The organism is Priestia sp. ST2 (genome assembly GCF_055810735.1).
In genome coordinates, this window is record NZ_JBVVNT010000011.1 from 1 (window position 1) to 57,671 (window position 57,671).

Here is a 57,671-nt window from a genome sequence, read left to right on the forward strand (position 1 = left end):
CAGCGTTCATCCTGAGCCAGGATCAAACTCTCCGAAGAAATGTTTGACTTGCTCAATTAAAAAATAAAATTTAACGTTGACGTTTGTCGCTTTGTTCAGTTTTCAAAGTTCAACCGCCGCTCTTAGGCGACTTTATTATCTTATCAAGTTATCAACGTAATGTCAACAACTTTTTAAAATTCTTTTTTCAGCTTCGTTGTTACAAGTATGTCTCAACGACGCTTTATAATAATATAACGATTTTCATATAAAGTCAATATGTTTCAAGAAGAAAAATGATTTTTTTCTCTTGTTTAACTACTTCCCTTACTGAGAAGTAGTTAAACGTAAATAAACTAAATTTTCTAATTTTTATCTATACTCTATATTAAAAAAGAAGCCCTTCACAAAAAGAGCTTCTTTCTTATCTTACTGATTAAGGTAAATAACGACGTGCACCTGCATACTCTTCAATATATCCCTTCGTGTTTAAAGGAATAATCTCTACTGTCCGCTCGGAGTTCGGCGAATGAATCATCATGCCATCTCCCGCATACATTGCTACATGGTGGACGCTTCCTTTTCCTTGGTTATAGGCAAAAAACAATAAGTCTCCGGGTTGAAGGTTGTTCATATCTACTGGTTGCCCTGCTCTAGACTGTGGCCCTGAGTCACGTGGAATCGTAATACCATGGGATTGGTACATCGTAAACGTAAATCCAGAGCAGTCAAATCCAAAACCACTCATGCCAGCCCATAAATATGGAAGATTTAAGAATGCCTTTCCACTTTCAACAAGCTCCGTGCCAGTTGGTACAGGAATATCTTTTTGAGACGCGTAGATTTTTCCTGCTTTTGTAGAAATCCATGCTGTCTTTCCATTTGGTTTTAATACTTTATATGCACTCTTTGATTTTGCCAAAAGAGGTAAGCGCGTATTATAGCTAACTTCAATACCTTTCTTTTTCAAAGAAGGCGAATGATATAGATAAGTAGTCGGAGCCGTCACCATTACAAAAGGCTTCTTTGCATACTGTTCGTACCTTTTGCTATAGGTTAATTGTTTAGTAGGCATCCATCCGGGATACCCTAATTCATTTCGAGAAGTAGGCTGTCCGTCTACAGCTACTTTGACCCAGTCTCCTTGTTCGTCTAAAACCGTTACTTTGTTTCCATATAACGCTTGTGTCTCAAGCATCCCATCGCTAGATAACTGCTGCTTCTGTTTCAAATTCATCGATGTGGTCCACTTTCTCATATCTACAGGATTAGTAGCTGACGGAGCGTCCACTTCCCGCAAGATGTCTGGTGCTGTCCACAGAGTAGCTGCTGCGACATCTATATAAGCAGTTTCTTTTTCTTCAGAAGCATGAACAGAAGGAACTGCACTAACCCCAAATGTAGCTAAAATAACTGTTGTTGCCGTTAAAAGCCAACGTTTTATATTCATCGTCTCTCTCCTTCTACTATATTACTATCCTTTTATTTTGAGATAGGAACGGTGATTTCTCCTATTCCAGGAAGATCTGATAAGAAAACCTCTTGACCGCTGTACTTTAACACATCCAGTTCAGTTGAAAGCCAAAGAGGAGCATCTAGATCAAAATACGTGATATTCGGATGAGCGGCTGCCAGATGAGCAGCTGCTCCCACGGAAAGTGATGGTTCCATCATGCTTCCAATCATACATGCAACACCGTTCGCCTCAGCAATACTTGCGATTTTTCTTGCTTCATTAATTCCTCCGCACTTCATTAGCTTAATATTCAAAAGATCCACGTACCGCCCGCTTACAAGCCTTAATGCATCTTTGGCAGAAAATAGACTCTCATCTGCCATAATGGGTACGTTTACTCGTTCAGTCACAAACTTTAACCCTTCCCAATCATGAGCAGGGACAGGTTGTTCTACCAATTCAATACCAAAGTTGAGAGTTTCCATTTTATTAATTAATTGCACTGCTTGTTTTGGAGTCCATCCTTGATTTGCATCCAACCGAAGTTTTACATGATCCGGAATGACAGATCGAATATGTTTAATACGCTCAAGGTCTAGCTCAGGAATTGAACCTACCTTTACTTTTAAAATGTCAAATCCGTCCGCTGCACTTTTTTGTGCGTCTTCAGCCATTTTTTCAGGTGTATCAACACTTATCGTCATACATGTAGAGATAGGCTGCTTATCGCCCAAGAAAGCATATAAAGGAATGTTAAGAAACTTTGTATAAGCATCATGCAAAGCGATATCAGCAGCTGCTTTAGCACTTGAATTGTGAATACAGCAGCTTTGAATTTTTTTTAAGAGTTTTTGAAACTGACGTATATCCTCTCCTATTAGCGCTAGTTTAATAGGTCCTTGAAGTGCAGCTTGAATGCCTTCTAAAGAATCGCCTGTAATAACATATGTTGGCGAAGCCGCTCCTTTTCCTTTTATTCCGTTTTCTAATTGAATCTCTACACTTATGCTGTCTATCTCTGTTGCTGTTCGAAGCGCTGTTTTAAACGGAACGAGCAGTGGAATGGTTTGATGCTTTACAGTTATGTCTTTAATTATCATTTCAATCGCTTCCTTTCGATTCAGCACAAATATTCTTTCATACGTATTTTTGGTTTATTCTTAGATCGCTCCTAAAATTTTGGCGACCATCATACCAAAATAAGTACCTAAGAAGGAACCCATTAGAGCCATAATGACTCCTACCGGAATCAGTGCACGGTTATAGGCAGCCGCAAGCATTGGAGCAGACGCCATTCCACCAATATTAGCTAAACTTGCTACTCCGAGCGTAAATAAATCATATTTAAATAGTTTAGCTAGCAACAGCATGATCACTAAGTGCACGAACATAATAAGAAAACCAGATACTAAGTAAATAGGAGCCTGAGCTAAATTTGAAAAATCTGATTGAGAAGCAATTAACGCTATAACGATGTATAACATAACGTTTGATACATCGAGCGTACCTGGAATTTTTGCCGCTGGGGTTACAGCAAGCACTAGACCAACCACAGAAGCAATCATAATCGTCCAGCTCGTTGCATTAATAACCGCTCCCACTTCAGGCAAACGCCCTCCGATAAATGTAGAAAATGCCGAAACGAACAAACCTAGACCAAGTAAATAAAGAAGATGCTGAAACTGCGGGCCTTCTTTTTCGCTTTCAGAAGTTGCTGCGACTTCATCTATACTATTCTCAATAAAGCTGACGTCTGCTTTTGTCCATTTATTAAATTTAGATGCAAATGGTACAAGCCAAAACATAAACATAACCCATACAGCATAGTTAATCGTATCCATCATAAGAGCGTAGCCAAATATATTTTCTGGAACATCCAAAATCCCTTGGAGAGCAACCATGTTAGCTGATCCTCCGGTCCAACTTCCTGATAAAGCACCAAAAGCTTTCCACGTGTCCTCTACATAGAAATTCTTAAAGATGGCATAGACGAGGATAAAACCTACCATTATGCTAAAAACCGCAACGATGAATCCTCCCAGCATTCTTGGACCAAGTTTAATTACACTTCGAACATCACACTTTAACAGCATAAGCATCAGCATGGCCGGAAGCAGTGCATTTTTAACGCCCGTATACATGGCGACATTTGATTCGCTATCCCCAAATACCCCTGCCGTTTGCATAAGAGCAGCTCCTATATAAATAAGTACAATACCCGGAATAAATTTAAAAAATCGATTGGCTTTAAATCTTTTTTCAATCCCTACCATGAGCGCAGCAAAGGCAGTTAATACACTCACATACATAAATCCATCTTGAATCATTTATTCTTCCCCCTTCATCTCCCCGAAAATGTTTTTATACAAAACAAAATCCAGCCCAACGTTTGAAAACGTCAGGCTGGATTTCGTCTAGGTCTATGTAGACAAAGCAGCTGTTATTTGCTGATATTTTTTCTGTGCATCATGAAACGCTACCACCAGCGCTTTTTGGGAAGACCCGAAGTAGCGGCTGTTAATGTCGTCTATAAGGGTGGGATCACTTATGTGGCGTCCAATAAAAATTGATTGAACAAATCGAACGGTTAACTCAATCGTCGCTGAGCATTCCACATCAATAATTTTTCCATTTGTTTTATCAACTACCAATCCTAAAAAATACTGATTGAACTTTTTAGTAATCGGATTGCTTTGAGGAGCTTTGGCATCTCCAATAATATAGATAGTATCTTGATCATACATGATTTTTTATTCCTCCTAAAAGAGATAACAGACGATGCTAGGGACCGGCAAATGAACGTTTGCGGAGCTACGCAACATGTATTCGCTTTCATAAGGAACATTATAATCTATTCTCAATATATCATCTATAGAACAATTTCACAATATAACTTTTATACTATTCAGAATAGAAAAATATTTTTTTGTATAAAAAGAGAGTGCGACATAACGAACTTAAAACCTAAAGACGAACAAATGGGATACATGAGCTGAACCGCTTGTTACACCGCAGTTGATTTCCATGCAAGGCGAAGACTCCTGCGGGGTCTCACCTGTTCCGCTTTTCCCGCAGGAGTCTTCGCTTTGCCCTTTAATCAACTGCTAGAAAGACCTACACACATGAAACCTACGTTTACCATAACAAAAAAAACGAACCGCTAATCAAGCACTTTGATCAATGGTTCGTTTTTCATTTTGGTTCAAATATTTTTGTCTCGGCTTCTTTCTATGTTATCCTTTGAACACCTTAGAGGAAAAGCGATTAGGATAATCTGTCATCACGACTTCTACTGAAGCCTGCTGAAGCTTCAAGAAGTCATCCATTTCATTAATCGTATATACCCGCAAGTCTAATCCTTCTTGCTTTGCTTTTTTCTCGTACGAAGAAAGAGCAAAAGACATGTCACAGTGTAGGTGCGCTCCTATTGATTTTGCTTTTCCAATCGCATCTTCACTCACCCCTTCAAATAAAAAACCTGTTGATATATATGAATGGAGAGATCTCACTTTAGCCAAGCTATCATAGTTAAAAGATGACAAAATAACTTGATCTTCTAAATCAAACTCATCGATTAGACGAAGAACTTTTTCCTCAAGTTTTGGATAGTAAATTTGGTCATTTTTTAATTCAATGTTCACGGTCATTTCTGTCTTTTTGTCCATCATCCACTCAAACACTTCTATTAACGTGGGAATCGATTGTTTAGAAAAACGAGAATCATACCAGCTTCCAGCATCGAATAATCGCAGCTGTTTATACGAAAATTCTTGAACGTATCCCATTCCATTCGTCGTTCTGTCAATTCGTTCATCGTGAATCACCACTATTTCCCCGTCTTTGGTTAGTTGTACATCCAATTCAATACCTGAAACTCGCATTTTTCTAGCTTCTTCAAATGCAATCATTGTATTTTCAGGATATCGTCCGCTAAAGCCGCGATGCGCATAAAGATCAATTGAATTATTCATTGTCCTCTGTCTCTCCTAACTAGTCATTCACTAAATAAAAAGCTCGTCCTCAAAATAACTTGAAAGACGAGCTTCGTAATCATACGTTATTTTTGATTGGCTACTTCTAATGCTCTATTTGTTTCTTTTGCTGCTTGATCAAGTGCTTGTTTCGGCTTTACTCCCTGGTACAGGCTTTCCATTCCTGTTACTACCTTTTGGCGTGATTCCGGAAATACCGAAATTAAAGCGCCTTGTGTTGCCGGAGTTGATTTAGTTTTATGAAGCTGATCAACCGTCACTTTTAGTTGAGGATATTTTTCCCATTCTTTCTTTACAATTTCTTGATCATATGCTTTAGGATTAACCGCAAAATAGCCACTTTCCACGTGCCATTTTGCCTGAACTTCTGGTGTTGCTAAATATTTCATGAAGTCCCACGCCGCTTTAGATGTTTCATCACTAATTCCTTTAGACATCCATAAAGATGCTCCCCCGATAGCTACTCCTTGGCGATCCTCTTCCTTTGGCACAGGAAGATCTGATACGCCTACTTGAAATGGAGCATTATCTACTAATGTTTTAATACCTGCTGATGAATCTAAAAACATTGCAATTTTTTTAGATTGAAATGCTGCGCGCATATCGTCCCAGTTTTGCCCTACATTGTAGAAGGTACCTTCTTTGTACATGTCATTGATTAAATTAAATGCGTTTTGTCCTTCTTTTCCATTAAATACTGCCTTCTCGGCATCCCCTTTACGACCGTTTTCGTGATCTACATACAAACCGCCTTGAGAAGCAACTAGCTCTTCAAAGAACCATCCGTAATTTAGAATTGAAAAACCGTATTGTGATGTTTTATTTCCTTGTTTCTCTGTTAATTTCTTTGCAGCTGCCTTTAATTCATCATACGTTTTTGGTGGGTTTTCAGGATCTAACCCTGCTTTTTTAAAGGCATCTTTGTTGTAAACAAGAACCGGTGTTGAAGAGTTGAACGGCATTGAATATTGCTTTCCATCTACTTGGTAATAGCTTGAAATGTTTTTCTCCCACTGTGAAGTATCGTAGTGGTCTTCATCAATAAATTTTTGAACAGGCTGAACCTTACCACTGTCTATCATGAATTTCGTTCCTACTTCGAACGTTTGCATGATAGCAGGTGCATCTTTAGTTCCTGCTACCGTATTAAATTTTGTTTGTGCTTCCTCATACGTTCCTTGGAAAACGGGCTTTACTTCAACTTTATCCTGAGATTTATTGTACTCATCGACTATTTTATTGAGTGATTTTTCAAGGTCACCGCTCATGGCGTGCCAAAAAACGACTTCTGTTTTACCTGATGCTGTTTTTTTTGTTTCTTGCGCTTCCGAAGAACCAGTTGAGTTTGAGCAAGCGCCTAGAATAACTAGCAAGCATGCCGTTACGATAGCCAATATCTTTTTCATCACATTCACTCTCCTATTTAATTGCACCTTGGGTTAATCCTTTTTGAAGACGTTTTTGACCTAGGAATAATAGTAATAATGTCGGTATAATAACAACCACGACAGCGGCCATAACCACTCCCCAATCAGTTGAAATCTCCTGCGTTTGCATTTGTTTTAAACCAATCTGAACGGTACGAACATCCTCTGTATTTGTCACTAATAGTGGCCATAAATACATATTCCATGTTGTTAAAAAGCTATATACACCAAGCGTAACTAGACTTGTTTTAGACACAGGGAGCACGACGTTCCAAAAGAAACGAAAGCGGCTGATCCCTGCAACTTGAGAAGCTTCATATAACTCATTCGGAATGGTTTTAAACTGCTGACGCAACAAAAATGTCCCAAACGCTAAAGCAAAAAAAGGAATTGTTAATCCTAAATAATTATTAATCCACCCTAGCTTTTGCGCTGTTAAAAAGTTAGGAACCATCGTTGCTTCCCATGGAATCATCATCGTAGAAATAAAGAGAAAGAAGATAGTATCTCTTCCTTTAAATTTAATAAATACAAATGCAAAAGCTGCCAAACTTGAAACTAACAGCTGCCCGGCCATAACAAAAATAGATACAGCAAAACTGTTAATTAAATAATGAAGCAGCGGAACTTTTTCAAAAGCATCCCGATAGTTTTCAAATGAAAAAGATGACGGCCAAATCTTCCCTTCTAACACTTCCGCTCCACTCATAAAACTAATGGAAAAAGCGTATAGGATAGGAAACATCAATACTAAAGTAGCTGCAATGAGTAGCAAGTAAGTTGTCCATTTTCTCGTGATGCTCATTGATAATGTACCTTCCTTTCTCCAAGCTTAAATTGAAGAGCCGTAACCAGTAGAATACAGAAAAACAAAATTGTAGCTTGAGCACTTGCAGAGCCAACATTATAGTTTACAAATGCATCTTTGTAGATTGAATAAACAATGACATTTGTCGAATCTGTAGGTCCGCCTTTTGTTAAAATGTCAATTTGTCCAAACGTTTGAAACGCGTTAATAAACGAAACGGTAATGATAAAAAACAGCGTTGGCGAAAGCATCGGAAGCGTAATTTTACGTAGCTGATACCAATAGCTAACTCCAGCAATACGCGCATTTTCATACAGCTTTTCATCAATATTTTGTAACCCGCCAAGTAAGATTAAAAAGGTAAAACCAATGTTCATCCAAATCGTAGAGATAGACACAGCAATCAGCGCATACTTAGGGTCTAATAACCACTGCACATCATGAATTCCTACAAGATTTAATACTTTATTGATAACACCGATTGTCGGGTTATACATAAACATCCAAATTACAGAAGAAGCCGCTACGCTCATTCCCATCGTAGATGAAAACATCGTTCTGAAAAAACCAATTCCTTTGAGCTTTTCATTTGCGATTAGCGCTAGGAATAAGGCAATAATTAAACCTATAGGCACCGTGTAGAGTACAAATAAAAAAGTGGCTTTCATACTTTGTAAAAAGTTTGGATCTGTAAATAGATAAAAGAAATTTTGTAGCCCTACAAATTTCAAGGGATTTCCCTGTGTATCTGTAATAAAAAGACTTAAATATAACGTCTTAATCATTGGGTAGAAAAGAAATACACCAAATAATAATAATGATGGCAGCAAGTAAGATAATCCTACCAATAGGTTAGGCATTGACTTCTTTTCTTGTGGATTGGATGAAACAGAAACAGGCGAGTTTGCTGTTTTGGTAACAGCACTCATACAAATGCCCCCTTTACAGTTAAATCTTCCGTTGATGGTTCATAGTGCAAGCATGAACCTGTATCGTTATCAAATAAAAACAGATGTTTTGGATCGATAAAAATAGGGACGCGCTCTCCCACTTTTATATTCCATTGACCGTTCCACTTAGCCATCCACTGCTTGTCACCCATATGAAATGTAAGCAGTGTTTCTGTTCCTAGAATTTCGACATTATCTATCTCTACAATAAAGCTGGTGTTATCGTTTGTCGCAAGCTGAACATGCTCAGGTCTTACTCCAACCACAACTTCCTTTTTACCGCTAAAGTTACTGTGTGGTGTACTCATAGAAATAGCTCTTCTATCTTCAAAAACGAGTAAGTTATTTTCTATAGAAACGTTTGATAAGTTCATAGGAGGAGAACCTATAAACGACGCTACGAACGTGTTTGCCGGTGCATTGTAAATATCAAGGGGACGCCCAACCTGCTGAATATTACCTCCATTTAAAATCATCATTCGATCCGCCATCGTCATCGCTTCCGTTTGATCGTGCGTGACATAAATCATCGTAATACCTAACTTACGCTGAATCTGGCGAATTTCTGATCTCATTTTTGCTCGCAGCTTTGCATCCAAGTTGGATAACGGCTCATCCATCAGGCAAATAGGCGAATGAGTAACAATAGCACGTGCGAGTGCTACACGCTGGCGCTGTCCTCCCGAAAGCTGTCTAGGCTTTCGCTTTAAATATTCACTTAAACCAAGCATTTCTGCTGCTTCCCTGCAGCGCTTTTGCTGTTCTTGCTTTGAAATCTTCTTTGTATGCAGACCAAAAAGAATATTTTGTTCTACTGTCAAATGCGGATATAAAGCATAGTTTTGAAACACCATGGACAAATCGCGCTGACTTGGAAGCAGTTTATTTGCTTTTACATCTCCAATTAGCAACTCTCCCTGCGTGACTTCTTCTAATCCGGCAATCATTCGCAGCATTGTACTTTTCCCGCATCCTGAAGGACCTACTAATACGAAGAATTCTCCAGGTTCAATTGTGACGTTAATATCTTGAATGACATTTGTTTTTTGATCGTATGACTTTCCAACGTTAACTAACTCTACTTTTTTCATTAAAAACGCTCCTTTCTCGCTCATTCATATTTTTTCCATAGCCATGATTTCCCTGTAGAAACTGCCGTAGCCCCTGCTTTTAAAGCAGCTTGGATATGGCTTTCATTTTGAATGAGTCCACCTGTAATAATAGGGATACTTATTTTTTTAACGATTTTCTCTATCATCTCCGGAATCAATCCTGGCATTAGTTCTAATGCATCCGGTTTAATATTTTGAACGGTTTTTAACCCTTGTGCTACTGCGTCTGTATCCACTAAAAATAGTCGCTGAATAGCAACCAGCCCTTCCTGTTTTGCGTAATTAATGAGTGAACTTTTAGTGGTTACGATCCCTGTGGGTTTTACAAACTTAGCGAGAAATTTAAGCCCTTCCCGGTCATAGCTAATTCCCGGAATTTTTTCAATGTGTAAGAAAACCATTCGATTATGCTGTTTGAGTAAATCTACATAGCGTTTAATCACACTAATATTGCCCGTTAATAAAAAGGCGGCCTGGATCTCTGTTTCTAAAAATCGCTCTAAATTTTTCGGACTTTTAATGGATGCAATTAAACGATCTTGTCCAAGCTGTTGTAAGAAATCTGCTTCCTTATTCAAAACGATTCCTTCCTTTCATTTATAAAAAAACCACAAAAAACGCATAGGATGTTTATATAGACCTATTGTTTTTTGTGGTTTCTCAATTTCATAACCTTAGTAACTATTCACTTGTCGTTCACATGTTTTATAATAATGGTTATTTGTGAAGGCAATATAAAGAAGCTGTTGAGTTTTGTAAAGTAAACGTATAGTTCCTGTAAATCTGCTGAAGATAAAAAAAGCCGTTGATTTCTCAACGACTTCACAGTGCACATTCTTCGATTTCAAATCCTAAATCTTCAATTAATCCCCAGTCAGCTGTAGGTTCTTGACCTTGAGTCGTTAAATAATCGCCTACAAAAATTGAATTTGCAGCAAACAAACCAAGCGGCTGAAGCGATCTGAGATTGACTTCTCTGCCTCCTGAAATTCGAATTTCTTTCGTTGGATTTACAAAACGCATCATCGCTAACAGCTTTAAGCATTGCATTGGCTTTAACGCCTTTTTGTCTTCTAGAGGCGTTCCTGGAACGGCAACAAGAAAGTTGCATGGAATAGAATCTGCATCTAACTTTTTAATTTGAAAAGCTAATTCAACGGCTTGTTCATGTGTCTCGCCCATTCCAAAAATCGCACCGGAACAAGGTGACAAACCTGCTTTTTTAGATGTAGTAACCGTATCGACTCGATCTTCATAGCCATGCGTAGAACAAATACTGTCGTAGTTATCAGCGTGAGTATTTAAATTATGATTATAGCGATGAACACCCGCCTCGACTAGTTCGTGTGCTTGATCATCTGTTAAAAAGCCTAGACAGGCACAGATTTTCAAGTCTGTCTTTTGACGAATTTCTTTTACCGCTCCCACTACGTGCGCTACTTCTTTATCAGTAGGACGGCGGCCTGACGCCACGATACAATATGTACCTGCTTTTCTTTTTTGAGCTTCAAAAGCACCTTCTACAATTTTCTCCTTTGTTAACCACGCATACTTATCAATCGGTGCTTCTGATACAATCGACTGCGAACAATATCCACAGTCTTCTGGGCATAAACCCGATTTAGTATTAATAATCATATTGAGCTTTACTTTTTTTCCATAATGATGATGACGAATTAAGTACGCGGCATTCATGACCTCTAACACTTCTTCATCCGGTACATGAAGAAGTTGAAGCGCTTCATTATATGTAATTTCTTTCCCTTTAATAATAGACTGAGCAAGTGCTTTCCAATCTCTTAAACCTGTGGTTTCCATCGATTCCCCTCCACTTTAGTAAACTAAAAAAATATAAAGTTAACAATTATAACTAAAAGTTACCATTACTTCTCCTTTTATGTCAACAATATACGATTAATAGTTAACTCAAAAAAGCCACTTCTATGATATAGAAGTGGCTTTTTGCTTATTGCGCTTGCAGTGTGTAAATAACCGATACAAAGTCTCCAGATTTTTCATCGTATGCTTCAACACCCGGATACTCATGAGTTAGAGTAATTCCTGCGTACATGAGCTCATCTCCATAAGCTGTTTGATCTGTTTCCATCACTGTATATTCATAATCAGGATGAAGCCCTTTTAGCTCGATGCGTTCATAAGAAGGATTTGGTCTAGCTAATACTTGATAATAACCGATGATTGCCTGTTTTTGATTGGATGAAACAACCATCCAGCTCGTCACATTTCCATCTTGTTCAAACGGACTTTTTAATCGATAGAATGTGCCATTTTGAATAAGGGATCGGTGTTTTTTATAATACTGAATTTGGTTTTTTACCGTTTCTTTTTCGTCTTCTGTCATCAGCGTAACATCTAACTCATAACCAAATGCGCCAAAATACGCAACGTCTCCTCTTGTTTCTAGACTTGTTACTCTGCGTACTTGATGATTTGGTACGGCTGATACGTGTGCTCCCATTGAACTGATTGGATAGGCAAAAGACGTGCCGTACTGAATCTTTAGACGTTCAATCGCGTCCGTGTTATCGCTCGTCCAAGCTTGAGGAGCATAATAAAGCATTCCCGGATCAAATCTAGCTCCCCCGCTTGCACATGATTCAAATAAAATATCCGGGAACTTCTTTGTTAGTCGCTCATACAAATCATACACACCTAAAATATAGCGGTGTACTACTTCAAACTGACGGTTCGCGGGCAGCCCAACAGATCCAATCTCTGTTATATTTCGATTCATATCCCATTTTATATAAGAGATAGGTGCTTCACTTAAAATAGCTTCCATTCGTTCATAGATATAATTCACTACTTCTTCTCTTGAAAAATCAAGCACATATTGATTTCGTCCATGAGATTGATGACGATTTGGCACATGAATCAACCAATCTGGATGCTTTTCATACAAGTCGCTTTGCTTTGAAATCATTTCGGGTTCAAACCATAACCCAAAGTCCATACCTAAATCCGTTACTTTTTGAGCCAATGACTTCATACCGCCCGGAAGCTTATTTTTATCTACAAACCAGTCTCCAAGAGAAGTTGTATCATCGTTACGCTTGCCAAACCAGCCGTCATCTAATACGAAAAGTTCAACGCCCAGCTTTTGTGCTTCTTTGGCAATATGTACAATTTTCTCTTCGGTAAAATCAAAGTACGTCGCTTCCCAGTTATTAATTAAAACTGGCCGCTCCAAATCCCGCCATTTTCCTCTAGCTAGACGCTTGCGATAAAGCTCATGATACTCTTGGCTAAGTCCGTTTAGACCGCTATTTGAATAAGCCAGTACTAGTTCTGGTGATTGAAAAGTTTCTCCACTCTCTAGTCGCCACTGAAAATCAAAAGGATGAATTCCCATCGTTATTCTTGATACATTATAATGATCTACTTCCACTTGTCCAAGAAAGTTTCCGCTGTATACAAGACTAAAACCATACGCTTCTCCACTGTGTTCAGTTGCAGCTGGATTTTTTAAAATTAAAAATGGGTTTTGCTGACTGCTGCTTGTACCTCTCGCACTAGAAATACTTTGAATACCAGGCTGAAGCATTCGTGTTTTCACGTGTCTTTCTCGAATCCACGCACCGGAAAGCTGAACCATCTCATAATTTGATGTAGGCAAATCAATGCTGCCGCTCATGATACGCAAAATATCGACTGGTTCTTCTCCTCTATGCTCAAATCGTGAGTGACGCGTAATAATATTTCGGTCTTCGTAAACGGTATACGTTAAAATAAGTGATGCATTGAGCAATTTATCAATCAGTTCAACTTCTACACTTGTGGCTTCACTCTCTTCTTCTACATATGTAGCAGGTAAGCCTTTTAATGGCTTCTTGCCTTTGTAAATTTTATGGTTATCGTATTCAAAATTTGTGATTCGGCTTCCGTTTTGCTGAAGAAGTTGATAGGCTGGCTCTCTGAAGTCTGTTGTTCCATAAGAAGGATACTCTTGTTTGATTGTTTCAAGAGAAAATGCTAGTTCTCCTTCATATACCGAAGCGCTAGCTCCTCTTGTTTCTACACGTAAAAAATGCTGAAAAGATGAACGGTGCTTAAGCTTTTTTCCATAGTACAAGTGACCGAGCTGCCCGTTTCTCAACACTGAAAAGATATAACTTACATCGCGTCCCTGCAGGTGAAATTCCTTTGTACCTTCATTAAATAAGATCCCCATTTTATTCCTCTCCTTACCATCAAATATCTAACGAGACATTTCCTTTTTCATCTATTGCCGTTGCATGCTCAAAAGCAGATGCTAGATTAATCTCTTTTCTCTCATACCATTTCGCTAAACCTTTGAATAACTCTTCTGTTTCAACCATTCTTGTGTCTACTCGCAGTTCAGTTTCATAGCTATGAAGAGACCAAGTGCTTTCACTAAATAAGGTCATTTCTACATCTAAACACATGTCTTTCCAATTAGGAGCACACATAATAGGATAACGTATGTCTGAACATGCAATGGTGTAGCGGTTAGAACCATTCTTATTCATAAAACAATGAACAAAAGAGGCATTCACATCGCCCTTACTAGTTTGTAAAGATTTATACAGTTGGATATCTAACAATGGAACGCTCCATTTTAATTTCATTTTTGGAAGAATTCTTTTTTTAACCGACTTGACCGTTAATTTAATAAAGTAAACACCATCTTTTTTTGTTTCATCCAATACGACATGCACACCTGGTTCCTTGTTTATCTCCAAGTTTATATAGGGTGTAGCAATCACTTCCTTCATCTCCTTCACCATCATTCTTAATTTTGTACACCAACAAAAAATGTAACCGCATTCAAAAATTTATTTTCGTATTTATTACAAGTAGATCACCTAAACGAAGCTTTTTTACTTTCTTTCATTTTATGTAAAATACTTTCTAGACTCAATGGTAAAAATCAAAGTGAAAAAAAGCATTTTTTTGCTTTATCTAGTAATCAATTAAATGCTCTTTATCTCTTAGCCCGCAATTTTCTCTTCTTTTTCAAAAAAAGATGACAAATTTAATAATATAGTATAATAATAAATAATGCAGAATGATTATACACAGAAAGGATGACAAATATGAATCATGAACCTTCTCTTCTTAAACAACTAAAATTATGGCATATCGTTGTGATAGGGTTAGGCTACATGGCACCTATGGCCGTTTTTGATACATTTGGCATTGTAACTGAATCAACAGATGGACATGTTTCAGGCGCTTATGCATTCACGTTGATCGCTATTTTATTTACAGCCATTAGTTACGGAAGGATGGTAAAAGCTTTTCCCGGAGCTGGTTCCTCTTATACATACGCACAGCAAGTAATGAATCCAAGCATTGGTTTTTTGGTAGGATGGACGGCTCTTCTTGATTATCTATTTCTGCCAATGATTAATGCGCTTTTGACAAATATTTACCTAAGCTCTCTGTTTCCAGGTGTTCCAAAGGCCGTATGGATTATCAGCTTTGTTGTCATCATGACCATAATAAATATTTTCAGCGTTCATTTAACCGTTTCTTTTGGTACGCTATTAGTTGCTTTTCAAATTTTAGTCGCTATTATCTTTATTATTTTAAGTGCTACAACTCAAGGCCAAGAGCTATCATTTAAACCGTTTATAAGTGAATCGGCCTCTATATCTCTGTTATTAAACGGAGCAGCTATTTTATGCTTTTCTTTTTTAGGATTTGATGCTGTAACCACTATGGCCGAAGAAACACTTAAGCCTGAGAAAACCATTCCTAAAGGGATTCTTATTATTGCGTGTACGGGAGGCGCCTTATTTATCACGGTTTCTTACTCTGCGCAGCTTCTTTTCCCTTCAGCCTCTTTGTTTCATGATTTAGAAGGTGCATCAGCGGAGATCGCTTATAAAATTGGCGGCCAGCTTTTTCAATCTATTTTTGTAGCAGCGGCCTTGACTTCAACTATTGCTTCTGGACTTGTCTCACATATGAGTGCATCAAGACTTCTCTATGCAATTGGGAAAGATGGTTATCTGCCTCGGGGAATTTTTGGCTATATTCACCCTAAAACAAAGACGCCTGTTTGGAACGTAGTGATTATTGGTGGCCTCTCTTTAATTTCACTAGGTCTGTCTCTTGAAAAAGCTACCTCTTTAATTAATTTTGGTGCTTTAATTGCGTTCAGTTCAGTGAACATAGCGGTTTTTATCCATTATTTTATTCAACAAAACAAACGATCTCTCAGTGGATATATTTCATATGTACTTATGCCTTTACTCGGCAGCTTATTTTTATTTTTTATGTGGCTTAACTTAGAAAAAACATCCTTATTTATCGGTATTGTATGGAGTATAATCGGAATTATTTATTTACTGATTGCCAGACGAAAAAATACTATTACCATTCCTACTTTTCATTTTGATTAAGGAAATAGACTTAACACATGAAAGCTACATTTACTATACCAATGGAAAAATCCGAACGTATTTGATTCTCAACCAAGAATCAAACTCGTTCGGATTTTTCTTCAACTAAAATACTTTCGTACCAGTCTCTTTTTATTTTTGCGATTGTGAGACTTTTTCCAAAATACGTCTTTTACGATAAAGCATCATTCCAACTTCCCCTATATCGCTAATTGCTTGTTTGTTAATATACGCTCCAAATACCATTCCTGCTATAGGAATCATTTGGAACAGCTTTTTCCAGCCCAAGTTGTCCCTGTAGGTTAGAAACACTTCTCTCCACCCTTGCAGCTGCTGCAAGCTCTGCGTTCGATTTCCGCTTGCTAATTCTTCTAAAATCGCACGTTTCCCTACAATGTCAGAAGACGAAAACTGCATGCATTTGACCATGAAAATTCGTTCCTCTTGCTCAGTGGGGTCGTAACCATAAGAAACAGCCACTTCTTGCAGTGTCTTAAGTGTAAGCCCTAATACAAAAGGAACATCAATAGCTAGTGTAAAAATCCCGCCTATACCGGTTGTAGCTCCTTGAAGCTGTGCATTCTTTTTTCGGACTTCAATAAAATGCTCTGCCAATTCATCCATTTCTTGCAGAGATAAATGCTGAATATCCTCTATCGAAAGCTGTTTCTTTTCTTGTAATTGTGCTGATGCTTTTTCTAGCGTGGCAGACGTATTAGCTAAATACTGGCCTCCATTATCAACATACTTAGCAATTTCATCTAATAATTTTTCTATTTTTTGATGAATGAACTTTGGCGTTACTTTATCTAAAGCTGAAAAAGGCAAACGAGCCAGCCGCTCCCAGAAAAAAAGTCCTTTTTGGTCTTTCTCCCACTTTTCAATTTTTCGTAACTCTACTCTTAACTGCTCATACTCTGACATATCCTCACTCTTTTCCTCGATTTATCAGCTCTGCCCTACTTGTTTATTCCGCACATATTTAATGATAAAAAACAGTGCAATTAAAACAACAATTCCGATTCCAATAGGCTGCATATATTGAGACACAATCGGCCCCACCTCTTTCCACTTAGGTCCTAACTTATATCCTAAATATACGTAAATAGCCGTTACTGGAAGCATCGCCACAAATGTATAAATAGAAAACAGCCATACATTCATTTTTGCCATCCCGCACGGAAAAGAGATAGCCGTGCGCACTCCTGGAATAAAGCGTCCAAAAAAAGCAACCCCGCTGCCGTACTTATTAAAAAAGCGATCGGCGGCGTCAATTTCTTTTTCTTTCACCAAAAAATATTTTCCATATTTTAAAACCAGCGGTCGTCCACCGTAACGTCCCAGTGCATAAAGAGTCAACGGTCCACAAACACCGCCTACTGTACCTGCAAGGATAGCCAGATACAAGTTCATATCACCTTGGTACACCCAATACCCTACTAAAGGTAAAACAAGCTCTGCCGGGACAAACTCAAACGTTAATGCTAGAATTACGCCAAAATAAGAGAGCTGTTTTAGCGCTTCAATTAAAGAAAGTAAAACCGACTCTAACAAAAATTCTCCTCCTCATGTCATTAAATCTAAGACTGCAAAACTATAATTTAGCCGATTGATAGATAAAAACCAACGCGGCATAGTTTTTTCCTTTCCCTCTTTACGTATTACGTACTACAAAAGTTTCAATAAAAAAAAGCGCTAGTTTTATCCAGCGCTTTTATAGTTTAAAGTTAATTTGAATAATACCTACTTTACGAAGAGCATCGTATAAAATAACTAAAGCCGGTCCTAAAAATAATCCGACAAAGCCTAAAAGTTTAAATCCAATGTACAAACTAACTAATGCAGCCAAAGGTGAAATACCCATATTTGTAGAAAATACTTTTGGTTCTACTACACGTCTTACTACCGTAATGACTCCAAATAGAATAAATAAGCCGATTGCTAATGAGTCATGCCCTTGCGTAAGAGCAAAAATCCCCCATGGAACGAGCACCGAGCCCGTCCCAAGGATTGGTAAGATATCGACAATTACAATTAATAAACTAAGCAGCGCGGTATACGGAACATCTAATAGCCAAAGCCCTACATAAGCCATTACAAACGTCATGACACTTAAGATAATTTGTGCCTTAATAAAACCAACCCCCGCTTGGATAAGCTGAGTGATGACAACTTGTAGCTTATATTTCGTTTCTTCTGTTAAAAATGACTTAATTTTATTTTTAATAGCAGGCAGCTCAAGGCTGATAAATACAAGCGCTACTAAATAAATAAGAAACTCTAGTAGAAACCCAGGAACAGTAGCAGCAAAGCTAATGATGATTTCCACGGTACTTTTTAATAGAGAATCTAATGAATTTACGGTTTTTTCAAGCGTGCGCTCGATAGAAGAAATCACTTCTGTAGGAAGAGCGTTTGAATAGTATTTCCACTTAATAATAGTTGGATAAATCGCGGTTTCATAGATTTCTTTTACAAAGGAAGGCGCTATCTTTGAAAGAGCAACCACTTGCGTAACGATTGTCCGAACAATAAAAAATCCAATAAGTATGAGCGAAACAACATATAAAATGAAGGTCATAAGCACTGCGTAGACTCTCTTCATTTTAAAAGATTGATGCAATTTTTGAACAATACCCTCAAGCGCTAATGCTGTTAATAAAGCAAACACAATCGGTAAACTGTAAGGGATTAACAAACATACGATTACTATCGAGGCGATGACCCATATTCGCTTTTTCCACATACTCTACTATCCCCCAACTAGCTAAGCTATCTCTATATTTATTGATAAAGAAAGGAACCAGTGACTGCTTTTATGTAAGAATAAAATTTGAATATATTTATACCTGATGTTACATATTATAGGGTCAATTTCCATAATAATAAAGGAATTATTATTAAAAAAGCTACTTATTCTAATTTTTTGAATAGAATAAGTAGCTTTTTAATTTATAAATTAGCCGGCTCTCATGACCTCTGTACCTTTTTTAGGGTCAAATTTGCCTTCAGATTTAGACATCACAATTGCTGCTAGTGTGTTTCCTACTAAGTTAACAACCGTACGTGCCATATCCATGATTCTGTCTACTCCAGCAATGAAGGCTAATCCTTCTGCCGGAACCCCGATTGTTCCAAGAGTAGCCAGTAATACAACAAATGATGTTCCTGGCACGGCAGCCATTCCTTTAGATGTAACCATCAATACCAGAATGAGCGTCAGCTGTTGAACGATCGTTAAATCAATACCGTACACCTGCGCTAAGAATAACGCTGCAATCGCTTGATAAAGAACGGAACCATCTAGGTTAAATGTATAACCAATTGGTACAACGAACGATACGATAGCTTTTGGACAGCCCATCTTTTCAAGTTTTTCCATAATTCGCGGAAGAACTGTCTCAGAACTAGATGTACTGTATGCTAACAACAGTTCATCTTTCATATAGCGGAATAAGTGGAAAATGTTAATTCCTGCCCATTTCGCGATTCCTCCTAATACAACAAGTAGGAAGAAAATTAACGCTAAGTAAACTAAGATAACAAGCTTTCCTAATGAAAGGAGTGACTCTAAGCCGAATTTTGAAACTGTTACACCAATTAAAGCAAATACACCAATTGGCGCCACTTTCATTACAAGGTTTACCACGTGAAACATTGCGTGAGAAACGCCGTCGAAGAATTGTACAACTGGCTTTCCTCTTTCCCCAATTGCCGCTACTCCTAGTGCAAATAACACTGTAAAGAAGATAATTGCTAGCATATCTCCTTCAACAATTGACTGGAAAAAGTTTGTTGGAACAATGTGTAAGAAAGTTTCAGCCACTGACTTTCCTTCTTGCTGTTTGGATGTTTCAACATATTGTGAAATATCACTCTTCTGTGCTGAATGAATGTCTACACCTTGCCCTGGATGAAAAATATTAGCAACCAATACACCGATTATAATTGCAAAAGTCGTAATAATTTCAAAATAGAGAATGGTTTTAACGCCCAGCTTTCCGACCTGTTTGCCGCTCCCTGCTCCTGCAACTCCAACGACTAAGCTTGAGATAACAATTGGAATAACAATCATCTTAATTAATCTTAAAAATAGGTCTCCTAGCGGCTGTAGGTATGTTACTACACGCGGATCGTTAAACCAAATTACCCCTACAAGAACACCGAGGATTAATCCGGTAAAAATCTGCGTAGCCAAACCAAAACGAATTTTTTTCATAGATGTACCTCCCCAAAGATGTATGACATTTGTATATACTTTTCTGAAAAAACAAAAAAAGACTATTCTTAAGAAAGAACAGCCTTTTACTTACGCTATTTTGGGCTCTTTCTCTCAATAAAGCAAACGGGGTTAACTGTCGGATTCGGAATTGAGAGTTTCCTACCTTTTGTAAGGATTCACCCCAAGGCAGCTTTACTGCCGATAATGATTCCCCCGCTCTATACGATTAAGCTTATTATTCAGTTTTTATAAAATTAAAACGATCTATACGTTGTCATACGTTTTTTACAGTCAATAAAACTAAACAGAAGTCTTACTTTTACTTAACTTTATACTGCACAAATATTAATTTACTATTTTTCGACACGTTTTGTCAATACCCATGTTTATAAAACGCTTTCAAAAGGCGATAATATATATTTATACAAAAAAGCTATTGCAATGTTGCAATAGCTTTTTCTTGCTCTTTGAGTCTCTATTAGAAGTTTAAGGGACTAAAGAACACGCATGTTTATTTTATAAAAATACAAAATATAGAATAGCTGCTAACACAATTCGATATAGTGCAAATGGTACTAATTTGATACGATTAATTAATTTCAGGAAAAAGCGAATAGACACCAGCGCAAAAATAAAGGCGCTGATAAAACCAGCAATAAAAAACGGTAGTGCATCTGATGTGAAATACTGCCAGTTTTTAACCAATGAAAGTCCACTTGCTCCTGCCATGATTGGCACTGCCATAATAAATGTAAAATCTGCCGCTGCCTTATGGCTCATTCCAAGAAGAACCCCTCCTGAAATCGTTGAGCCTGAACGAGAAAAACCTGGCCAAAGAGCAATACATTGAAACAGTCCTATACCCAGTGCTTGTCCATAAGACATTTGGTCCACCGTCTCTACACGCGGACGTTTAGGTCCAAACAAATCTGCTAGAATCATTAATACAGCTCCGACTACTAAGCCAATTAGCACCGTATTTAAAGAAAACAAATGTTCATCAATGTAATCATCAAACAAAAGTCCTAACACTCCTGCGGGTAACAGACCAACAATTACTTGCATTAAATTCAAGCGATTTGTCGGTCCAATTGGAGCGGCTGGCTTTTTTCCCAATCCTAATAAATTAATGAAACGATCTTTAAAAATAACTACTACTGCTAAGATCGACCCTAGCTGAATAACAATTTTAAATGTATTAGCTACGGGAGATGAAAATAATTCTTTTGAATTTAACCACAGGTCATCCACAATAATCATATGCCCAGTTGACGAAACAGGAGCAAACTCTGTTAAACCTTCTACAATCCCTAAAATGATTGCTACAATAATTTCCCACATAAAGCTATATACCTTGCCTTTCTTTCAAATTAATAAGCTTATCGCTTCGTTTTCCATGCTCAACTATTTTCCTATTTTGACACTTGCTTTTTTATCATAATTGTTAAAACTATGAAATACAATGTGTATTTGCAAAAAGATAAGAATCTTTAATAATTTGTAATAAAAACCTTACATGCTATAACCAAAAAACAAGATACCAGCTTTTATTTGTTTTAAAAAGCAGTCGCTATGTTCGGTATAAATTCCGGGTCCTTAGCTAAAAATGAATCATCTAGACTATTTTTCTTTAGTGTGAAAAAATGACTAAATCATTATGTTTTTTCCATCCCCTTTACTGTCATCTATCATTTTAATCAACTAGTGCTTGCTTATACGACATATCCCCTAAGTAATTTGAAACTTTTTTCTCTCTTTTCTCGTATATAGTAGTATCTTTTTTAGGAGGCTTTTTACTATGAATGGAAATGTACGTACAATGAAATGGGTCACTGCTGGGTATGAAGCCTTGCTGGGAATTCCTTTAATTGGCGCGGGGATTGTTATGGGCTTTAGTTATACTCCTCTTTTTATTGGATTTATTCTTCATGCTATCACACTCATTTTAGCTAATAGACGAGGGTTATCTGCGTATGGAAACATACTAGGGATTGTTACTTCACTGGTTGCTTGGATTCCATTTTTAGGGTTTGTTATGCACATTATTACAGCTATTGTGATTGCAATCGATGCTGCTAGACAACGTTGATTGTCTAGCTTTTTTTATTTAAGGGTTGATTTTTTACCGAATGATGGTAAACTTAAGCCGTAAATTGAATAATTTAAATGTTATTTCTACTAGGGGTGTCTGATAGCTCAGACTGAGAGAAGAGTGCTATAAAACTCTTTAACCCTTTGAACCTGATTTGGGTTATACCAGCGGAGGGAAGTAGTCTTGAAAAGAATAGTATATGTTTATTCTTTTTTCGCCTATTCCATCGGGTTCTGTCTATCACAGAACCCGATTTTTTTATGGTTCGGTATAGCTACACTTTATGCGAAACCGGAGGAATATGTAATGTCAAAACAAAATGTATCAGTTTCTATGAAAAAGCCTTTTCCAAACAGTCACAAAGTATATGTCCAAGGATCCAGAGAAGATCTTAAAGTGCCTATGCGTGAAATCCATCAGTCTCCTACTACAGGATCTTTTGGGGAAGAAGAAAATAATCCCGTACGTGTATACGACACGAGTGGTGTTTATACAGATCCCTGTTATGAAATTAATTTACAAAAAGGATTACCGGCTCTGCGCGAAAAGTGGATTGCAGAACGAAACGATGTAGAAACATATCAAGGCCGTACGGTTCAGCCACAGGATAACGGTTATTATGATGGTGATCCAAGAGATCAGTACGAGCGCTTTATCACTAATCGTTTACCTTTGCGCGCGAAAAAAAATCAAAATGTAACGCAAATGCACTATGCGAAAAAAGGAATCATCACGCCCGAAATGGAATTTATCGCTATTCGTGAACAGATGGATCCTGAAGTCGTGCGTGAAGAAGTAGCAAGAGGACGTGCCATTATCCCTAATAATATCAATCACCCTGAGAGCGAACCGATGATTATCGGCCGCAAATTCCACGTGAAAATCAATGCTAATATCGGAAATTCAGCTATTCGTTCAGCTATTGAAGATGAAGTAGAAAAAATGACATGGGCAACGCGTTGGGGAGCCGATACAATTATGGATTTATCAACAGGAAAGGATATCCACACAACGCGCGAATGGATTATCCGCAACTCGCCTGTTCCTGTAGGGACTGTTCCTATTTACCAAGCGCTTGAAAAAGTAAAAGGTGTTGCAGAAGATCTAACGTGGGAAGCATATCGCGATACATTAATTGAACAAGCGGAGCAAGGTGTTGATTACTTTACTATTCACGCAGGTGTTCTTTTACGCTATATTCCTCTAACAGCGAAACGTACGACAGGTATTGTTTCACGCGGAGGATCCATCTTGGCGCAGTGGTGTTTAGCTCATCATGAAGAGAACTTTTTATATACTCGCTTTGAAGAAATCTGTGAAATCTGTAAAGCATACGATATTTCTATTTCGCTTGGCGATGGGCTGCGTCCTGGTTCCATTGCAGATGCTAATGATGAGGCACAGTTCGGTGAATTAGAAACGCTTGGTGAACTAACTAAAATTGCTTGGAAACACGATGTTCAAGTTATGATTGAAGGCCCTGGACATGTCCCTATGCACCTCATCAAAGAAAACGTAGATAAACAAATGGAAATATGCCAAGAAGCTCCCTTCTATACTCTTGGACCGCTTACAACCGACATCGCTCCAGGCTATGACCATATTACATCAGGTATCGGGGCTGCAATGATTGGCTGGTTTGGGACAGCTATGCTTTGCTACGTAACGCCAAAAGAACATTTAGGTCTGCCAAATAAAGAAGACGTTCGAGAAGGCGTTATCACCTATAAAATTGCTGCGCATGCCGCTGACCTAGCAAAAGGCCATCCAGGAGCACAAAAACGCGATAACGCGCTGTCTAAAGCAAGATTTGAATTTAGATGGAATGATCAATTTAACCTGTCACTAGATCCAGAGCGCGCAAAAGAATATCACGATGAAACACTTCCCGCTGAAGGTGCTAAAACAGCCCATTTCTGTTCAATGTGTGGACCTAAATTCTGTTCGATGCGTATTTCTCAAGATATTCGTAACATGGCTCAAGAAAATGAAAAAGATGTAAACGAAGTAAGAAAAGAAGGAATGAAAGAAAAAGCTAAAGAGTTTGTTAACAGTGGTTCAAATATCTATCAATAATGAAGTAGAACAGCTTAAAGAACAAATTAAGCAGCTTGAAAGAAAGTTATTATTTGTTCAGCAAAATTGTCAGCACATTATCGTTGAATCCTCACATTCTTCCGTAAGACGCTGCATTAAGTGTTTCTATCAACAAGAGGCAGTGGCTAGGACAAAAGTATTTTAGTTGAAGAAAGATCCGAACGATTCATCGTTCGGATCTTTTCATTGTGATGGTAAACGTAGACTTCATATCTGTAGCTGCTTTCTAGCTATTGATTCAGTTATGTCTCCATCTCTTTATCTTTTTTTGAAACGTGCTTTCAGCACGTTCTTGGCCCAATATAGTATTTTAATAATAACCCAGCCTATAAATGTACCTAGCGTATTCAAAAAGATATCATCAATATCAAATACTCGTTCCGTTAGCTTGTACTGTAAAATTTCAATTAGAAAACTGATTAAGAAACCCGTCGTAAACACTTGAATAAAACCGTCAAACCACTTCATAAACAAAGGAATAAACATTCCAAGCGGCGCAAACATCACGATATTCCCCAGTATATTTGTCAGAGTGAGCATTATATTCCCGCTGTCCCACATCAGACGGATCGTGCTAAATAAATCCAAGTTCATTGCTTTTCCGTAAACATGTTCGTTTTCCCGTATGAGAGTAGCATAAATGACCACTGCTGTATATGCAATAAATAGAATGAACATGACTTTTTTAACGATTGACCTGATGCTTACATTCACTTCAACATCACCTTCTTTGACTCCCAAAACCGTTTATTATTATCTATATGTACCCGTCCACTGCTTTCATTCGTAGTGAATGCATTTACATGCTTTTTTATCCTATCACATCAATAAATAAATACAATTCCCTTTTTATTATTTTGTAAACTAAAATTTTTTCACTTAAAAAAGCCATGCTTTTCGCATGACTTTTGTTAATTAATAATTCCACGATGGATAATTTCCACTTGTACTTTCGGATTAATCGAGATGTTTTTATAATCCTGTCTCCATTTAAGCCTTTCCCATATACTCGGATGATAAGCGGCTACTTCTCTTCCTATTTCAAGAAAATCGCAGTTAGCTTTTTGCAACTTTACAACTACTTTTTCTGCTTTCTTTTGTAGAACTTTTTCAATTTCTTCCTGTACATTTTTTATTAATGCAGGGGATGACATTTCGTTTTTAGTGAATTCATTAATGCTTACTTTTACATGTAGTGGTATGGTCACTTTTACCCCGTGAATCGCATCCGGCTTAACGTTCATCTTTGCTTTAGCGTCTGACACATCATACGATACTACATACTTTTGGTCATGTATGGTAATTTTGTCACTCATAATCATATATTTATCTTTTTGATTTCCTAATAAAAGAAGCACCTTGGATTCCTCAGGATTTAATGTAATGCCTGAAAATTTATCTTTATTAAACAAAGCTGTACCGATTACATCAACGGTCTTATTTTCAGTATTTAATTTCATATAAGGAAGAGCTAGCCCTTTTCCTTCATCAAACAACACGGTACAAAGTGACTGAAGAGTTTCAATTGGTACTAAAGAATTCGCTTCAGCCGTATGAACAACTCCGTCTAAATATTCTCCAATTAGCTCTTCTCCTACTTGCTGTAATTCAACGATAGTACTCGGCTTTCCTTCGACAATGACATACTTAGCCGTCAAAGGACTTTCTGGTGTACGATATAAAACGTCTGATAATTCTAGTATACCTTCTTTAGCTAATCGATCTTCAAATAAAATTATTCTCTTTTTAGCAGACATTACAATTCCAGAAACCTGCTGGTTAATTTTTGTTCGATCATCCCGAGGTGATTCTCCTGCCACATGGTAGGTTTTATTCACTAAAATCCCTTCTTTAGAAGTGTACGAGCGGATCGCAATAGTAGAAATCACCTTATTTCCTTTCTTTTTTTCATAAGCCACTGTAGACAAAAACATCGTATCTTTTAGCATTTTTTGATCCCAGCATCCTGTTAAAAAACTTAGAACTAAACATACATTGAAGATCTTGATAAGTTTATGCTTCATTTTTTACTGTTCCTTTTCTTATCCATGATAGAATTAACAAACAAATAGGAATACAGAAAATGAATACGTAAATTAAATAGTTAGTTGCCTGTGATAAAGCTGTCACAAGATTATCCGTTTTTGAAAAATAAATGGAAAGACCTGTTACGAATATCAATACAATTGGAACAAACGGACGGTGAGTTTTCTTTTTGAATATTTCCTGCATGCCTACACTTGAAATATACACGTACATAATAAGGGACGTAATAACAGAAATAATCCAAAAGGTAATAAAAACCAAGTCTATTCGTTCAATAACGGAGTTTTGCGTCGCCTTCAAAATGTACAAAACCGGTTCTGGTACGATTAAGATTTCATCCGGACTAAAAAACAAATAACAAGCAATGATGATATATACATATAAAACGGTAACGATACAATTACTAAGCATGACCATCTTTAATGTCATAGTAGATTTTGCCTTTACAAATGGAGCTAAAATCAAAATCGCTTCAAAACCTAGCATTGAAATACTTCCCTCTTTTGACGCCAGCAAGATATTTTGAATACCGCTGTGCCCAATCGGAAACAGGTACCGGACATCAGCCTCTTTATAAGCATTCGATATCAACAGCACTAAAATAATTAAAAATACGGATACAATTGTAAAGAAACGCCCTATATTGCGGACATTCTCTTTTGCAAAATACAGCGCAATCACAACTAATAAAAGGACCAAAACATACGCTGGCGTTAAGTGGTACAGCCAGCGCTTTAACACGTTTACATACAAAACAGTAATAACACTTGAAACAATGATGTAATAAAATACATATCCTATATTTAAAAAATTACCTACCCACTTGCCAAGCAGCTTGCTAGTCATCTGATATAAAGTTAGACCTGGCAAACGATGCGTTAATCCCCAGTGGAATAATGTAATTACTTGAATAATACACCCGCTAATTAACATTGAAATCCAGCCGTCCGTATGCGCCGTCTTAAATAAGTTATAAGGTAACCCTAAAACACCAATACCAATTTGCGTTTGTAAAATGATAAAGAACAGCTGACTGACTGAAATACTATTTTTATTCATTTGAATCCCAATTCCTTATCGCTTTTTGACGTTGGCGTTTTTGAGGCTTAGCGTTAGCAGGTCTTTCATTCAAATAGAGCTGATGCATCCTCATAAAAACATCCTTTAAACCAGAAATTTTAAAGGGCGCAAAAGGGATTAAGTAAGGTATCGTAATAGACTCTAAAATAACTAAATGCATAACAATAAGAACTAATACAAAGACAATACCCAAGTAGCCAAAGACTGCTGCTCCAATCATCATCGGAAAACTTAAAATTCGCAGCGTGGTGCTCATTTCGTTTGATGGCACAACAAAGGAAGAAACGGCTGTTAGAGCAATAACAATAATCATCATATTTGAAACTAAACTCGCCTCAACAATTGCTGTACCGATAACTAACCCTCCAACCACCCCAATCGTTTGAGCAATTGAAGAAGGCAGCCGAAGAGAAGCCTCTTTTAGTAACTCTAATATTAAAACCATAATAAACGCTTCTACTATCGGAGGAAATGGAACGTTCTCAAGAGAACCTTTTACTGTAAAAACTAAGTCCAAAGGAATCAATTCATAATGAAAAGAAATCGTTGCAATATAAATTGCAGGTAAGCTCATAGCTACAAAAAAGCTGAATATACGTAAAAGGCGGAAAAATGAGCCATAAAGTGCACGCGTATTATAATCTTCAGGCGATTGATAAAAAGAGAAAAAATTAACGGGAGCAATCAACGCAGAGCTATTTCCATTTGTTAGCACTGCCATTCTTCCTTCTAACAGATTGCCCATTACCCGATCCGGCCTTTCTGTGTTCAACAGCTGAGGAAATGGTGAAAGAGGCGAATCTTCTAGAGCCTCTTCAATGATACTCCCACTATCCACTCCATCCACTTCAATTTGTTGTATACGATTAATGATCGTATTACAAATCTCTACGTTAGCTATATTTTTCAAATATAAAACCGCTACTCGCGTGCGTGAAATACTTCCTACTTCGATATAACGTACAATAAGGCTTCCATCTAAAAACCTTTGTCTCATCAAGTTCAAATTTTTATCTAAGCTCTCCACAAAGCTTTCTTGAGACCCCCTGATTATTTTCTCATTCAGCGCTTGGTTCACTTCTCTTGTAGCTGTTTTTGTGGAATCAATTGCATAAACCAACGGATCATTCTCGATTAATAGAAGAGAAGCACCTCGACTCATTAAACTAATCATTTCATCCAAATCTTTTGTAGGAGTAATGGAAGCAGCCTGAATGACTTCTTTTATCTCCCCTTCTTTTTCTATTAATAACGGTTTGATAACATGATCATTTAACTTGATTGAATCCATAAGGGGCACAAAATAGACTAAAAGCGCACGCTCATGATTAAATTTCAGCCACCTTTGCCCTATATCACTCGTATAGTCTAACCTTTCTTCCAGCATTTTTAGAATTTCTTCTACATTTGTGCCAAGTTCAATTTCTGTTTTTGGCTCTTTTTCTTCAAGGGAGATAGGACTTTTTGTTCGCTTAGGCCTTCGTTTAATTAACAGTGCCACTCACCTGCCTCGATGTCTCTTGTTATTATTCATTGTTTCTAAAAAAATGAATAGTATGTAAAAAAATGCAAAAATACGCAGCGGAAAATTTTCGCTGCGTCTTTTTAATCTGGATAATAAGGATTCAAATGGATTAATACTTCCTGAATATTATCATGCTTTTTCATAAGTGTTGCTTTGATTTCTCGTCCTAAATCATGACCTTCCTTAATTGTTTTAAAGTGGTCAATTGAAATACGTACATCCACTAATATGTAATGGCCATGTTCTCTTGCTCGAACGCGATCAATCCGCTTCACATCTTCAAATTCATAAATGCTTTCTTCAAGTTCTTTTAGTAGCTCTTCATCAATATTGCCTTCCATTAAGATTTGAAAAGACTCTCCCATCATTTGTCTGGCAATGTTAAAAATTAAATAAGCAACAAAGATGCTTGCTATTTTATCTCCGTATAACAGCAGTTGAACATCCATTTTATCACCAATAATCGATAATAAAACACCAATTGCCGCTGCAATAGAAGCAACAATATCTGCTTTATGATCAAAGGCAATTGCCTCAATTGCCTTACTGTGGTGCTGCTTCGCTACGTTTAAAGAATAACGGTACAACAATACCTTTGCTATGTATGAAATAACAGCAATCCACATGGCTAAAATATTTGGAGATTCAACCGGATGGAATAAACCAACGACTCCTTCAAATACCACATAAAATGATACAAGCAATAAAATAATTCCTACGATTCCTGAGACAATCACTTCTGCTTTTCCATGTCCATATGGATGGTCATCATCTGCTGGTTTATTTGCTACTCGTATAACCAACAAGACAATAATAGAGGCAAATACGTCCGCTGCAGAGTGAATACCATCAGCAAATACAGCATCACTATTTCCAATCCATCCTACTATTACTTTTCCTAGCGTAAGGGCAATATTGCTCCATACGCTAATCCATGCTACTTTTTTCGCAATGGACTCCCTTATATTGTTGTTCATTTGCACACCTCGACTTACTTCTTGAAAAATCAGTTTTTTTATCTTATCACTGCTCATTCAAGTGGGTCTAGAGCAATCTATTTTCGCTTAGCTATATATGTTTCAGTACCGCAAAATTACTGATAACCGACAACATACTCCTTATTATTTCTCCGCCAACTTCTTACGGTCTGTTGACATTGGAGGTTCTTCCATCCAACCTTGCTCAATCATAATCCGAATTCCATCTTTTCCATACTTCCCTATACGCCCGATTAGCTGAGAAAATTCTAATGCGACATCCGAACGGAACGACATAGACAAGCCAGCACCACAGTTATCAATAGCGATCGTCACCGCTGTGGAAGTATGATACATCATCAGTTTATCTGAAAACGGTGAAATCGTTGAGTTGGTTACATACGCATCAAGCAGACGCGGACTTGGTAGGTCAGCTTCAGACAATAACTCAGTGAATTGCTTGATTTGCTTACTCGCAAGCTTGACTCCATCAAAAAAATAAGAGCGTAATTTTTGTGTGGTAGCTACTTGACTAAATGCCAGCATCAGCGTTTTACCTAATACATTTGTATTAACAATTTCTTGAATAGCCGTAACCTCCAAAGAAGTTAGAGGATGCATTTGAGAGAAAAATGGTGATATAAACGTTTTATGATCCACAAAATTTACTTTTACAGGATAAGGAATAACTGGAGGTCTCATTAGCATGCTTTTTCTTAAAATAACGTGGTTAGAATCATCTAAAAGACTGTCGCTTTCTTTTACACACCGAGACAGGTGATCATAAATATCTTGCCTTCTCACTGCGCTTAGGGCTCTGGCATATTTTTTCATACCTCCAATTGCCATTTCATTTACATAAATAGCCATAAAAATATCATCAAATAAAGCAGGAACTCCTTTGTTCACATCTTGTTCCCCAAAACCTACTGGTATTGGAATTTTTTCCGAACTGAATAATTCCGTCAATTCGTCTACATGAGTTTGTGAAATCTGATGGGCTTTTTTTAAGAGCTCCTTAATCTCGGCATCTTTTACAACAGATAGAAAATACCCAAGAACACATACATACAGCGTATCGCCTAAATATTGCGCCCATAAGTAACCTAACTCAGCTGCGTTCAACCGCTGATTTTGTTGATGTTTTTGCATTTCGCTCTTTATATTTTCGTTCATTCACTTATTCTCCTTTTGGATAAAGTCGTACTTTTACTATCTCCAAAGAAGCGCTGAATAAACCGCATAAAAAAGACCTAGATAACAAGTCTAGGCCTTTTAGGTTAAGCATATTTCTGGTCTTCTGTTTCTTTTCTAAAAAAGCTTTTCATCGCGTGAAAAACGTCTGATTTTTGTTTTAAAATAAAGTGTCTAAAACTTTCGTCTTGAATATTTTTGTACGCAGACATTAAAGTGGAATGTCGATTGTACTGATTCACTTCCCCATATCCAAACATATTTGACACTTTCATTAATTCATTTACTAACTTTACACACCTTGCGTTATCTGAAGTTAAGTTATCGCCATCTGAAAAATGAAACGGGTAAATATTATAGCGGCTCGGATCATACTTTTGGTTAATTAATTCAAGCGCTTTTCGGTAAGCAGATGAACAGATAGTTCCTCCGCTTTCTCCTTTAGAGAAAAAGTCTTCTTCTGATACTACTTTTGCCTCTGTATGATGCGCAATAAATTCAATTTCCACTGTTTCATATTTCGTACGTAAAAAGCGTGTCATCCAAAAGAAAAAGCTTCTTGCCATATACTTTTCCCATATGCCCATCGAACCGCTCGTATCCATCATAGCTAAGACGACTGCTTTCGATTCTGGCTTTATAACTTCATTCCACGTTTTGAATTTTAAATCCTCCGGATAAATAGGATGAAAAGCAGCCTTTCCTGTCATTGCGTTTCGCTTGTAAGCGCTCATCATCGTTCGTTTTTTATCGATATTCCCCATCAAACCTGTACGTCGTATATCATTAAACTCAATGTGCTCCACAACAATTTGATCAGATTCTTTTCGCTGAAGATTAGGCAGTTCTAATTGAGCAAATAAAGCCTCTTGAAGCTCCATAAGAGACACTTCTGCTTCAAAGTAGTCTTCTCCAGCCTGGTCCCCTGCTCCTTGACCTTTTCCTGCTCCTTTTTGACCATCTCCAGCAGATCCATCACGTGCTACTACATCCCCAACTTTACTGTCTCCATCACCTTGACCCACATGTTTGTTTTTATCATAATTGTACCGAATTCGATATTCATCCAATGATTTGATCGGAATTTTAACAACTTCTCTTCCATTGGACATCACGATATTTTCTTCTGTAATTAAATCCGGTAAATTATTTTTAATTGCTTCTTTAATTTTTTCTTGATGTCTTTTTTGATCATCGTGGCCTTTACGATGGAGGGACCAGTCTTCTTTTGAGACAGCAAAACTTTTATCTACTTCTTTTCCCACGCTATTCCCCTCCTTATTTAAAAAACACCTGCACATTTTTACTCGGCATGCATAAGCTATACCGAAAGTTTCTGACAAATACCTTTAGTTCAAAGGTTGGTTACTCTTATCCTATGCGCAAGAATGGTATACTTGCTAACTAATTCTTTCACTATTAACTATTCATTTTATAGTGTCTAGTGTCATGTATATGTTTATGACTTATCATATGATGGTTAAGTGCAATGCGTACTACACATTAGCCTAATTATGCAGAGTTTATTTTAAGAGATAAGAAAAACATGGCACAGATCGGAAGTGCCATGTTTTCTTGTTAGTACTGAGTTATCGATTTAACAAACTTCCTACATAGCGCAGCAGTTCATTAGCAGATACTGAATTGTATCCATGCTCATCAATCAATCGAGCCACTACTTCATTTACTTTCTTCAGCTGCTGCTCATCTGGTGTTTTAGTGGACGTTGTAATTTTCACTACGTCTTTTAAATCCGCAAACAATTTTTTCTGAATCGCTTCGCGTAAGCGCTCATGGGAATTATAATCAAATCGTTTTCCTTTACGTGCATAAGCCGAAATACGAATTAAGATTTCTTCGCGGAATGCTTTTTTTGCATTTTCTGAAATACCAATTTGTTCTTCAATTGAACGCATTAATTTATCATCTGGATTTAACTCTTCTCCTGTTAGCGGATCACGAAGCTTATTTTTGTTGCAGTATGCTTCGACATTATCTAAATAATTATCCATTAATGTTTTAGCGGACTCTTCATACGAATAAACGAAGGCTTTTTGCACTTCTTTTTTAGCAATTTCATCATATTCTTTACGCGCCAGAGAAATATAATTCAGGTAACGCTCTCGATCCTCAGCAGAAATAGATGCATGCTGTGCTAGCCCTTCTTTCAATGAACGCAGTACATCTAATGCATTGATTGATTTAATATCTTTTCGAATGATGGTAGATGAAATGCGATTAATGACATAACGAGGATCAATACCGCTCATTCCTTCATCCGTATACTCTTTTTGTAACTCTTCTACGTCTGCATCGTTATAGCCTTCTACAGATTGACCGTCGTATAGGCGCATTTTCTTTAATAAATCGATATCGCCTTTTTTAGGCTCTTTTAATCTCGTTAATGTAGTAAAGATAGACGCAATACGTAACGTATGAGGGGCAATATGAACATCTGATACGTCACTTTCACGAATCATTTTGTCATAAATTTTTTCCTCATCACTCACTTTTAAGTTATATGGAACAGGCATTACAATAATTCGTGAATGCAAAGCTTCATTTTTCTTATTGGAAATAAACGAGCGATACTCTGTTTCATTTGTATGCGCTACGATTAATTCATCTGCACTAATTAAAGCAAATCTTCCTGCTTTAAAGTTTCCTTCTTGGGTTAAAGAGAGTAAATGCCATAAAAATTTCTCATCACATTTTAACATCTCCTGGAACTCCATCATTCCCCGGTTTGCTTTATTAAGCTCTCCGTCAAAGCGGTAAGCACGCGGATCTGACTCAGATCCATACTCTGCAATTGTTGAAAAGTCAATGCTTCCTGTTAGGTCGGCAATGTCTTGAGATTTCGGATCAGAAGGACTGAACGTTCCAATTCCAGTTCGTTTGTCCTCTGAGAAGAAAATGCGTTCGATAATGACGTCTTCAATTCTCCCGCCATACTCTTCCTCTAATCGCATTGTATTTAAAGGAGATAAGTTTCCTTCGATTCGGATACCATACTCTTCAAAGAAGTCTTTACGTAAATGATGTGGAATTAAATGCAGCGGATCTTCATGCATTGGGCATCCTTTAATAGCGTAAACAGCTCCTCGATCAGTAAGCGAATAAGCTTCAAGCCCTCTTTTTAACATGGTCACTAGCGTCGATTTACCACCACTTACTGGACCCATTAAAAGTAAAATACGTTTACGAACATCTAAACGCTTTGCAGCTGGATGAAAATATTCTTCCACCAAGCGTTCTAGCGAATCTTCAAGTCCAAACATTTGTCCACTGAAAAATTTATAATGTCTTTTACCATTTACCTCTTCAATTCCTGCATCCTTTATCATGTTGTATACTCTAGAGTGTGCAGGCTGAGCAATTAAAGGCTCATCTTTAATCAGCTTTAGGTACTCTTCAAATGTCCCTTCCCACTTAAGACGATTCTCTTCTTCGCGGTATCTTTCAACTTTCTTTAATATATCCATTAAAGGACCTCCCCTACTAGTTATGGTGCTAGTGAACAAGATTAATACAATCTATGCAGCAAAATGTTTGAACATGCTTTTTAAATTGTAAAATTCAGAAATTTGTCCTTGCTAGGCATTCACAGTAAAGTATTTATTAGCTATAATAAAAGAGTAAGAAGGAACGGCTAAACTTTGTTAGAGAACTTATGTCTCTAGAAGAGTTATTTTGTCATTATTATCATCATGAGATATGGGAAGTCGGTTTTAACTGCAGTAGCTATATAATCCTTTTAATTAGATTGAGGAGGAAAATCAATGCGCTTACTTTTAGTATTAGGAGTAACAATTGCTTTTTTAGCATCCATCTTCAGAGCGGGATACAATGATAAACCGGGCGTTAAAAAATAACCACTACATATCATCGTCGACATAAATAAAAAAGCGAGGTTCAATAAAATTTGAACCTCGCTTTTTACTTAAGATAAACCAGCATAATTTTGTTGACGCAGCGCTTCATAGATTAAAATAGCTGCTGTATTAGATAAATTTAAAGAACGAACATTTTCTGTCATCGGTAAACGAAGACATCTTTCCATGTTCTCTTCAATAATGTGCTTTGGCAGACCCTTTGTTTCTCTTCCAAATACGAAGAAATGATCCTGCTCTAAGTCACTATAATCAAATGTTGTGTGTGGCTGCTGACCAAATTTTGTGATGAAGTAGAAACCTGCTTCAGGATACTTTTCGAATACTTCCTCTAATGAATCATGATACACCACATTTACAAATTCCCAATAATCCAATCCAGCTCGCTTTAACATTTTATCATCTGTTGAAAAGCCTAACGGACGAACTAAATGCAGCGTCGTATTTGTTGCTGCACATGTTCGCGCAATATTACCTGTATTTGCTGGAATCTCTGGTTGAAATAACACTACGTGTACTCCCACAAATTTTCACCTCTGCTAACAAATCTATTCATCATTATACCACTAACTTGCTAAAACGAAAGACTTACCGATCAACGATATGGAAAAAATCATACTTAATCTTTGGCGTGTAAGCCGTTGAATCTTCATAAGCCCAATATCTCATTCGACTATTATACGTGTTCGCATTCACAAGAGGCATACCGTGACCGTCTTTTGCTACAACAATCGTCGTATGATTCCATCTTCCATCTCCTTCAAAATCGTAGCAGATAACGTCTCCCGGGACAAGTTCGCTTGCTGAAGATTTCCTCACAGCCCGAAGTCCTGATTTGGAGTTACTTAAATAGCTGTGCATGGAATGAGCAACTGCCCAGCTATAGCTCCAGGCGTTCCCTCTCATCCACCATCCGTTTGCTTTTTTAGGATATCCCCGCATCGGCGCCTTTCCTGCATGCAAACACTGTGAAATATAGTTGGTGCAGTTTACCTCAAACTGCTTATAACTTTCATTAGGTTTATCCCAATGTTTTTCTGCATACTGAACAGCCGCAAGACGATCATAATAAGAGGCTCTTTCTTCGTCTTCCTCTACTTCTTCTACATCCATTTCAACCTTATCTTCAGAAAAACCCTTTACCAGCAGCTCATCTTGAATAAGCGTATCTTTATAAAAAAGAGCTAAACGATCTTCAATTTCTTCTTCTATATAGAAAAAATCGTTTTGTTTTAAAAATGCCTGAATGTGCACCTTATATAATACTCTTGTTTCTTCCTGATCCGTATGAGCAGATTGAATAGAACCTTTCATATTACATTTTAAAACATCAACTTCTCTTTTTTTTATAAGAGACCGCTTTAGCTCACACTGATGTTCAATGAAAGGCTTAAAGTCTTCATGAAGCTCACCTTTTACATAGCTGTCCGCACGCGCTTTAATTAAAGTATATAATACATTCCTTTTTGTTAGCATAATGTCACCACTTTTCTAAGCGTTTATTATACGCTATGACTCATTAGCTAACTTTATCAATAAAAATACGGTTTAGATCTCTTGAAGCATCTCTATACCTTTTGACATTTCTTTAATTACTTCTTGGTCCTTTTCTTTTTCTCTTAAGTTCATAAGTATATCTAACGCTTCTTTATCGCCAATTTTGCCTAACGCCCATGCCGCTGTTCCTCGAATGACAGGGCGAACGTCATTTTTAATTAATTCAATTAAATCTGGAACGGCGGTTTGATCTTTAAAATGGGCCAGTGCAATAATGGCATTACGCTGAATTGGCTTTTTCCCTCTCCAAGAACCTGAAACATGTCCAAATTTCTCTTTGAATTCACGATTACTCATCGTTAAGAGCGGTTTTAATTTAGGCTTCGCAAGTTCTGGGTCAGGCTCCATCTCAGGGTGAAAATGAAAGTCTTTTCCTTTATTTTCAGGACACACAGTTTGACATGTATCACAGCCATATAAACGATTGCCTAATTTACTTCGAAATTCTTCAGCTAAAAATCCTTTTGTTTGGGTTAAAAAGGCAATGCATCGCTGCGAATTCAGCTGACCACCTGTTACAAGCGCACCCGTAGGGCACGCATCAACACACTTATTACAAGTACCACAACCGTCCTCTATCGGTTTATCAGGAGGAAACGGGATATCTGTAATCATTTCTCCTAAATACACGTAGGAACCAAATTCAGGTGTAATAATGGCACAGTTCTTACCGCTCCAGCCAATACCAGCTCTTTCTGCTACAGCTCGGTCCGACAGCTCACCTGTGTCTACCATCGATTGAAGGATAGCTGCAGGTACTTTTTCTTTTATGAAGGTTTCAAGCTTTTGAAGCCTATCACGTAGAACCGTATGATAATCTTGCCCCCAAGAAGCACGGCAAAAGATTCCACGGCGATCTTCCTTTGTGCTCTTTGGTGCATCCTTTAATTTAGAAGGATACGCAAGTGCAATTGAAATAATCGATCTAGCTTTTGGAACAACTAATGTGGGATCTACTCTCTTTTCAATATCAGGTTCTTCAAAGCCTGAAGCATAACCTAACTCTTGCTGTGCTAACAATCGATTCTTTAACTCATCAAACATGGAAGCACTCGCAAATCCAATCTTATCGATTCCAATCTCTTTGCTATATGAAATAATTTCTTCCTTCAACTGATACGCATTCATAGTGAATAATGGCCTCCTTTCTAAGAAATTCTATATATTCATGCATTGAACTGTTTTCTCACTCAATGAAATGATAGGATGGTATCTATAAACGAACAAATACTAATTATAATAGAAAGGATCAAAAAAATGAACTTTACATTATCGCCCGCTATTAAACAGCTTTGCCCTTCTTTTAAAATGGGAATCATTCAGTATAAAAATATTGAAGTTGGTGATTCTCCTCAAATGCTAAAAGGACGTCTGCGCCTCTTTCAAGAATCCATTTATTTTGACCTTGAGTCAAAAAAAGTAACAGAATTCGAAGGTGTTAGCGAGTGGAGAAAGCTTTTCAAAACATTTGGAACTGATCCAAGTAAATACCGTCCTTCTATAGAAGCTTTAATTAGAAGAATAGGAAAACAAACGTATTTGCCTTCTATCAATTCTGCTGTGGACATTAACAACTTTTTTTCATTGCAATATGAAGTCCCAATTGGAATTTATGATTCCTCTAATTTAGAAGGCCCCATCGAATTTACTATCGGTAAAAAAGAAGAGTCTTATGAAGCTCTAAATGAACGTAACATTTCTTTAGAAAATAAAATCATTTCTAAAGATGCCCTAGGAGCTTTCGGAAGCCCTTATGTCGATTCTAACCGAGCGTACGTAACTGAAAAGACAACACAAGCTGTACAGTTCATTTATTTAAAGCCTTCACTTTCAGAAGAACGGGCTTATAAACTAACTAAATCCCTAAGTGACATGTTCATTCAAATTCACGGCGGCGCAGCAACCTATCAAGTCATTAACTGATGTACGTAAATATAGCGTCTATCTTGAAAAGATAGACGCTATATTTACGCTAAAAATAAAAAACGCAACATCTCAGCTTTGAAAGCGAGACACTGCGTTGTGATAACAATATGTATGGAGCGGGTGATGAGAATCGAACTCACGACATCAGCTTGGAAGGCTGAGGTTTTACCACTAAACTACACCCGCAAATATTATCAAAATTTGTCGACCGATAAGTAAAAATAAAAACAGGAATCATCCTGTCAAGTAAAGCTAAAGTACCGATGGTCGGGGTCGAACCGACACTCCCGAAGGAACACGATTTTGAGTAAGTTACTAAACCGTCATAATAGTAGACAACTTGTGAACCACCGTGATATTAACTGATATTCAACAGTAAGTAGTTATTTATCAATGAATCACTTCATACGACCTTCGAACAATATTTATTATATTACCATTCGACATAGATTGCAACCCTTTTTTAAAATTAATGTTACATTGTTAATTTTCTCTTAATATAACGCTGCTTCTATGGAGGTCTACAAGCGAGTTATCTTTTTACTGATGGATAGTTGTTAATCTAATTTCGTTACAGAACGATATAGAAAAGCAATGAGGTGCTAGAAATTGTTCTAACACCTTTAAATAAACCTTATCTTGTTTGATTATCCAATAGGTTGTACCACTGTCGCTTTGACCTTAACTTCACTTCCGTTTATAAACTCTTCTAGCTGATCTTTGAAAAAAGTCAGTTTTTCAGGGTGTTTCTGTAAGACCAATGCTGTTATCTCTAGCCCATGTTGAACTTTATTAAAACGGACACCATATTCATCAAAAAGTTGTTCTAAGACTTCACTACCAACAACGTTTTTCAATGGATTATCTTTTGCTTTTGGGAAAAGTCTTGTGCTTTCAGTTTGTGCTAAGAGTTCTCCTATTAACTTTTCTACGTCAGCATGAGAAGTAACTTCTGAACCTACATTATTATTTATCACTTCAGCTAACTCTTCATAAGATTCAATAAGGTAATTTTCAAATTCTCTTCTCTCTAGAATAATTATACTCTCTCCATACTTTTCTTTTATCTCTACAATCTTTTCCTCAGTTTTTTCGTCCATATCTATTATAATCTTGTAGGGGATAGGGCTATCTGATACTCCACCTAGAATCAACTGTAACTTTTCATGGTTCCTTGTCATTACAGATTTCTTTGTAAATTCATTTCCTGTACCGCCCATCTTCAAAACTCTATAGTTATAACCTATTTGTTTCATTCCAAAATGACTTAAAATTTGTGGAATAACTGCTTCTTCTGTTTCTCCTTCTACAAATAGAACTTTATCTGATAAAGCAAAGTCACTATTGCTTACTCCTATATTGTTAAGTACTTCTTGTATATTCTCTAATTCCGTAAATCTACTAATCCCATCCTCCTTATCAACAAGGAAAATATTTTTCTCAAATGAATAATTTATAAGAATTGGTGAATGAGTCGTTAACAAATATTGATGGTGATTATTTTCACCTATAATATCGTAAATCGCTTTTTCTGCTGAAGGGTGCAAAAAGACATGTGGTTCATCAAATAACACTATACTGTTTCTTTGAGTAAAAAGTACGCATAAGAGTAAAAGTACATGCGTAAAACCACTTCCACAATTGTATAAAGGTATCGATTCTTCATTACCTTCAAATTTCAAACTAATATATGTTGAACCATGCCCATCTATTGGAGTTCCTATAGAAGTTACATCATCGAAAATCAATTTAAAAACACTCGTAATTTGATCAAACATTGTTTCATCGTTGAGATGTAACGTGTATAAGAATTTATTCAAATTATTTCCATCGACAGTTAATTTATCACTTAGTTGTGCTTGTTGTTCATTAGGAACATGTCTATTCCCACTAATAAATACTACAGATCGATTTAACAATGAAAAAATAGTTTTTACTGCCTGAGGTACGTGACCAAAATTAACAGTGTTTCCATTCAAATTATTATAGTAGTATGCGGTATTAGGATTCATATCGTTTTCGTAAATTACTTCGTAATGGTCATCAATGAACCCTGATACTTTATCTATACATGAAACGTTGCTTGAACTGTTATAGGAAATAGTTACCTTCAACCTATTTACTTCAAACAGCCAATACCTTGAGTCCATTACGCTATTGATAAATCTCAGTTCCTCTTCATTCACAAGTACTTCTAGTTCTAATATTATCTTAGCGTCTTCTCTGTTACTAAAGTTCTCAATCAATTGGCTATTAGCAATCTTGTATAACCCTTCAATTAAAGCTGTTTTTCCTGTATTATTTTTACCAGCAAAAACATTAACTTTATTATGTAAGTTAAGATTACCGGATTCGTTAATACTTTTGTAGCCTTTTAAATTTATACTTAAGATTTTCATTTATACACATTCTTTCTAAATATTAGTAACTATATTATACATAGTTTTTAGAATATTTCTCCACAAAAAAAGCCCCCAAACAGAAGGAATTAACCAACTGTTCAGGGTATCAGTTTACATATGGAATTTTACCAATCAATGCTTCATTCACTGTATCTTCCGCAATAGATAACTTATCAATACTTATTGGTACATCTTTAGTTAATATTGCAAGAGAATCAACCAGGGTTCCTTTATAAACAAAATTATGCTTTTCAAATGTTTCTTTTAATAAACGTTCTGTATCTATAGCTTTTTTGTAGTCATATCCTAGAGACTGTACTTCTTTTAAATATCCTTGTCGCTGCTTTGTCATTTCAAGAGATTTAGTTTTAATTTCTTCAGCTAATGCTTTAGTATAGTTTTCTTGTAATTGATCTATTTCTGAAATGATATTCATTACACTGTCTTTCTTATGTTCTTTGATACCAATAAGCTGTTCATTAACTTTATTAAAGGCTTTTTCAAATGGTTTAACTTCCTCACGTTGTTTATTAACTTTTTCTTCTTCAATCAACCCTTGTTGCTGCTTTTCAACAAGTCTTCGTAATTTTTGATAAGACTGTTCATACTTCCATAGTGCTGAAGTGTGTGTTGCTTTCAATTCTTCTATTTTCTTATCATAAGCATTTGTAACCTGGTTTAATTCCAGCTTTAGCAGTTCAACTCTTTTAATATTTTTATTTATCTTTTTAATTTTACACTTTCCAGTATTCCTTTCTTTCTTGAATAACGAACAGACTGTATTTTTTAGCTTCTTTAATATCTCCATTAACATAACCTCCTATAGTAAAATAAAAACGCTGATACCAATGAAGATACCAGCGAATGAAATTTTGTTATTTGTTTATTTGATTGCTTCTAATACGCTAGAACTAACCAATCCTCTGTTAAATGCTGAAGTAACTTCTTCTCGAGTCACCTCGATTCCAGGAGTTCTATCATAAGCATTTTCAAAGAATCCTTGTGCTGTCTTTATCCCATCAATGTTGTTATAATCCAATAAACCTAAATCAACCTTTAAATCACCTATTTTACGATTAAACTTGTAAGTAGTAGCCATTTCTTTTTGTGCTTCGTGCATGAACTTTAGATAATCAACTTTTGCTTGAAGAATACGTTTGCGATTAACTGCAATATTACGTTTATCTTCTTTGTAATATTCCTCTTTAATTTCTTGTATTTGATGATATAACTTATACAACTCTTCTTTCTCTAAATCTTTCATATCATTAATTTTACCTTCAGCCACTACAAGGAGTCTCTTTTTATTATCTAGTTTATCCTTTGCGTCCTGATAGGTTTCAAGAACAATTTCATCAAGGACATACATGGTATAAATCTCACGTGTTTTTTTCTCTTCTTCCTGAATTTCTTCCTTTAATACTTCAGCTTCTTCTAGTGCTTTTTGTGAAGCAACTTCAAACTTTTCTTTTAATTTTTCTACTTTCTTAAATAATTCTTCCATTTGCTTTACTGCCGATTTTTTTGCCATTATTCAGCACCTCCATTTACTTTAATAAACAAATCTGCAACAACTTTTGATAACAGTTCTACTTTCTGATCGGTGTTCATATCTTCAACATTTATTGATTCGTTACCACTGGTTAAATCAATTTTTGTAACATTCTCTTCCTTCCTTTTAGAAGTCGCTGCTTCTCTGATTTGTTGATATCCTTCTGAAATATTCATATATGCATTCATTTCATTCAACTCCTTAATTCTTTAAGTAATCTAGCACGCATCTCTTCACGTGATTCCTGTGAATCTTGAGGTTTAATTTCTTTGTTCAATCCTAACTTTTCAATCTGCAAGCGTGCTTCAGCTTCAAAGACATAACTAAACGTATCTGAAAAAATCTTTAGTTCGCTTACTGACACATTGGGCTTATCTGCAAATCCCATAATTTTTTTCTTCATTTTCCGAACGGCTTCAAGTTCATCTGCTGGAAGAATTACATCTGACATTTCATTTATATATTTGTTGTAATTATCATTATTAAGCCACTGATACCAACTTTTTGTTGAAAGATTATGTTTTGTGCAAAAGCCGGAAACTGTAAAACCTTCTTGTAGCCTACTCGTAACATAATCTTGTGCAATAGTTACCTGTCTTGGGTTAATACCCACAGGAACTTCAATATCATGAATTGTTTTTTCTTCACCCATCTTCTTCACCTTTCCTTTATTAAATTGAAATAGCTTCCGTTTTATAATGTTTAGTTTTTGGTTGCCATTGGTTAATGACTGCCTGTGTGTAAGAGGTATATAAATCTGTATCTAACATTTTTTGAATGAGTTTCTTACACGCCTTTTCGTTAACTGGTTTCTTATTTAATTTCCTTTCCAGTTCTTCCATATCGACAAGTAATCTTGATTTATATTTCTTTGCACGTTTTTCGTAAGATGAATAATGCATTTTGTAGCCTTCGCTTGTATATTTCACTTTAAACAAAAATGCTGTATTTTTAAGACCGTGAATGGTTTCTGCAATCATCACATTGATAATCACTCTATTTTCTTTTAGACTTCCATTTTCAATCACTGTTTTGATGTAATTTAAATTTTGTTTTATATTATTTACATTCATTAAAGACCATCCTTTCTAGTTACATGTTTTAATTTCCGGATTTTAATCACTTCATAAATTAGAAATAAATCTGATTCACTCCATCCTTTCAAATAAAGAATCTCTTTTAATCGCCTAACTAAGGCAGGTGTAATAGTTCGTTCACCGGCTTCAATTCTTGAAATTAAACTTCTATCTACCCTTAACTTCTTAGCTAATTCGTTTTGTGTTAAATCTGTTAGCAATCGAATAAATTTAACTGACTCACTGGTTAACACTTCGCCTCTTCACCTCTTTTACTGCCCATTAATAAATTGCTGTCACACAATGTGACTTTTACTCAAAATAAAAATTACTCCCTCTCTGTATCAACAGTTGAGATTTCTACTCCTTTCTACATATATGGACTTAATAAATAGCAAAAGTAAGACAAATGGTAAGAATTTAAGCTAGATTAGTATTGAGAGATTTTTTATTTACAACCTCCATTCTGAGAAACTCAAACTATTACTCCTTACACCCCCTAAACAACGTATAGTGAAAAAACAGACGAAAAAAGCATAAAAAAAAGAACACGGTTTTCCGTGTCCTCTCCCATTAATATTAGCGTACTGTTTTATATTGTGTTCCTAACTCTTTTGTACGTTTGCTATCGCTATAATATGTAGTAATTAATTGACGATAAACCCCTGTACTATCTTTACATTCACGACTTTGTACTTTTGTATAAACAGCTTTTTGTTTAGGTACTTTTGGAATCGACTCTCTTAATCCACCCATAACAAACGCAGTTAAAGCACTTTTCGTAATTGCGTAACCAATTCCGCCCACTGCACCAGTAGCAATTGCATTAACAACTTTTACTTCATAGTTGCTATATGTAACGTTGTCATAATACTTTGTTGCGACAACCTTACAACTATTGTTATAGTCGCCCGGCAATTGCTGGGTTGTCATAGTTGATGCATTAGCACTAAATGGTGATGCGAATACTGCACATGCTGTAAGACAAATGGCAGATTTCAGGATAAATTTCTTCATTTTGCTTCAACCTTCTTTCATTTATTCTAAATTTTCTATATAATTACAATACAGCATTAATTGTAAGAAATCTAGTACTTTTTGGAATTATTCCCAATATTATGAGGTGATTGGAAATGAACAAAGGATTAAAGTTTTTATTAGTTGTAATAGGTTGTATTATATTCGGTGCATTAATTGGATATATAAGAGATTCCTATTCTGTATCTACAGCTTTATTTGCAATCGTTATTTTTGCAGTCATTTACAAGATTGTAGAAGTGCTTATTAAAAGAAAGAATAATAGTTCAAGTGTTTAAAGCATGAAGGATAAAGCCTTTGTGCTTTTTCTTTTCAATAAAAAAGAAGCTAGTTAAATCCTAACTTCTAATAAAACCTGTATGTTTAATCGAATACTGCTTCTAAAATTACAATCATTAAAAATTGTTATGTGTATTATAGAAGTACTTAGTTCGTGGCATACTGCCCCCTGCCACCCCTTTACCCCCTTTAGTCAATTTCTTCTTAATAAAAGATGAATATTAATACTCAAAAAGATTTGTGTTAATTTCATTAATAACACAACTTCAGAAACACGAAACTTTTTTAGCTTTACTTGTGAATAATTGAACAAAATCACGTGTTGTTAGATCAACATCCTTCTTATCTTAAAGATATGATAATCATCGAATAACTTCGTGTTCCGTAATGGAATAAGAAATACTGTAATGAACAAAATAAAAAAACAACTGTGTTAAACAGTCGTCTTACTCTTACTCTTCATCTTTACTTCTACTCTCTATTTTCTCTAAGAACTTAGCTATAAGTAACAATATCCCAACGAATAATAGTCCTGCGATGATAAGCATAATAGCCCCATTACCTTCATCGAATATCGCCTCACCTATTTCACCTAAAAAAACTAAGAATCTAAGAGGGATGGTCAATAAGTAAATCCAGATCGGTGCAGTAATGAAAAGTAAAAATAATACAAACCATACCCCACAGCCCCAACCGTCACCTTTTAAATAATAGTATCTCCCCATTCATTTACCACCTTTTTACTAATATCCAAATTATACTACTAACTCATTAGAAATAGTCGAAGGTTTTAATATTTATGACCAATGCTTGTATTTCATTTTGTGTATATGAGTGATAACTGTATACACGTATTGCTTCCGATAAGATAGATTATGTAAACTAACAATCAAGATAAAGTACTGATATATCAACGTTTATAGTCTTTCAGCGTAAGAAATGTTTCTTGCATTTATACGTTATTTCATTCACACCAAGAATATGTAGATATATCAAGCATTCCAGCCGTTCTCTTCTCTTAGCAAATTATCTCGAAACAAAGTTGCACTAACGCAAAATGTATAAAATGAGAACTTCAAAAACACTGATCTCCCGCTTATTAAAGCATGAAAATAACTGGCTTTTCATTTTCTTTTCCACCCATCAGGTTCAATTCATGGAATTTTTAGCCTAAGTGACTACTTAAAACTAACTCTATTTGTTCACATTTTCGTCACATTTATCAACATAATGAATACAGTTATCCACAATACTGAGTTCCTTTATATAATTCCTGTAACAGATAACCCGTATAAAGTTCAAAACCGCCTTGTCGGGTAAACCACCCTCCAAGCATTTATTAAATAGAATAGTTATTTGCTTTAACTCTGACATATTAGCCTTTGTCAGCATTCCTATCGAATCAATGTTCTTGTATAGGCTGGTGTGGTTTTCACCAGCTACGTTAGTAAAGCCTTACGATTAATTAACATATCTCCAAACATCTCCTTTTTATATATTCTCTTTTAAGGGCACCCTCTCTCAGCCCTTGATACAACAGGGTTCTTGAATAGTTTCTGCACTTTTGCTGTGCAAACCTTTTAGCTAGGTGTATGTGTAGTAGGTTATTAAAATGTATTTAAATAAGTTTGTAAAAAAGATGTCTGCTTTTACCTTATTTATTGTTGATGGGTTGTAAGAATAAAAAACAATCCTGAATAAAAAAGAAAGGTGAAAGTAATGGCAGAAATAAAAAATACAGATATAACTATAGTTGATAGCATAATGGGATCGGGAAAGACTAGCTGGGCAATTCAACATATGGAAGAGGTTGATAAGGAAGACCACTTTATTTATATCACACCGTTTCTATCAGAGGTAGAACGTGTAAAAACTTCAGTAAGTAGTAGAAACTTTAAAGAACCCTTGAATAGAGGCAAAGGAAAGCTGGACAGCTTGAAAAAATTGATATTGGACGAACATGATATAGTAAGCACGCATGCTTTGTTTCAGAATGCTGATGAAGAAGTAATTGAACTCTTAAAGGTTAGCAACTACAAATTGATTCTTGACGAAGTAATGAATGTTGTAGAAGAATTTCCATTAAATAAAGATGATTTTAAACTGCTGTTGGATAGTAATATGGTTTTTATTGATGAAACTACTGGTATTATACATTGGAATGAATCAAGCAGCTATCAAAATACCAAATACAATGAGATAAAAGTTCTTTCGAAAAGTGAGAATCTAATCTATTTTGAAAATACTGTTCTTTTTTGGTCATTCCCTGTTGCTGTATTTCAAGCTTTTAAAGAAATTTATATCTTAACGTACCTTTTTCAGGCACAAGAACAGAAATACTACTATGATATGCATGACCTAAATTATTCATATAAAGCTGTTCAGAAAATAGATGATAAGTATATACTAGTAGATCATGCAGACAAAGAACCTTACAACAAAGAACTAATTAAATCCTTGATCACTATCTATGAAGGAAAATTAAATGATATAGGTGCAGAATCATTTGCATTGTCTGTTTCATGGTACGAGAAGGAAAAGAACAAAAAGCTGGTAGAGAAAATGAAAAAGAACCTGTATTCATTCTTTAGAACACATGCAAGTACACCGGCAAAAGATAATATGTGGACAAGCTTCAAAGCACACAAAACTAAATTGAAGGGAAAAGGTTATACAAAAGGTTTCGTTTCACACAATTCACGTGCTACTAATGAATTTAAGGATAAAATTTCTCTAGCCTACGTAATAAATCGCTTCATGCATCCTTACAAATATAAATTTTTCAAATCACATGGCATTAAGGTTGATCAGGACTTATTTGCATTATCTGAACTAATTCAATGGATTTGGAGAAGCAGAATACGTGAAGAGAAAGGTATTAATCTTTACCTCCCTTCCAACCGTATGAGGACCATCTTAAAAAATTATCTGGAAAGCGAACTATAAAAACCATAAATAAAAATATTTACCTTAAGGAAAGTTTACTAAAGATTATTCTATTTTAAAGAATACCCTGCTTCTCATTCATTAAGTTTACTACTCTTGATAATTGAGTCGCAGGGAATTTTAATTATTAGCTTTCTAAGTTTCGAAGAATTCGCATTGCTAATTCTTTAATTTCTTCTTTCTCATTTCTTTTCTTTTCATAAGCTTCATCTAGCTTGCAATTGAACTCATCAAATTTTTCCTTTACCTTAAGTTCAATTTCACTAATCTTAGCTTTTGGTTCTTCGAACTTACCTAATTTTAAATACATTTTAGAATGGCTTTCATTGATTTCTTTAATTTCTTTTGTTATTTCATCAATTAACTCCATCATAGAGGTCTGATTTTTTTCAGATAAATTATCCACGTAGTTTCCTCTTCCTTTCCTGTAAATAACAAGGTTAAACTACTATTTAAAATATCGCCAAATATATACTAGGGTCTTTTTTATACTCAATCTTGTAACACCTATGAGGGAACTTTTCGTACAGCCTTCCAAAATAGTAGAAGTGATCGTCATCAATTGAAAATTTATCTACCCCATTTCCATCACTAATTGTCACAGAAACTCTGAATCCTGTTTTAACAGGGACTATTAATTTGTAATCATGAAGTGTCTTAATACCAGAAAAATTGCTGGATTCGTACGCTATTTGTATAGTATTTCCTTCATACTTTTTCAACATAATTAACGCCTCTAGGAAATAATCATTATTTTTAGGGATTTTTCTCTCCTCAAACAGTTCTTCGAGATAAAGTTCCTCTTGAAATCCTTCTATAATACTGATAGCCATAACATCACCTTCAAATAAGATTTAATAATAAAATTATAACCGATTAACCTCATTAAGCAGAAATGTTTAATTTGAATTCCTAAGCTATACTTAAAAATCCCTTTGTATTATCTTCTTATTAGAGAAATGACATAGGGATCAATTATTAATAGCTATTTAATTCTTAAACTAAAATTTGGGTATGATTTATTTATTATATCTAAAACATTATTGCATAACCTTTTCGCATCTTCAGTAACATCATTAAAATTTTGTTTCTTTTCCTTAGGAATTCGATGAAGACGATGCATAGGATTACCACATGTATCAAACACTGTATTTCGTACAGCTGCCCACTGCCCATGTGCAAAACCAGATGTCCAGTCATAGTACGCATTATATTCCTCTTTAACTTTTGCGGTCTCACTCATTTTTCTTAAATTAGTACTTTCCCAATGCCCTAAATTTATTTCTACAAACTCCTCCCATTGATCCTCACCAGCTAAAGCTTTTAATGTCTCCGTATCGATATAATTAGGCTTAATTTCCAGTTCATCAAGTTTCAAAAAAGCTAATTTTGCTTGACCTGAACCATAGGATCTATACATTTGCCACAATTCTTCATCATCCTTAATGCATAAGTAAGATAATGTAATATAACATTCTGTAATAGTTCTCAATCCTAATCTACTAAGAATGGAGGTATTGTTCCCATTCTGTAATAATTCTCCTAACACTTCGAGACAGTACATTGACAATCCGAATATAGCATCAAGTTTAGAATCAATTCCTGAAGTCCGTTTACTTAAATGAAAATGTTCTTTGAGTTTATACATTACTTCTTCATAGCTAGAAACATCCAATTTAACTTGGTTATCATTTTTTATGTCTATGTCTAAACTCCAACATGAAGTATCTTTGATTCCCTGTTCCCAAAAATCGTTAGACCAGTTTGACCCAACAATTTGACCGTCAGGCATTACATTTAACATCATCTCAATAGTTCGTATAGTAGGCCTAACGCTTCTCATATCCCCTTCATTGGGATAATAAATAATTTCTCCTACCATATTTTCAGGCATTCCTATTTTAGCATTAACTGTTAAACTATAATAAACTCTAGCCCATCGACAATCTGTTGTTTCCTGTGATTGATGATCCAAACATTTTGCAACAGCTATATAAAGTTTCTCCCACTCTTTTTCTTTGTCCTCGATTTTCAAAAACTTATGCCATACTTCCTTACCCGGTATGTTGTCAAATAAACTTAAAGGTAAAAGAAACTCTATAGCATACAACTCATTGCAAAGAAAACCTACAAATCTCTCCAATATTCCCTCTTCAAGGTTTCCAAGACTAGTCAGTGATAAATCCATTGGTCTATGTTCTTCTCTAAGATCACGAAAGAATTTAGATACTCTTCGTATCTTTTCTAAAGACTCATCTCTGTTATCTAGTGAGACGATTAAAGCAAGCCAAACATATTCAGGTAGCCTATCATTAGACCATGATACCTTATTTAAGCCTTCTATTTGCTGAAAAGGTGGAATAAGAGTTTTTCCCATTCTCTTATGACTTGCTATACTTGAGTGATCAGCTTCTTTCCTTCTCTTTTTTTCATTACTTTTTCTCCCCATATTAATCCCCCCTTACACCTTAGAACCCTATTTTATCAAAAAATGTATTATATACACAACTAATATCCTATATATATGGATTGCTTCATAATTAAAATAGTTCTTCTTATCCATAATACAATTTATATTTGTATTGTATTTATGCTTTTGCCAACATGGATTGAGAATAAGGAACACGGCTTGGCTATAAATTGCCTACCTACAAAGACAAAAATAAAATGTCAATGTAAGTAGTAGGCGAATTAATACTTTGCACACCATGGTGTATCGAATTAAGGTATCCGTATATGTATTATCTCTGTTATCGCTAGTGTTTCCACATAACAAGCTTACTGTTTCAGATGTCCCTGACAGTTTCATTATCCTGTAATTTTACGCTTTGGCTTTTCAATTACTTAATCCTTACCTCATTGTTTTAGAGGACTTAGAAAAGAAATAAATACTTATAGCTTGTCCTACGCAACCGTAGTTGCACACCCTTCCTAACGACAGCACTAAGGTAGCTTTCACCTTTCAGATGCAACAGCAACAGAGAACTGTTATATGCACCCTAGACTTAATTATTGCATCGGCTAAGTGATAACCTTTCAAGTTTAGTTTTACTTGCTGTTATTAGGCTTTCCAGCAAGCGAACAGAGTCTAAAAAAGACAGCACTTAAGAAACCTTGCATTATAAAATTTTTTTGTTAAAATGAAAGGGAATTAACTGTTCGTTATTTAGTTTTAGTAATTGCTGATTAGAATTGTTTAACGTCCAGTGAACGTATTTAACTCTTTGAGTCACCTATTCGCAGTAGGTGGCTTTTTTGTTTATAATCGTTTGTCAATTAGTTTCAAAGGTGAAAACTTTTGATGACTGTCTCTTACATCCGTGCCAAATAGATTCACGTATGTTTTCACTACTTCCATGCTGGTATGTCCTAGGATGGTTTGTAACTCAAAAATATTAGCACCTTGCTGAACACTCAGTTTGGCGAACGTGTGCCTAAATGTATGACAGCTGCATCTTACACCTTTAATCTTTGCACTTACTCCGTATCTCTCAATTCGTTGCTGTATTGCACGTCTTGTAAGAGGAGTTTCGTCTATAGTGACAAATAAGCTATCAGTTTCTACATAGCCACGAATAGCAATGTACTTCTTTAATTGATGCTTCATTTCTTTCTGAATAGGTACTAGACGTTCTCTATAGCTTTTGGCATTGCGAATGACAATTAAATTATCCTCCCAACGTATATCAGCTAGTGACAGTCCAACTAATTCATTTACACGAATGCCAGTCTCTAGAAACAACAGCATAATTGTATAATCACGAACACCTACAAACGTTTTAAGGTCTGGTTGCCGTAATAATTTATTAAGTTGTTCTTTAGTAAACGTGGGAATGATTCGCTTACGGTCTTTTAACAGCTTTGTATTTTCCATTGGATTTTTAGAAATATGCTTATGTTTATGAAGGAAGTTAAACAAGGCACGTAAAGCACGTAGACGTGTATTAATAGACACTATCTTCAAGCCTTTATAGTTACGCATATAAAGAATTACATTTTCTTTAATATGTTCTTCTGTAACGTTGTAAGGCTTTAAAAGATTAGTGTCTATTCCTTGTTCTGAAAGAAGGTTTAAAAAGGCATTTATTTCATTGCAGTAGTATTTGATGGTATACGGTCTTAAATTACGTAAATCACAGTCTTTTACGAATAGATCAACTGCTTCTTTAAAGGTTTCTACATACGATTTCTTACTTTTACGTATTATAGAAAGTTCAGCATCACTTAAAACATTCTTACGTCTAGCCATGACTGTTTCCTCCTAATAGGTTCATAATAATTTGTTCACACGATTAGAAGTGATACAGATAAAACAGACTGTACTGTTAAGAACACAAAAAAACGTCCTCCACTACTGTGAAGAACGTTGATATTACGGTATATTCAAAGTTAATTACTATTATGTATTGGTAAAGCTAAAGTACCGATGGTCGGGGTCGAACCGACACTCCCGAAGGAACACGATTTTGAGTCGAATAGTTCCTCTTTAACCACAAGTAGTTACCGTTTATTACAACAATACTAAGTAATTCTACAGTAAATGTGTCTTGTACTTAAAAGCTGTTCACACGATTAACTAACAAAATCTATTATATACCCGCTTGTCGAACTTTGCAACCCTCTTTTTTTATTTTTTATTGAGTTCTTTTAGTTTTTGTAAAGTTAATTTACTGAATAAAACATTAGCTATATTTTCATTCCATTTAGTATAAATATTGGTTAAAATTTCATTGTAACAATCAATTTATTGGGGGATGATACAAATGTGGAAAGAAGTTCAAATAAATGATTGGCAACACTATAATGAAGTTATATCTCAACTTAATTCTAATGATTGGATATATAGAGGACAGAGTTGTGTTGAATGGAAAATACAAACTTCTCTACATCGTGAACTATTAAAATTTCTTAAAACTGATAATAAAATAGGTGTAGAAATAGAAAGGAAAATGACAGCTGAATTTTTATCTTCCTTTCACCTCTATTCTTCCTACATATTTAAAGAACCTTCAAGTGAGGACTTTAATAAATGGACAGAATATCGTCTAGAAGTTTTAGCAACAATGCAACACTATGGCAGCCCTACTAGGCTGTTAGATTGGACCCATTCACCCTATATAGCTACTTTTTTTGCATTAGATGGTGCTACTGATGAATTTTGTATTTATGCCCTAAACACAAATATACTTGAAAGATGTAATACAGAAATGTTTGGTTCTGCTTATAATCATAATAAAAGCCTAGCTTTTTATAAACGCGGAACAAAAGATGAATTTGTCTTTCCATATGAACCTTATCAAAAGAATGAAAGACTCCGAAAGCAACAAGGGCTGTTTTTGGTACCTAGTGTGACAGACAAAAATTTAGATAGCATACTTGAGACTTACGATATAAAAGATGGGATGCTTTGGAATGAAGAAGTTGCATTTAAGTATATTTTTAGTAAAGAACATATTCTGGATTACTGGGCAAAGCTAAAGCAAATGAACATCACTCACGAAACAATCTATCCAGGTTTTGAAGGTTTTTGTAAATCCTTGAAGCTGAATATTTTAAACCATAAGAGATAATGGTAAATAACAAAAAAGGACGCTATACCTTCTTGAACTGGTACAACGTCCCTTTATTTATTGAATCTAACGATTAAATCTTTTTAACAATACGTTCATTCTTAAAACACTTAATTCATTATAAAAACTCTCATCTCTCAGTAACTCATTTAGTACAAACCATTCTTGCTGTCTTACTTTTGTATGCTGTAGGATACCTATTTCACATAGATGTGTTGCTAAATCATAATGAAAATTATAATTTCCATCTACATTTTTGGTTAACTTCATTAAATCAACACAATCGCTAAAATTAACATTTTCCATAACTTCTAAATCAAACGTAAACTTTTTTAAGTCTTCTAAATTATATGCTTCATGTTCTCCCCCATATTTATGGAAATGATTTAATACACTATCCAATAATTTTAAGTGTTCTTCATTTAATTTGTACTTATCCATCAATAATTCTGCTAATGTCATTTTGCTTTACCTTCCTTTTCTATATTTATCGTTTTAATAAGGTAATTGCATTTTGCTTTAGCTTTAGGACATTCCAAATAAAATAAAAACAGCTGCCACTGTCGTTAAAACAGTAACACCTGTCAAAGTTTCATTAGGCAAAATTTCATTAAATCAAACGTTATTAACGAATTTTACGTGATTATTAGTGGTAAATGTTCTCTTGCTAGTTTATCTAAGTTGGCTACAATTGTTATACATTTCGCTTTATATGCTTCACCCCTTTGATAAATTTCCTTCATTTTCAGAGGGTTGTTAGAATCATCATTAGCTAACTTTCCTGCGATTGCTGCTAAAGCCTCTTGTTCAATCATCATATACTTCTCTCTAAGATTTTTATATTCATTAGCCTCTTTAGCCTCTGTGGCCTTATGTGCTTTCAATATTTCGAAGGCCTTATCACCCCAATTTATCATATTTGTAATTTCCTGAAGAACAATACTGATTTGGTGTTTTAGAAACAAAATTTGTGTATCCTCTTTCAATTTATCAATTTCTTTAACAAATTCAGTTAGTTCTGTAAATCTCTTTTCTGTTTCTATGCGAAATTCTTTTGTTTCTTTACGGTAATCCTCCAAATCTTTACGTGATTTTGCCAATTCTACTTTCTCTTTCGAAAATTCGCTAATGTAATTTTTAGCTTTCCCAATAACTTTCTCTGCATCTTCCATCTTTTTCTGTGCTTTTCGGTTAAGGTAACCTATAAATAAACTCACTCCAGTAATGATAATTGCAACTACAGCAATAGCTACACTAGTTACCGTCCAGAAATTAGAGATACTGTCATTTAGAAATGATATTTGATGGTCCTGTAGGGAAATAACTTTTTGTTCCATATCCTTAACAAGTCCATCACTTTTCTCCACCTGTTTTTTTAACTCTTTTATTACTTCTTCATTGTTTTGAACTGCATTCAATAAAAACATATTTCTATTCCCTTACTTTCTCCTTATTTTTTCCCTACAGGAACAACATACCAAGTTGAACCCACTTCCTCAGCAAGTGCATTTGCTTCTTCTACTTTATCGTTATAGCTATCTATTTCATCACTGTATTCTTGAGATTTCACGTCATAGTCATCGACAAGACTATTGTACTCATCAACCATTTGTTCATAATCTGCATACAATTCTTCAGGTATCCCATAAGGATAGTCTGTTTCATAACCATTTATTTGTTCTTCTAAGTCTTCTGCCTGACTTTTTAAATCTTCTAATTCAGTTGTATAATCATTTATCTCACTCTTTTGTTCCTTTAATGCCGTTTCATACTTTTCTAATTTCACTTCATCGTCGTGATGCCATAGCTTTTGGCCACCAACTAAGACTAGGTTAACAATTCCAAACGCAAGGCCTGCAATAACCAATGTAGCAACTATACGAACTAGAGGAGATAGACCACTTAAAAATTTTGAAAATCCTCTCTTACTGGTCTTTTTCTCTTGCCTTGTCTGTTCCGTTTGCCCACTTTTAGAAACAATTTCATACTCATCAGATACAGCAGGCGTGTGTTTGACTAGTGAAGTAATGAATAAGCCTATATTAAAAACTTCAAAAGAACCATGCGAAGTATCCTCAGATACATCTTCGGTTAGACGTTTGACTGCATGAATAGCCAACTTTTCTATGTAATTACCAGTCCTATATTCTGCTAGAACATTTCTATACTCTTCATAAATATTTGTATGCAATCCATGAAGTTCTTCAACAGCTTTATCACTGGAATTGGTCTGTTCTTTTAATGCTGCATAGTAATGGATATGCATTTGTTCTAATACCTTAATTGTAATGTCATCTGAACTAAACTCACTGACAATGAACATAGTTAAAGCCATTATTTCAATGACTAAAACTTCTTTACTAACTTCAGGAAGCCCCACTAAATTTCTTTCATCTTCTATAAAGTCCAGCGTACTTCTACGTACTAGATGAAAAAGTATTTCCCCCATTTCCTCCTCTGTTACTCTTACTTTCTTGTTAATAGACATATAATCCCCCCCCAAAAAAACCCGTTAATATTATTTAGGTAACTTACTAAAAATAGGTTTTATTACCCCTTCTTTTATATACTGATTTCTAATTAAGTTAATTACTGTAATTATACACTGTATTAAGATGGGTGAGATGAGATAAGGTAAATTAAAATAAAAAAGTGCCATAACTATTACAGCTATAACAATCTTTTAACTATACATATCTCAACTTCTCTATAGAATGCCTATTAGTAGTTTTAGAATGAAAAGGCTTCCATTATTCCTGTAATTACGGTATATTTAAATTGGCATTTCAATTATATGAATCTTCAGTTGTAGAACCAGTTACCGTTAAGGTTACTGGTTTCTTTTTTGTAGCTTACTGTAGAAGTGAATTATTAAGGCAAGTATGAAGTTAGTTCTAATTACTTCATAAACTTAATCTCTGCATATTTTTCACATTAAGTATATCTACATAAATAAAAAAGTCTTTTAAAAAAACCACGCAAAAATTTTTACGCAGGAAATGACTTTTTATAATAGGTGAAATCTTTAATACCCCTTATTGCTTACTAGAATTGTTTAACTATCCACCAAACGAGAAGCCAAAAGCCTATACAGACACCTAGTATTAGTACAATCTCTATAGGTGATAGGTCAGCAGTGTCGTCAGACTCTTCCGGTTCTTCATACCCTTCTTCCTCTTCTTCAGGTTCGTCATGGTAATGATACTCACCATATTCAAGCCCCCACTCTTCGCAATTGGTGTAACAGGTGTGCCCTCCGTCTTCATCAGTTCGCCCCGGATGTGCAAATGTAATTTCTTTAGTGAATAAACAACTTAATAGAAATAGAAATGTAAAGATAGCCACCTTAAATATACCCTTCATTAGTCCCCAGCCCTTATACTCGTTTTTATATTTATTATACAGTAGGCTTTATGGAAAATTACTAATTTTACAAGGTAGCCAAAAGGTAGTTTATTACAATTGAAGTTACAGAAAAGTCGTGCATATATTTTACGTGTAGCAGACCGACTACCCTGATACCCCCGCCCTACCCATGGGGGGCTTCCTAGTTTTATCCTGTTATCATACGTTCATTCCTGTATCAATATTGTTATGATGCTATATTGCTGCTTGCTTCTTTTGTTTTTTCATTTGCTTCTTTTCCTTTGTTCATTGTCATTGTTCTATTATCTTCCATTATCCTATGTATGTATGCGTGTGTATGACTGGTGCAGTGTGGTGGCCGGCGTCCGTATGCCTTGCCTATCTCCTATCCTTTTCTGCATTGGGGTGATACGTGGTAGTTGTATGGTAATGGTAGTACAGCTGGTGTAGGTGTATATGGCCGTCTATTCTACTGCATCATATTAGTACAGTGGTATGTGGTGGTAATAGCTGATGGCCACGTATAACAGCCTTAAACCTGTATTCAAGATGGATTTCTAATAGTGATATTTCTTAGAATAATGGCTTTAAATCAATGTAAGAAAATACATAAAAACATACATTCGTTTCACTTTAAATACTGGATTTATACGAAAATAGGTGCTATTATAAATTCATCAAACAAAAACATACATTCAAAACGTTGATTTTACTCAG

53 protein-coding genes, 1 tRNA gene, 1 pseudogene and 2 riboswitches are annotated in these 57,671 nt (G+C 35.7%); of the genes and pseudogenes, 7 read left to right on the forward strand and 48 right to left on the reverse strand.

The window, feature by feature from the left end:
• Positions 1 to 415 precede the first annotated feature (415 nt).
• The 14 genes from AC0KUU_RS27435 to AC0KUU_RS27500 all read right to left on the reverse strand — a co-directional run bounded on the left by AC0KUU_RS27435 (position 416) and on the right by AC0KUU_RS27500 (position 14,481).
• On the reverse strand, positions 416 to 1,429 hold the full coding sequence (locus AC0KUU_RS27435; protein WP_097824830.1) for a C40 family peptidase: 1,014 nt from the start codon (positions 1,427 to 1,429) through the stop codon (positions 416 to 418).
• 32 nt (positions 1,430 to 1,461) lie between these two features.
• Positions 1,462 to 2,535, reverse strand: a complete 1,074-nt coding sequence (locus AC0KUU_RS27440; RefSeq protein WP_165575604.1) for an enolase C-terminal domain-like protein — start codon at positions 2,533 to 2,535, stop codon at positions 1,462 to 1,464.
• Positions 2,536 to 2,595: 60 nt separating this feature from the next.
• Entirely contained in the window at positions 2,596 to 3,762 is a 1,167-nt protein-coding gene (locus AC0KUU_RS27445) for a DUF819 family protein (RefSeq protein ID WP_322551702.1), read from the reverse strand.
• 93 nt (positions 3,763 to 3,855) lie between these two features.
• Positions 3,856 to 4,179, reverse strand: a complete 324-nt coding sequence (locus AC0KUU_RS27450; RefSeq protein ID WP_028412670.1) for a DUF3870 domain-containing protein — start codon at positions 4,177 to 4,179, stop codon at positions 3,856 to 3,858.
• Between the two features lie 213 nt (positions 4,180 to 4,392).
• Positions 4,393 to 4,536, reverse strand: coding sequence for a hypothetical protein (locus AC0KUU_RS27455; protein ID WP_342314838.1), 144 nt, complete (start codon positions 4,534 to 4,536; stop codon positions 4,393 to 4,395).
• 132 nt (positions 4,537 to 4,668) lie between these two features.
• Positions 4,669 to 5,406 (reverse strand): glycerophosphodiester phosphodiesterase, encoded by a 738-nt coding sequence (locus tag AC0KUU_RS27460; protein ID WP_043978087.1) that lies wholly within the window; start codon positions 5,404 to 5,406, stop codon positions 4,669 to 4,671.
• An 86-nt stretch (positions 5,407 to 5,492) separates the two neighbouring features.
• Entirely contained in the window at positions 5,493 to 6,833 is a 1,341-nt protein-coding gene (locus AC0KUU_RS27465) for an ABC transporter substrate-binding protein (protein ID WP_043978090.1), read from the reverse strand.
• Between the two features lie 13 nt (positions 6,834 to 6,846).
• Positions 6,847 to 7,659, reverse strand: a complete 813-nt coding sequence (locus AC0KUU_RS27470) for a carbohydrate ABC transporter permease (protein ID WP_043978093.1) — start codon at positions 7,657 to 7,659, stop codon at positions 6,847 to 6,849.
• On the reverse strand, positions 7,656 to 8,591 hold the full coding sequence (locus tag AC0KUU_RS27475; protein WP_028412674.1) for a carbohydrate ABC transporter permease: 936 nt from the start codon (positions 8,589 to 8,591) through the stop codon (positions 7,656 to 7,658). The genes AC0KUU_RS27470 and AC0KUU_RS27475 overlap by 4 nt, the downstream gene beginning before the upstream one ends.
• On the reverse strand, positions 8,588 to 9,703 hold the full coding sequence (locus AC0KUU_RS27480; protein ID WP_162215199.1) for a sn-glycerol-3-phosphate ABC transporter ATP-binding protein UgpC: 1,116 nt from the start codon (positions 9,701 to 9,703) through the stop codon (positions 8,588 to 8,590). The genes AC0KUU_RS27475 and AC0KUU_RS27480 overlap by 4 nt, the downstream gene beginning before the upstream one ends.
• A 20-nt stretch (positions 9,704 to 9,723) precedes the next feature.
• Positions 9,724 to 10,302, reverse strand: coding sequence for a glycerol-3-phosphate responsive antiterminator (locus tag AC0KUU_RS27485; protein ID WP_043978098.1), 579 nt, complete (start codon positions 10,300 to 10,302; stop codon positions 9,724 to 9,726).
• A 244-nt stretch (positions 10,303 to 10,546) separates the two neighbouring features.
• Positions 10,547 to 11,542, reverse strand: coding sequence for a biotin synthase BioB (gene bioB, locus AC0KUU_RS27490; protein WP_043978101.1), 996 nt, complete (start codon positions 11,540 to 11,542; stop codon positions 10,547 to 10,549).
• 148 nt (positions 11,543 to 11,690) lie between these two features.
• Positions 11,691 to 13,916: an alpha-galactosidase gene (locus tag AC0KUU_RS27495; protein WP_043978104.1), complete on the reverse strand. Its 2,226-nt coding sequence runs from the start codon at positions 13,914 to 13,916 to the stop codon at positions 11,691 to 11,693.
• 19 nt (positions 13,917 to 13,935) lie between these two features.
• Positions 13,936 to 14,481 (reverse strand): hypothetical protein, encoded by a 546-nt coding sequence (locus AC0KUU_RS27500; RefSeq protein WP_237075570.1) that lies wholly within the window; start codon positions 14,479 to 14,481, stop codon positions 13,936 to 13,938.
• 321 nt (positions 14,482 to 14,802) lie between these two features.
• Here AC0KUU_RS27500 and AC0KUU_RS27505 point away from each other — a divergent pair, with 321 nt between their 5' ends.
• Positions 14,803 to 16,116 carry an APC family permease gene (locus tag AC0KUU_RS27505; protein WP_043978109.1) on the forward strand — a complete coding sequence of 438 codons (1,314 nt, stop codon included), beginning with the start codon at positions 14,803 to 14,805 and terminating at the stop codon, positions 16,114 to 16,116.
• A gap of 132 nt (positions 16,117 to 16,248) precedes the next feature.
• Here the strand turns inward: AC0KUU_RS27505 and AC0KUU_RS27510 are convergent, their stop codons facing one another.
• The 5 genes from AC0KUU_RS27510 to AC0KUU_RS27530 form a co-directional block, all read right to left on the reverse strand.
• Positions 16,249 to 17,040: an EcsC family protein gene (locus AC0KUU_RS27510; protein WP_114897227.1), complete on the reverse strand. Its 792-nt coding sequence runs from the start codon at positions 17,038 to 17,040 to the stop codon at positions 16,249 to 16,251.
• Between the two features lie 24 nt (positions 17,041 to 17,064).
• Positions 17,065 to 17,670: a DedA family protein gene (locus AC0KUU_RS27515; protein WP_013055189.1), complete on the reverse strand. Its 606-nt coding sequence runs from the start codon at positions 17,668 to 17,670 to the stop codon at positions 17,065 to 17,067.
• Between the two features lie 160 nt (positions 17,671 to 17,830).
• Positions 17,831 to 18,862 (reverse strand): sporulation integral membrane protein YtvI, encoded by a 1,032-nt coding sequence (gene ytvI / locus AC0KUU_RS27520; protein ID WP_013055188.1) that lies wholly within the window; start codon positions 18,860 to 18,862, stop codon positions 17,831 to 17,833.
• A 213-nt stretch (positions 18,863 to 19,075) separates the two neighbouring features.
• Complete coding sequence (locus tag AC0KUU_RS27525; RefSeq protein WP_025753247.1) at positions 19,076 to 20,335, reverse strand: cation:dicarboxylate symporter family transporter; 1,260 nt, start codon at positions 20,333 to 20,335, stop codon at positions 19,076 to 19,078.
• A gap of 106 nt (positions 20,336 to 20,441) precedes the next feature.
• A riboswitch (cyclic di-AMP (ydaO/yuaA leader) is annotated at positions 20,442 to 20,581 on the reverse strand.
• 273 nt (positions 20,582 to 20,854) lie between these two features.
• Entirely contained in the window at positions 20,855 to 21,679 is an 825-nt protein-coding gene (locus AC0KUU_RS27530; protein ID WP_013055186.1) for an undecaprenyl-diphosphate phosphatase, read from the reverse strand.
• A 457-nt stretch (positions 21,680 to 22,136) separates the two neighbouring features.
• On the opposite strand from AC0KUU_RS27530, the gene AC0KUU_RS27535 reads away from it, so the two are divergent.
• A complete protein-coding gene (locus AC0KUU_RS27535) occupies positions 22,137 to 22,427 on the forward strand; it encodes a hypothetical protein (protein ID WP_043978114.1) in 291 nt (96 codons plus the stop codon).
• Positions 22,428 to 22,508: 81 nt separating this feature from the next.
• A riboswitch (TPP riboswitch) is annotated at positions 22,509 to 22,623 on the forward strand.
• A 113-nt stretch (positions 22,624 to 22,736) separates the two neighbouring features.
• Entirely contained in the window at positions 22,737 to 24,506 is a 1,770-nt protein-coding gene (gene thiC, locus AC0KUU_RS27540) for a phosphomethylpyrimidine synthase ThiC (RefSeq protein WP_043978116.1), read from the forward strand.
• A 279-nt stretch (positions 24,507 to 24,785) separates the two neighbouring features.
• On the opposite strand, the gene AC0KUU_RS27545 is transcribed toward thiC, so the two are convergent.
• The 11 genes from AC0KUU_RS27545 to queG all read right to left on the reverse strand — a co-directional run bounded on the left by AC0KUU_RS27545 (position 24,786) and on the right by queG (position 37,927).
• Positions 24,786 to 25,241: a VanZ family protein gene (locus tag AC0KUU_RS27545; protein ID WP_237075567.1), complete on the reverse strand. Its 456-nt coding sequence runs from the start codon at positions 25,239 to 25,241 to the stop codon at positions 24,786 to 24,788.
• A gap of 197 nt (positions 25,242 to 25,438) precedes the next feature.
• Positions 25,439 to 26,551, reverse strand: coding sequence for a Ger(x)C family spore germination protein (locus AC0KUU_RS27550; protein WP_043978122.1), 1,113 nt, complete (start codon positions 26,549 to 26,551; stop codon positions 25,439 to 25,441).
• Complete coding sequence (locus tag AC0KUU_RS27555; RefSeq protein ID WP_043978124.1) at positions 26,541 to 27,632, reverse strand: GerAB/ArcD/ProY family transporter; 1,092 nt, start codon at positions 27,630 to 27,632, stop codon at positions 26,541 to 26,543. Before AC0KUU_RS27555 ends, AC0KUU_RS27550 begins: the two co-directional genes overlap by 11 nt.
• Positions 27,625 to 29,154 (reverse strand): spore germination protein, encoded by a 1,530-nt coding sequence (locus tag AC0KUU_RS27560; RefSeq protein ID WP_322551701.1) that lies wholly within the window; start codon positions 29,152 to 29,154, stop codon positions 27,625 to 27,627. The genes AC0KUU_RS27555 and AC0KUU_RS27560 overlap by 8 nt, the downstream gene beginning before the upstream one ends.
• Positions 29,155 to 29,258: 104 nt before the next feature.
• Positions 29,259 to 30,155 (reverse strand): cation diffusion facilitator family transporter, encoded by an 897-nt coding sequence (locus tag AC0KUU_RS27565; protein ID WP_237075566.1) that lies wholly within the window; start codon positions 30,153 to 30,155, stop codon positions 29,259 to 29,261.
• Between the two features lie 144 nt (positions 30,156 to 30,299).
• A complete protein-coding gene (locus tag AC0KUU_RS27570; protein ID WP_043978128.1) occupies positions 30,300 to 31,331 on the reverse strand; it encodes a DUF3231 family protein in 1,032 nt (343 codons plus the stop codon).
• 104 nt (positions 31,332 to 31,435) lie between these two features.
• Complete coding sequence (gene yhbH, locus AC0KUU_RS27575; RefSeq protein WP_013055180.1) at positions 31,436 to 32,614, reverse strand: sporulation protein YhbH; 1,179 nt, start codon at positions 32,612 to 32,614, stop codon at positions 31,436 to 31,438.
• 324 nt (positions 32,615 to 32,938) lie between these two features.
• On the reverse strand, positions 32,939 to 34,834 hold the full coding sequence (locus AC0KUU_RS27580) for a PrkA family serine protein kinase (protein WP_013055179.1): 1,896 nt from the start codon (positions 34,832 to 34,834) through the stop codon (positions 32,939 to 32,941).
• Between the two features lie 458 nt (positions 34,835 to 35,292).
• Positions 35,293 to 35,766, reverse strand: coding sequence for a tRNA (uridine(34)/cytosine(34)/5-carboxymethylaminomethyluridine(34)-2'-O)-methyltransferase TrmL (gene trmL, locus AC0KUU_RS27585; protein ID WP_016762878.1), 474 nt, complete (start codon positions 35,764 to 35,766; stop codon positions 35,293 to 35,295).
• Positions 35,767 to 35,830: 64 nt separating this feature from the next.
• Positions 35,831 to 36,718 carry an amidase domain-containing protein gene (locus AC0KUU_RS27590; protein WP_013081558.1) on the reverse strand — a complete coding sequence of 296 codons (888 nt, stop codon included), beginning with the start codon at positions 36,716 to 36,718 and terminating at the stop codon, positions 35,831 to 35,833.
• Positions 36,719 to 36,790: 72 nt separating this feature from the next.
• Positions 36,791 to 37,927, reverse strand: coding sequence for a tRNA epoxyqueuosine(34) reductase QueG (gene queG, locus AC0KUU_RS27595; RefSeq protein WP_322551700.1), 1,137 nt, complete (start codon positions 37,925 to 37,927; stop codon positions 36,791 to 36,793).
• Between the two features lie 129 nt (positions 37,928 to 38,056).
• On the opposite strand from queG, the gene AC0KUU_RS27600 reads away from it, so the two are divergent.
• On the forward strand, positions 38,057 to 38,722 hold the full coding sequence (locus AC0KUU_RS27600) for a B3/B4 domain-containing protein (protein WP_162215197.1): 666 nt from the start codon (positions 38,057 to 38,059) through the stop codon (positions 38,720 to 38,722).
• Between the two features lie 115 nt (positions 38,723 to 38,837).
• On the opposite strand, the gene AC0KUU_RS27605 is transcribed toward AC0KUU_RS27600, so the two are convergent.
• The 9 genes from AC0KUU_RS27605 to AC0KUU_RS27645 form a co-directional block, all read right to left on the reverse strand.
• A tRNA-Gly gene (locus tag AC0KUU_RS27605) sits at positions 38,838 to 38,911 on the reverse strand.
• Between the two features lie 461 nt (positions 38,912 to 39,372).
• Positions 39,373 to 41,124 carry an ATP-dependent nuclease gene (locus AC0KUU_RS27610; RefSeq protein ID WP_322551699.1) on the reverse strand — a complete coding sequence of 584 codons (1,752 nt, stop codon included), beginning with the start codon at positions 41,122 to 41,124 and terminating at the stop codon, positions 39,373 to 39,375.
• Positions 41,125 to 41,233: 109 nt separating this feature from the next.
• Entirely contained in the window at positions 41,234 to 41,935 is a 702-nt protein-coding gene (locus AC0KUU_RS27615) for a hypothetical protein (protein WP_322551698.1), read from the reverse strand.
• Positions 41,936 to 42,010: 75 nt separating this feature from the next.
• Positions 42,011 to 42,658: a hypothetical protein gene (locus tag AC0KUU_RS27620; RefSeq protein ID WP_322551697.1), complete on the reverse strand. Its 648-nt coding sequence runs from the start codon at positions 42,656 to 42,658 to the stop codon at positions 42,011 to 42,013.
• Positions 42,658 to 42,867, reverse strand: a complete 210-nt coding sequence (locus AC0KUU_RS27625) for a hypothetical protein (protein ID WP_322551696.1) — start codon at positions 42,865 to 42,867, stop codon at positions 42,658 to 42,660. Before AC0KUU_RS27625 ends, AC0KUU_RS27620 begins: the two co-directional genes overlap by 1 nt.
• 5 nt (positions 42,868 to 42,872) lie before the next feature.
• The gene (locus AC0KUU_RS27630) at positions 42,873 to 43,331 is read right to left on the reverse strand and encodes a hypothetical protein (RefSeq protein WP_322551695.1); all 459 of its coding nucleotides are present in this window, start codon (positions 43,329 to 43,331) and stop codon (positions 42,873 to 42,875) included.
• Positions 43,332 to 43,350: 19 nt separating this feature from the next.
• Positions 43,351 to 43,752, reverse strand: coding sequence for a hypothetical protein (locus tag AC0KUU_RS27635; protein ID WP_322551694.1), 402 nt, complete (start codon positions 43,750 to 43,752; stop codon positions 43,351 to 43,353).
• Positions 43,752 to 44,009 carry a helix-turn-helix transcriptional regulator gene (locus tag AC0KUU_RS27640; RefSeq protein ID WP_322551693.1) on the reverse strand — a complete coding sequence of 86 codons (258 nt, stop codon included), beginning with the start codon at positions 44,007 to 44,009 and terminating at the stop codon, positions 43,752 to 43,754. The genes AC0KUU_RS27635 and AC0KUU_RS27640 overlap by 1 nt, the downstream gene beginning before the upstream one ends.
• A gap of 325 nt (positions 44,010 to 44,334) precedes the next feature.
• Positions 44,335 to 44,688 carry a hypothetical protein gene (locus AC0KUU_RS27645; protein ID WP_473453918.1) on the reverse strand — a complete coding sequence of 118 codons (354 nt, stop codon included), beginning with the start codon at positions 44,686 to 44,688 and terminating at the stop codon, positions 44,335 to 44,337.
• A 200-nt stretch (positions 44,689 to 44,888) separates the two neighbouring features.
• Between AC0KUU_RS27645 and AC0KUU_RS27650 the strand changes: the two genes are divergently transcribed.
• Positions 44,889 to 45,071 carry a hypothetical protein gene (locus tag AC0KUU_RS27650; protein WP_322551691.1) on the forward strand — a complete coding sequence of 61 codons (183 nt, stop codon included), beginning with the start codon at positions 44,889 to 44,891 and terminating at the stop codon, positions 45,069 to 45,071.
• A gap of 453 nt (positions 45,072 to 45,524) precedes the next feature.
• Here the strand turns inward: AC0KUU_RS27650 and AC0KUU_RS27655 are convergent, their stop codons facing one another.
• Positions 45,525 to 45,797 (reverse strand): hypothetical protein, encoded by a 273-nt coding sequence (locus tag AC0KUU_RS27655; protein WP_473453920.1) that lies wholly within the window; start codon positions 45,795 to 45,797, stop codon positions 45,525 to 45,527.
• Positions 45,798 to 46,791: 994 nt separating this feature from the next.
• On the opposite strand from AC0KUU_RS27655, the gene AC0KUU_RS27660 reads away from it, so the two are divergent.
• Positions 46,792 to 48,018 (forward strand): DEAD/DEAH box helicase family protein, encoded by a 1,227-nt coding sequence (locus tag AC0KUU_RS27660; RefSeq protein WP_322551689.1) that lies wholly within the window; start codon positions 46,792 to 46,794, stop codon positions 48,016 to 48,018.
• A 127-nt stretch (positions 48,019 to 48,145) separates the two neighbouring features.
• Here AC0KUU_RS27660 and AC0KUU_RS27665 read toward each other — a convergent pair whose 3' ends face one another.
• The 4 genes from AC0KUU_RS27665 to AC0KUU_RS27680 all read right to left on the reverse strand — a co-directional run bounded on the left by AC0KUU_RS27665 (position 48,146) and on the right by AC0KUU_RS27680 (position 52,267).
• The gene (locus AC0KUU_RS27665) at positions 48,146 to 48,424 is read right to left on the reverse strand and encodes a hypothetical protein (protein ID WP_322551688.1); all 279 of its coding nucleotides are present in this window, start codon (positions 48,422 to 48,424) and stop codon (positions 48,146 to 48,148) included.
• Positions 48,425 to 48,470: 46 nt separating this feature from the next.
• Complete coding sequence (locus AC0KUU_RS27670; RefSeq protein WP_322551687.1) at positions 48,471 to 48,851, reverse strand: FHA domain-containing protein; 381 nt, start codon at positions 48,849 to 48,851, stop codon at positions 48,471 to 48,473.
• 152 nt (positions 48,852 to 49,003) lie between these two features.
• A complete protein-coding gene (locus tag AC0KUU_RS27675) occupies positions 49,004 to 50,467 on the reverse strand; it encodes a DUF5677 domain-containing protein (protein WP_322551686.1) in 1,464 nt (487 codons plus the stop codon).
• An 810-nt stretch (positions 50,468 to 51,277) separates the two neighbouring features.
• The gene (locus AC0KUU_RS27680; RefSeq protein ID WP_322551685.1) at positions 51,278 to 52,267 is read right to left on the reverse strand and encodes a tyrosine-type recombinase/integrase; all 990 of its coding nucleotides are present in this window, start codon (positions 52,265 to 52,267) and stop codon (positions 51,278 to 51,280) included.
• Positions 52,268 to 52,781: 514 nt separating this feature from the next.
• On the opposite strand from AC0KUU_RS27680, the gene AC0KUU_RS27685 reads away from it, so the two are divergent.
• Complete coding sequence (locus AC0KUU_RS27685; RefSeq protein WP_177563337.1) at positions 52,782 to 53,588, forward strand: FRG domain-containing protein; 807 nt, start codon at positions 52,782 to 52,784, stop codon at positions 53,586 to 53,588.
• A 66-nt stretch (positions 53,589 to 53,654) separates the two neighbouring features.
• Here AC0KUU_RS27685 and AC0KUU_RS27690 read toward each other — a convergent pair whose 3' ends face one another.
• The 4 genes and pseudogenes from AC0KUU_RS27690 to AC0KUU_RS27705 form a co-directional block, all read right to left on the reverse strand.
• Positions 53,655 to 54,050, reverse strand: coding sequence for a hypothetical protein (locus tag AC0KUU_RS27690; RefSeq protein ID WP_177563334.1), 396 nt, complete (start codon positions 54,048 to 54,050; stop codon positions 53,655 to 53,657).
• Positions 54,051 to 54,223: 173 nt separating this feature from the next.
• On the reverse strand, positions 54,224 to 55,015 hold the full coding sequence (locus AC0KUU_RS27695) for a hypothetical protein (RefSeq protein ID WP_177563332.1): 792 nt from the start codon (positions 55,013 to 55,015) through the stop codon (positions 54,224 to 54,226).
• Positions 55,016 to 55,038: 23 nt separating this feature from the next.
• Entirely contained in the window at positions 55,039 to 56,076 is a 1,038-nt protein-coding gene (locus AC0KUU_RS27700) for a hypothetical protein (protein ID WP_177563330.1), read from the reverse strand.
• Between the two features lie 695 nt (positions 56,077 to 56,771).
• Positions 56,772 to 56,876, reverse strand: a pseudogene (locus AC0KUU_RS27705) (YHYH domain-containing protein); the annotation flags it as partial.
• Between the last annotated feature and the right edge of the window lie 795 nt (positions 56,877 to 57,671).

Excerpts from the sequence above, each read along its gene's own strand:
- AC0KUU_RS27435 (WP_097824830.1), bottom strand. The coding sequence starts at position 1,429 with ATGAATATAAAACGTTGGCTTTTAACGGCAACAACAGTTATTTTAGCT.
- AC0KUU_RS27440 (WP_165575604.1), bottom strand. The coding sequence starts at position 2,535 with ATGATAATTAAAGACATAACTGTAAAGCATCAAACCATTCCACTGCTC.
- AC0KUU_RS27445 (WP_322551702.1), bottom strand. The coding sequence starts at position 3,762 with ATGATTCAAGATGGATTTATGTATGTGAGTGTATTAACTGCCTTTGCT.
- AC0KUU_RS27450 (WP_028412670.1), bottom strand. The coding sequence starts at position 4,179 with ATGTATGATCAAGATACTATCTATATTATTGGAGATGCCAAAGCTCCT.
- AC0KUU_RS27460 (WP_043978087.1), bottom strand. The coding sequence starts at position 5,406 with ATGAATAATTCAATTGATCTTTATGCGCATCGCGGCTTTAGCGGACGA.
- AC0KUU_RS27465 (WP_043978090.1), bottom strand. The coding sequence starts at position 6,833 with ATGAAAAAGATATTGGCTATCGTAACGGCATGCTTGCTAGTTATTCTA.
- AC0KUU_RS27470 (WP_043978093.1), bottom strand. The coding sequence starts at position 7,659 with ATGAGCATCACGAGAAAATGGACAACTTACTTGCTACTCATTGCAGCT.
- AC0KUU_RS27475 (WP_028412674.1), bottom strand. The coding sequence starts at position 8,591 with ATGAGTGCTGTTACCAAAACAGCAAACTCGCCTGTTTCTGTTTCATCC.
- AC0KUU_RS27480 (WP_162215199.1), bottom strand. The coding sequence starts at position 9,703 with ATGAAAAAAGTAGAGTTAGTTAACGTTGGAAAGTCATACGATCAAAAA.
- bioB (WP_043978101.1), bottom strand. The coding sequence starts at position 11,542 with ATGGAAACCACAGGTTTAAGAGATTGGAAAGCACTTGCTCAGTCTATT.
- AC0KUU_RS27495 (WP_043978104.1), bottom strand. The coding sequence starts at position 13,916 with ATGGGGATCTTATTTAATGAAGGTACAAAGGAATTTCACCTGCAGGGA.
- AC0KUU_RS27500 (WP_237075570.1), bottom strand. The coding sequence starts at position 14,481 with ATGAAGGAAGTGATTGCTACACCCTATATAAACTTGGAGATAAACAAG.
- AC0KUU_RS27505 (WP_043978109.1), top strand. The coding sequence starts at position 14,803 with ATGAATCATGAACCTTCTCTTCTTAAACAACTAAAATTATGGCATATC.
- AC0KUU_RS27510 (WP_114897227.1), bottom strand. The coding sequence starts at position 17,040 with ATGTCAGAGTATGAGCAGTTAAGAGTAGAGTTACGAAAAATTGAAAAG.
- ytvI (WP_013055188.1), bottom strand. The coding sequence starts at position 18,862 with ATGTGGAAAAAGCGAATATGGGTCATCGCCTCGATAGTAATCGTATGT.
- AC0KUU_RS27525 (WP_025753247.1), bottom strand. The coding sequence starts at position 20,335 with ATGAAAAAAATTCGTTTTGGTTTGGCTACGCAGATTTTTACCGGATTA.
- AC0KUU_RS27530 (WP_013055186.1), bottom strand. The coding sequence starts at position 21,679 with ATGTGGGAAATTATTGTAGCAATCATTTTAGGGATTGTAGAAGGTTTA.
- AC0KUU_RS27535 (WP_043978114.1), top strand. The coding sequence starts at position 22,137 with ATGAATGGAAATGTACGTACAATGAAATGGGTCACTGCTGGGTATGAA.
- thiC (WP_043978116.1), top strand. The coding sequence starts at position 22,737 with ATGTCAAAACAAAATGTATCAGTTTCTATGAAAAAGCCTTTTCCAAAC.
- AC0KUU_RS27550 (WP_043978122.1), bottom strand. The coding sequence starts at position 26,551 with ATGAAGCATAAACTTATCAAGATCTTCAATGTATGTTTAGTTCTAAGT.
- AC0KUU_RS27555 (WP_043978124.1), bottom strand. The coding sequence starts at position 27,632 with ATGAATAAAAATAGTATTTCAGTCAGTCAGCTGTTCTTTATCATTTTA.
- AC0KUU_RS27565 (WP_237075566.1), bottom strand. The coding sequence starts at position 30,155 with ATGAACAACAATATAAGGGAGTCCATTGCGAAAAAAGTAGCATGGATT.
- AC0KUU_RS27570 (WP_043978128.1), bottom strand. The coding sequence starts at position 31,331 with ATGAACGAAAATATAAAGAGCGAAATGCAAAAACATCAACAAAATCAG.
- AC0KUU_RS27580 (WP_013055179.1), bottom strand. The coding sequence starts at position 34,834 with ATGGATATATTAAAGAAAGTTGAAAGATACCGCGAAGAAGAGAATCGT.
- AC0KUU_RS27590 (WP_013081558.1), bottom strand. The coding sequence starts at position 36,718 with ATGCTAACAAAAAGGAATGTATTATATACTTTAATTAAAGCGCGTGCG.
- queG (WP_322551700.1), bottom strand. The coding sequence starts at position 37,927 with ATGAATGCGTATCAGTTGAAGGAAGAAATTATTTCATATAGCAAAGAG.
- AC0KUU_RS27600 (WP_162215197.1), top strand. The coding sequence starts at position 38,057 with ATGAACTTTACATTATCGCCCGCTATTAAACAGCTTTGCCCTTCTTTT.
- AC0KUU_RS27610 (WP_322551699.1), bottom strand. The coding sequence starts at position 41,124 with ATGAAAATCTTAAGTATAAATTTAAAAGGCTACAAAAGTATTAACGAA.
- AC0KUU_RS27615 (WP_322551698.1), bottom strand. The coding sequence starts at position 41,935 with ATGGAGATATTAAAGAAGCTAAAAAATACAGTCTGTTCGTTATTCAAG.
- AC0KUU_RS27620 (WP_322551697.1), bottom strand. The coding sequence starts at position 42,658 with ATGGCAAAAAAATCGGCAGTAAAGCAAATGGAAGAATTATTTAAGAAA.
- AC0KUU_RS27625 (WP_322551696.1), bottom strand. The coding sequence starts at position 42,867 with ATGAATGCATATATGAATATTTCAGAAGGATATCAACAAATCAGAGAA.
- AC0KUU_RS27630 (WP_322551695.1), bottom strand. The coding sequence starts at position 43,331 with ATGGGTGAAGAAAAAACAATTCATGATATTGAAGTTCCTGTGGGTATT.
- AC0KUU_RS27635 (WP_322551694.1), bottom strand. The coding sequence starts at position 43,752 with ATGAATGTAAATAATATAAAACAAAATTTAAATTACATCAAAACAGTG.
- AC0KUU_RS27645 (WP_473453918.1), bottom strand. The coding sequence starts at position 44,688 with ATGACAACCCAGCAATTGCCGGGCGACTATAACAATAGTTGTAAGGTT.
- AC0KUU_RS27650 (WP_322551691.1), top strand. The coding sequence starts at position 44,889 with ATGAACAAAGGATTAAAGTTTTTATTAGTTGTAATAGGTTGTATTATA.
- AC0KUU_RS27655 (WP_473453920.1), bottom strand. The coding sequence starts at position 45,797 with ATGGGGAGATACTATTATTTAAAAGGTGACGGTTGGGGCTGTGGGGTA.
- AC0KUU_RS27660 (WP_322551689.1), top strand. The coding sequence starts at position 46,792 with ATGGCAGAAATAAAAAATACAGATATAACTATAGTTGATAGCATAATG.
- AC0KUU_RS27670 (WP_322551687.1), bottom strand. The coding sequence starts at position 48,851 with ATGGCTATCAGTATTATAGAAGGATTTCAAGAGGAACTTTATCTCGAA.
- AC0KUU_RS27675 (WP_322551686.1), bottom strand. The coding sequence starts at position 50,467 with ATGGGGAGAAAAAGTAATGAAAAAAAGAGAAGGAAAGAAGCTGATCAC.
- AC0KUU_RS27680 (WP_322551685.1), bottom strand. The coding sequence starts at position 52,267 with ATGGCTAGACGTAAGAATGTTTTAAGTGATGCTGAACTTTCTATAATA.
- AC0KUU_RS27685 (WP_177563337.1), top strand. The coding sequence starts at position 52,782 with ATGTGGAAAGAAGTTCAAATAAATGATTGGCAACACTATAATGAAGTT.
- AC0KUU_RS27690 (WP_177563334.1), bottom strand. The coding sequence starts at position 54,050 with ATGACATTAGCAGAATTATTGATGGATAAGTACAAATTAAATGAAGAA.
- AC0KUU_RS27695 (WP_177563332.1), bottom strand. The coding sequence starts at position 55,015 with ATGTTTTTATTGAATGCAGTTCAAAACAATGAAGAAGTAATAAAAGAG.
- AC0KUU_RS27700 (WP_177563330.1), bottom strand. The coding sequence starts at position 56,076 with ATGTCTATTAACAAGAAAGTAAGAGTAACAGAGGAGGAAATGGGGGAA.